Genomic DNA, 57,611 nt, shown 5'->3' with positions numbered 1-57,611 from the left:
GCGGGGGGGGGGGGGGCCCCGGGGCCCCCGCGCCTCCCGTCCGTCCGTCGGTCGCGAACCCGAGACTCGTGCTCAGTGACGTTCCTCGCGCTCCTCGGCCCGAGCGACGTCGCTCAGGCCGAGACTCGGGCCACCGGCGCGCGGCCGGGCCGGCCGGGCCGGCCGGCTACCAGCTGACGGGGAGCGGCTTGCCCTCCTCGTAGCCGGCAGCCGATTGGATGCCGACGAGCGCCCGGTCGGCGAACTCGGCGAGCGAGGACGCCCCCGCGTACGTCGCCGAGCTGCGGATGCCCGTGGTGATCATGTCGAGGAGGTCCTCGACGCTCGGCCGCTCCGGGTCGAGGTAGATCGTCGACGACGAGATGCCCTCGGCGAAGAGGGCCTTGCGTGCGCGCTCGTACGGGTCGAGGCGCTCGAAGCGCTCGCGCACCGCCTTCGCCGATGCCATGCCCCAGCTCTCCTTGTAGGCCTTGCCGGCGGCGTCGCGACGGAGCACCCCGGGCGCCTCGAGCGTCCCGGCGAACCACGAGCCGATCATCACGCTCGACGCACCGGCGGCCAGGGCGAGCGCGACGTCGCGCGGGTAGCGGACCCCACCGTCGGCCCAGACGTGCGCGCCGAGCGACCGGGCCGCAGCGGCGGTCTCGAGCACGGCGGAGAACTGTGGACGACCGACGGCCGTCATCATGCGTGTGGTGCACATGGCGCCCGGCCCGACGCCGACCTTGATGATGGTCGCGCCGGCGTCGACCAGGTGCGCCACGGCGTCGGCGGTGACGACGTTGCCGGCGACGATCGGCAGGCCGAGCCCGAGCGCCGACACGGTGCGGAGCGCGCGGAGCATGCCCTCCTGGTGCCCGTGCGCGGTGTCGAGCACGAGCACGTCGACCCCGGCGGCGGCGAGGGCCCTCGCCTTCGCGGCGACGTCGCCGTTGATGCCGACCGCCGCGGCGACCCGGAGCCGACCCGCACCGTCGACCGCGGGCGTGTAGATGTCCTGGCGGATGGCGCTCGTCTGGCTGGTGGTGCCCACGACCCGGCCGTGTCGGACGACGGGGGCGAAGTCGACCTCGGCCGCCGAGAGCACGTCGTACACGTGCCGCGGGGTGCCGGCGTCCTCGGCGTCGATCGCCGTCGACGGCCCGTGCAGCAGGTCACCGATCGTGGCGTCCGCACCGGCGGTCCCGAGCCGGGCGGCCGGCACGCAGCCGAGGTACTCCCCCGCGTCGTCGCGCACGACCACCCCGCGACCGGCGACGGGCAGGAGCTGCTCGAGCGCCTCGGCGACGGTGGTGTCGGCGCGCATGTCGTAGGCGGTGTCGAAGTCGACCGGCTGCTCCTTGACCCAGCGGATCGCCGCGTCGAGGTCCTGCAGGTGCATGTCCTGCGGCAGCACACCGAGACCGCCACGGCGGGCCAGGGTCGCCGCGAGGCGCGGACCCGTGACGGAGTTCATGTTGGCGCTGACGATCGGGATCGTGGCGCCCGTGCCGTCGTTCGTGGCGAGGTCGACGTCGAAGCGGCTCGTCACCCCGGACCGGCTCGGGACGAGGAAGACGTCGGAGTAGGTCAGGTCGTGCGTCGGCCGCGTCTCGTAGAACCTCATGGGTGCCACTGTACGGCTCCGCGGTCGCCGTCGGACCGCCCCGGCGAAGCCCCGCGGTCGCCGCCGGGGCGCTCCTGCGCTGCGCCGCTGCGCGACACCCGTCGGCCGCCGCTCGGGTCCGGCAGACCGCTCCGGTCCGACACGCGCGAGTGCGGCCGGGAGGCGCGGCGCGCGTCCGACGGTCACCGAACGGTCGGCGCGGAACGGCTAGGCTTGCGGCCAGTGCGGAGCAGGGTTGCCCCGCACGACACACACGAGCATCTATCGACGGAGAGTGGGCGATCGGCTGTGTCGAGCCATCTGACGGGTACGGACGAGACCGCGGGCGAATTCGGGGCGAACGAGTGGCTGGTCGACGAGCTCTACGAGCAGTTCGTCGCCGACAAGGAGTCCGTGGACAAGTCGTGGTGGCCCGTGCTCGAGAGCTACCACCGCTCCCAGACCGGCACGGCCGCCGGTGGCTCCGCCCCCTCCGGTTCGTCGGCCTCCGCCTCCACGCAGTCGTCGGTCCCCGCTCCGACGCAGTCGACCACGCAGCAGCCCGCCACGGGTGACGCCCCGGCCGAGGCGAGGTCGGGCGGTCCGATCCAGGCCAAGACGACCTCGCGTCAGCCCACCCCGCAGCCGATCCCGGCGGAGGCCAACGACCAGGCCGACGACCACGAGGAGACCCACGAGGACGTGGCGACCCCGCTCCGGGGCATGGCGAAGACCCTCGCCTCGAACATGGACGCCTCGCTCACGGTCCCCACGGCGACCAGCGTCCGGACGATCCCGGCGAAGCTGATGATCGACAACCGCATCGTCATCAACAACCACCTGCGTCGTGCCCGCGGCGGCAAGATCTCCTTCACGCACCTGATCGGCTGGGCGATGGTGCAGGCGCTGCAGGACTTCCCGAGCCAGAACGTCTTCTACGAGGAGCGCGACGGCAAGCCCTTCGTGGTCGAGCCCGCGCACGTGAACCTCGGCATCGCGATCGACGTCCCGAAGAAGGACGGCACCCGCTCGCTCCTCGTCCCGAGCATCAAGCGCGCCGAGACCCTGACGTTCGGCCAGTTCCTCGCCGCCTACGAGGACCTCGTCAAGCGCGCACGTGACAACAAGCTCACGCCGGCGGACTTCCAGGGCACGACGATCTCGCTGACCAACCCGGGCGGCATCGGCACGGTGCACTCGGTCCCGCGCCTGACGAAGGGCCAGGGGTCGATCATCGGCGCCGGCGCGCTCGAGTACCCGGCGCAGTTCCAGGGCTCGGCGACGAAGACCCTGGTGGAGCTCGGCGTCGGCAAGACCATCACGCTGACGAGCACCTACGACCACCGCGTCATCCAGGGCGCCGGCTCGGGCGAGTACCTGAAGAAGGTGCACGAGCGGCTCATCGGCGAGCACGGCTTCTACGAGGGCATCTTCTCGGCGCTGCGCATCCCGTACAAGCCGATCCAGTGGGCGAACGACATCAACGTCGACCTGGCGCACCGCGTCAACAAGACGTCCCGCGTGCAGGAGCTCATCAACAGCTTCCGGGTGCGCGGGCACCTGATGGCGGACATCGACCCGCTCGAGTACCGGCAGCGCACGCACCCGGACCTCGAGCTCGAGAACCACGGGCTGACGTTCTGGGACCTCGACCGCGAGTTCGTCACCGGCGGCCTGGCCGGCACCACCACGGCACCGCTCCGCGACGTGCTGGGCATCCTGCGCGACGCGTACTGCCGCACCGTCGGCGTCGAGTACATGCACATCCAGGACCCCGAGCAGCGCCGCTGGGTGCAGGGCCACATCGAGGTGCCCTACTCGAAGCCGTCGAAGGACGAGCAGCTCCGCGTCCTCGGCAAGCTCAACGAGGCCGAGGCCTTCGAGACCTTCCTGCAGACGAAGTACGTCGGACAGAAGCGCTTCTCGCTCGAGGGCGGCGAGTCGACCATCGCGTTCCTCGACACCCTCATCCAGCACGCCGCCGGCGCCGGCCTCGACGAGGTCGCGATCGGCATGGCCCACCGCGGCCGCCTCAACGTGCTGACGAACATCGCCGGCAAGACCTACGGGCAGATCTTCCGTGAGTTCGAGGGCTCCTCGCTCCCCGGCGCCGTGTCCGGCCAGGGCTCCGGCGACGTGAAGTACCACGTCGGCACCGAGGGCGTGTTCCGCGCGTCCGACGGCTCGAGCATCCCGGTCACGATCGCCGCGAACCCCTCGCACCTCGAGGCGGTCGACGGCGTGCTCGAGGGCATCGTCCGCGCGAAGCAGGACCGCACCCCGCCCGGCACGTTCGGCGTGCTGCCGGTGCTCGTGCACGGTGACGCGGCCATGGCCGGCCAGGGCGTCGTCGTCGAGACCCTGCAGATGTCGCAGCTCCGCGGCTACCGCACGGGCGGCACGGTGCACCTCGTCATCAACAACCAGGTCGGCTTCACCACGCCCCCCGAGTCAGCGCGCAGCTCGGTCTACTCCACCGACGTCGCGAAGACGATCCAGGCGCCGATCTTCCACGTCAACGGGGACGACCCCGAGGCCGTGGCGCGCGTCGCGGAACTCGCCTTCGCCTACCGCGAGGAGTTCCACCGCGACGTCGTGATCGACCTCGTCTGCTACCGCCGCCGCGGCCACAACGAGGGCGACGACCCCTCGATGACGCAGCCCCTCATGTACAACCTCATCGAGGCGAAGCGCTCCGTCCGCACGCTGTACACCGAAGCCCTCGTCGGTCGCGGCGACATCACGCAAGAGGAGTACGACGAGGCGCACCGCGACTTCCAGGACCGCCTCGAGCGTGCCTTCGCCGAGACCCACGAGGCGCAGACCGGCACGATGCCCGTCATCACGACGGACGACGACGGCGCGGTGGACGGCCTCGAGCGTCCGACCGCCCAGCGTGACGACGCCGAGGTCGAGGTGCACGAGACCGCGATCTCCGAGGAGCTCGTCCGGGCGATCGGCGACGCGCACAGCAACCCGCCCGCCGGCTTCTCGATCCACCCGAAGCTGCAGCAGCTCCTCACCAAGCGCACCGAGATGACCCGCTCCGGCGGCATCGACTGGGCGATGGCGGAGCTCATGGCGATCGGCTCGGTGCTGGTCGAGGGCAAGCCCGTCCGACTCGCAGGCCAGGACGCCCGACGCGGCACCTTCGTGCAGCGCCAGGCGGTCTTCCACGACCGCGTGAACGGGCAGGAGTGGCTGCCGCTCGCGAACGTCACCGAGGACCAGGCCCGCCTGTACATCTACGACTCGCTGCTCAGCGAGTACGCGGCCATGGCGTTCGAGTACGGCTACTCGGTCGAGCGTCCCGAGGCACTCGTGCTCTGGGAGGCGCAGTTCGGCGACTTCGCGAACGGCGCGCAGACCGTGATCGACGAGTTCATCTCGTCAGCCGAGCAGAAGTGGGGCCAGCGCTCCGGACTGGTGCTCCTGCTCCCCCACGGCTACGAGGGCCAGGGGCCGGACCACTCGTCGGCGCGCATCGAGCGCTACCTGCAGCTCTGCGCCGAGGACAACATGACCGTCGCGCGGCCGTCGACCCCGGCGTCGTGGTTCCACCTGCTCCGTCGACAGGCGTGGGCCCGTCCGCAGAAGCCGCTCGTCGTGTTCACCCCGAAGGCGATGCTGCGCCTGCGCCAGGCGACGAGCCCGGTCGAGGCGTTCACCAGCGGGTCCTTCCGCGAGGTGCTCGACGACGACCGCGTGGCCGACAAGGGCGCCGTGCGCCGCGTCGTGCTGCACTCGGGCAAGGTGCACCACGACCTCCGCGCAGAGCTCGACAAGTCCGGCGCGACCGACGTCGCCCTCGTGCGGCTCGAGCAGCTCGCCCCGCTCCCCCTCGAGGAGCTGCTGCAGGTGCTCGCCGGCTACCCGCAGGCCGAGGTCGTCTGGGCGCAGGAGGAACCGGAGAACCAGGGTGCCTGGCCGTTCGTCTGCATGAACCTGTCCCCGCACCTCGACGGCCGTCCGCTCTCCGTGGCCTCGCGCCCGGCGAGTGCCGCACCGGCGACGGGCTCGTCGAAGCGCTCCGCGGGCGAGGCCGCCGACGTGGTGCGGAAGGCGCTCGGCTGACCCGGAGCACCCCGTGACGGACGATGCGCCCCGGTCCTCCGGGGCGCATCGGTCGTCCGGCGGCGCGACCGCACGTCCGGCACGGGCGCGAGGTGCGGCTACCGCAGCTTCGTGTAGCGGACGCCGGCCTCGTGGTAGCCGCGCTTCTGGTAGAAGCGGTGCGCACTGTCGGTCGCCGCGGCCGACACGGCGCTGAGACGGTGGGCCCCTTGCTCGGTGGCCCACGTCTCGAACACATCGATGAGCGCGGAACCGGTGCCGTGCCTCCTGGCCGACGGGTCCACGACCAGCAGCAGGAGCTGCGCGGTCGGCTCGTCGCTCGCGTACGACCAGGTCACCTGCGCGCCCGCCACCGCCACTGCGCGGCCGTCCTCGCCGCGGACCAGCCACGTGCGGTGGCCGGCCTCGGGGACCAGCCGCTCCAGCCGAGCGCGCATCGCGGGCTCGTCGACGACGTGCCCGAGCAGACGGACGAGGGCGGTGACGTCGGCGACGTCCGTGTCGGACCAGGTGGTGATCGACTCGGCGGTGAGGGTCATGGGGCGACCCTACCCAGGACGGGCGTCGTGTGACGACGCGCCGACGACCGCCGGGCCCGGTCGGTCAGGCCTGGTGCGTCGACTGCTCCACGCGGATGCGTGCCAGGATCTCCGTCCGGAGCTGCTCCGGCGCGGTCTCGGCACAGGCGCGCTTCACCGTCTCCATGAGGACGACGCCCACCCGGTGCTCGCTCGTGCAGTCCTCGCAGGACTCCATGTGCTCCCGGATGTCCGCGGCGTCCTCGCGGCAGAGCTCGTCGTGCAGGAACTCCTCGAGCTCGGCCTTGGCCTTCGAGCAGTCGCAGCCGCTCATCGTGCGTCCTTCCCGTCGGTGCGACCAGCGGCCGCAGTCGTCCCCCGGCCCCGCCCGCGCATCGTCGCCGTCGACGCTGCGTCCGGGACGATGCCGGTCTCGCGTGCGTGGTCCGCCAGGAGCCCCCTGAGGAGCCGGCGACCACGGTGGAGGCGGCTCATGACCGTCCCCACGGGGGTCTTCATGATGTCGGCGATCTCCTGGTAGGAGAAGCCCTCGACGTCCGCGAAGTACACGGCCATCCGGAAGTCCTCGGGGATCGACTGGAGCGCGTCCTTCACGGCGGAGGACGGCAGGTGGTCGATCGCGTCGGCCTCGGCGGAGCGCGCGGACACGGACTGCGTGACGCTCTCGGCGCCGCCGAGCTGCCAGTCCTCGAGCTCGTCGATCGTGCCCTGGTACGGGTTCCGCTGGTTCTTGCGGTACGTGTTGATGAACGTGTTCGTCAGGATGCGGTAGAGCCACGCCTTGAGGTTCGTGCCCTGCCGGAACTGCCGGAAGGCCGCGTACGCCTTGACGAAGGTCTCCTGCACGAGGTCCGACGCGTCGGCCGGGTTCCGGGTCATCCGCATCGCAGCGCCGTACAGCTGGTCCATGAACGGGAGCGCCTGGGCCTCGAACAGCGACCGCAGCTCGGCCTCGGAGACGGTCTTCTCGTCGGCGGGCTCGGGCTCGAGGGCATCCGCCTCCCCGGACACCGCGTCGAGCTGCGCCTCGGTCTCCTCGACCAGGTCGTGCGGTGCTGCCTGCGGTTCGTCGGTCGTCATCACGGACGAGTCTAGGCCGAGGCCGATCGTCGTCCGCACGGCCGGCAGCGCCGTCCGGTCGCGTTCGAGTGTGCCTGTCGCCAATGGTCCTCCCGGTGCGTTCAGTACCCTGGTGAACCGATGGCAGAGTCGACGCATTCCCAGCAGCCCGGTCCGTGGATCGCCCCCCTCGCCCGCGGGCCCCTGCGCGGCGACGTCGCCCTGCCCGGCTCCAAGTCGTTGACGAACCGGGAGCTCGTGCTCGCGGCGCTGGCGGACGGCCCCTCGACCATCCGGCTCCCCCTGCACTCCCGCGACTCCGCGCTCATGGTCGCGGCGCTCCGCCAGCTCGGGGTCGGGATCGACGAGGTCGTCCCCGCGGACGGCGTGGCACCGAACCCGTACGGCCCGGACCTCCGCATCACACCGGCACCGATGCACGGCGACGTCGCCGTCGACTGCGGCCTGGCCGGCACCGTGATGCGCTTCCTGCCGCCGCTCGCGGCGCTCGCCACCGGTCCGGTGACCGTCGACGGCGACCCCTACGCCCGTAAGCGCCCGATGGGTGCGATCATCCGCGCGCTCGCCGACCTCGGTGTCGACGTGACGGACGACGGCGACGGTGCCATGCCCTTCTCGTTCACCGGCACCGGCGCGGTCCGCGGCGGTCGGCTCGAGATCGACGCGTCGGCGTCGTCGCAGTTCGTCTCCGGGCTGCTGCTCTCCGCCGCGCGCTTCGACGAGGGCCTGCACCTCACCCACGTCGGCGACCGCCTGCCGAGCCTGCCGCACATCGACATGACCGTCGCGGCGCTCCGCGCGCGCGGGGTCCGGGTGGACCAGCCGTCGATCGGCGAGTGGGTCGTGCACCCGGGCCCGATCGCCGCCCGTGACGTCGTGATCGAGCCCGACCTGTCGAACGCCGCCCCGTTCGCGGCGGCCGCGCTCGTCGCGGGCGGAACCGTGCGGATCCGCACCTGGCCGACCGACACGACGCAGGTGGGTGCCGACCTCGAGACGCTCCTGCCCCTGTGGGGCGCGACCGTCACGCGGGACGGCGACGACCTCGTGTTCGACGGCGGCGTCGGGGTGGCGGGTGGAGCCTCCCTGCCGGGTGTCACCCTCGACCTGACGCGCGGTGGCGAGCTCGCACCGGCGCTCGTCGCGCTGTCGGCCCTGGCCGACGGTCCGAGCGAGATCACCGGGATCGGCCACCTGCGGGGCCACGAGACGGACCGCCTGGCCGCGTTGGCGGCGGACGTGAACCGGTCGGGAGGCTCGGTGCAGGAACTCGACGACGGCCTGCGGATCACGCCGGCGCCGCTCCACGGCGGTGGCTGGGCCGCGTACGACGACCACCGGATGGCCACCGCGGGCGCCCTCGTGGGCCTCGTCGTCGACGGCGTCGCCGTCGACGACGTCGGCTGCACCGCGAAGACGCTGCCGCAGTTCCCCGAGCTCTGGGCGGACCTCGTGGCGACCGGCCCGGCCCCGGACACCGGCACCGTCACCGTCACCGTCACGGACGGTCGTCCGTCCGACGGGAGCGTGACGCCGTGAGCTGGTGGGACGACGTCGACGGGGACGCCGGCGACGAGGACGAGCCGTACGGGCAGTACGAGTCGAAGGTGCGGATCCGACCGAACCCGAAGGGCAACCGGCCCCGCACGAAGACCCGTCCGAGCTACGACGACGCGCCCGTCGGCTGGGTGACGAACGTCGACCGCGGGCGCTTCGGCGTGCTGGTGTCCGCCGGACAGGACGATGAGCGGGTCGTCACCGCGACGAAGGCCCGCGAGCTCGGCAAGAAGTCGGTCGTCACCGGCGACCACGTGTCCCTCGCCGGCGACGTGTCGGGCGACACCGGTTCGCTCGCGCGCATCGTCAAGGTCGCCGAGCGGTCCACCCTGCTGCGGCGGAGCGCCGACGACAGCGACGAGGTCGAGCGCGTCATCGTGGCGAACGCCGACCAGATGCTGATCGTCGTCGCCGCCGCCGACCCGGAACCACGCCCGCGGCTCATCGACCGGTACCTCGTCGCGGCGTTCGACGCCGGACTCGACCCGGTGCTCTGCATCACGAAGACCGACCTCGCCGACCCGGCACCGTTCCTCGCGCACTTCGCCTGCCTGGACCTGCGGATCGTCACGAGCCGGTCGGACGACGTGCCCTTCGACGCGCTGCACGAGGTGCTCGACGACCAGGTCACGGTGACCGTCGGACACTCGGGCGTCGGGAAGTCGACGCTCGTGAACGCCATCACCGGGTCCACCCGGGCCACCGGCGTCGTGAACGCGGTGACGGGTCGCGGGCGGCACACCTCGTCGTCGTCGATCGCGCTGCGCGTCCGCGACGGCGGCTGGATCATCGACACCCCGGGCGTGCGGTCGTTCGGGCTCGGCCACGTGCAGCCCGAGAACGTCTTCCGGGCCTTCGCCGCGCACGCCGTCGCGGTGCACGAGCCCACGGACGGCATCCCGCTGTCCCAGGCGCACGACTGGGAGATCGTCGACCGGGTGCACGACGGGGAGCTCGGGCCGACGGGCGTCGAGCGGCTCGACTCCTTCCGTGCGCTGCTCACCGGCATGGGAGCGGACGACCCCGGCGCGGACTGACCGGCGCGGACTGACCGACCCGACCGGACCGACCGCTCGGCCCCGACGCGCTGCCGTGCCCCGCGGTGCCGGCCCGGCGCGCGCGGGCGCGGTCGCGCTGCGGTGCCCGGGGGTGCCGGCCCGGCGCGCGCGGGTGTACCGTTGCTCCTCGTGCCCGAAGTTGCAGAACACAACACAGCCCGTCCGGAACCGGTCCACCACGGGGACCACGCAGCGCCGCACCCGCAGCGGAGCAGCCGGCCGGCGGCACTCGCGGCGACGGTCCTGCGCCCCGAGCACCTCGGGCGGACGCTGCGCTCCTTCGGGTCGCACATCCTCGTCCCGCTGTTCCTCGCGGTCGGGATGAGCCTGGCCTACCTCGGCGCCTTCCACGCCCCGACCCCGCACGAGCTGCCCGTCGGCATCGTCGGCCAGGGTCCGAGCGCGCAGGTGTTCGCCCAGACGGTCACCGACGGCTCGGACGGCAAGCTGGTGGCGCACGTGGTCGGGTCGACGGACGAGGCCGAGCAGCAGGTGCGGGACCGCGACCTCGCCGCCGTGTACGCCCCCGGGACGGACGGCGCGGTGCTCTACGTCTCGACGGCCGCGAGCGAGACCACCGCCACCGCGGCGCAGAAGGTCTTCCTGCCGATCGCCTTCGAGCAGCACCTGCCGTTCAGCGTGCACGACGTCGTCCCCACCGGCGACGAGGACCCCACCGGCCAGGGGCTCTTCTTCCTGCTCGTCGGTCTGAGCGTCGGCGGGTACGCCTCGGCGATCGCCGTCGCCGCGGCGGCCGCGAAGCTCCGCGCGCTCTGGACGGTCGTCGTCGGCGCCGTCACGGCCGGGGTCGTCGCCGGCATCGGGATCCTGGTCGCCGGACCGCTCTACGGTGTCATCCCGGACCACCGGTGGCAGGTCTTCCTGTTCGCGTGGCTGTACGACGCGGTCATCGTGGCCCTCGGCGTCGGTCTGCACCCGCTGCTCGGCCGGTGGACCACGCCGATCCTCACGATGCTCTTCGTCATGCTCAACTTCACGAGCTCCGGCGGGATCTTCCAGCCGTCGTTCCAGCCCGGCTTCTTCGCCGCGCTCAACACGTTCTGGAGCGGCGCCGCGTGGCTCACCGCCGCGCAGGACCTCGTGTACTTCCCCGGGGCGTCACTGACCCGCTCGGTGGTCGTGCTCGTGCTGTGGCTCGTCGTCGCGGTGCTGCTCGGCGTCCTCGTGCACGGGCTCGCCGCGCGCCGCACGCGCATCGCCCGGGAACGCGCGGTCTCGCGCTACGAGGAGGAGCAGGTCGTCGCGGCGTAGGGCGCTACCCTGACCTCCGTGGACCTCAGCGCCGACCTGGACTTCGCCCGCTCCCTCGCCGACACCGCGGACGCGATCAGCCTCGAGCGGTTCCGCGCCGCCGACCTGCACGTCACGACGAAGGCCGACAGCACGCACGTCACCGACGCCGACCAGGCGGTGGAACGGGCGTTGCGCCAGCGCCTGGCGACCGAGCGCCCGGACGACGCGTTCCTCGGCGAGGAGACGACGGCGGACACCGGCGCGGACGCCCTGAGCGAGGGACACCGCCAGTGGGTCGTGGACCCGATCGACGGCACCGCGAACTACCTCCGCGGCGTGCCGGTCTGGGCGACGCTCATCGCCCTGGCCGTCGACGGCCGCCCCGTGCTCGGCGTGGTCAGCGCCCCGGCGCTCGGCAAGCGCTGGTGGGCCGCCGAGGGCCTCGGCGCACACTCCACGGACGGTCCCCTGCGCGTCTCCGGTGTCGCGGCACTGTCCGACGCCAGCCTGAGCTACAACAGCATCCAGCAGTGGGACGAGGACGACCGGCTCGACGCCCTCGTCGCGCTGTCGCGGAAGGTCTGGCGCACCCGCGCGTACGGCGACATGTGGTCGTACATGCTCGTGGCCGAGGGGGTCCTCGACATCGCCGGCGAACCCGACCTGAAGCCGTGGGACATCGCGGCCCTCGTGCCGATCGTCGAGGAGGCCGGTGGTCGCTTCACCTCGCTCGACGGCGACCCGGGCCCGTGGCACGGCAGCGCGCTCGCCACGAACGGCCTCGTGCACGACGCCGTGGTCGACGTCATCCGCCGCTCGTAGGCGCGCACGCGGTCCGCCCGCTGCCGGACCGCGCTGTACCCCGCTTGTCCCCTGGACGCGGCCGACACCCCGGCGCCGGACCCCCGGACGGGGGCGGTGACCCCCCGGACTGGGGCCAGGCGAGTCGGACACTCTGCTGACGGTCCTCCCGACGCGTCCGATGGCCGGGTTATCGTGCTGACGGCTGATCAGGCGCACCGGGTTCCCTAGACCCGGACCGTGTCGGGCCAGTCGTCCGTTTACTCGTCCGAAAACCCTGACCCGAGGGGTGGTCCAGACGATGACTTCATCGTTCCCAGGCGGAACCGAGTGCACCCTCACTCGTCGTCCGCGCTATCTCACCGACAGCCCTGGCGTGCGCTCCGTCGCCGCCTCGCATCCGTCCGTCGCCACGGCTCCTGCCCGTGACGCCGTCCGGATCCCGTCCGTCGCCGTGGTCACCCGCCGCGCTGCCGACCGGACGTCCTCCGCAGTCCTCGCCTCCGGACCCGGAGGCCGGTGAGTCATGGCACTCACCGGTCGCCGTCTCGAGGTCGACCGGATCGCGACCCTCGCAGCACTCCCTCGTGAGTCCGCGATGGTCGTCGTCGGCGACCCTGGTTCCGGACGCAGCAGCGTCCTCGGCGCGGTCGCGGACCGCGTCCCCCTCCCCGTCGTGCGGGTCGGGGTCAACGGGAGCGAGTCCCGTTGGCCGCTGGCCGGCGTGACCTCCCTGTTCACCGCACTCGACGACCCCCGGGCCACCGCCCACATCGCGCACCTGCTGCAGGCCGGCGGTGCGACGAGCGGTCTGGCAGCGGCGCACGACTTCCTCGAGGCCGTGCAGACCCTGACCCTGCCGCCGACCGTCGTCCTGATCGACGACCTCGACCGCATGGACGCCGAGAGCCAGGAGCTCATCGCGTTCCTCGCGGGTCGTCTCGCGGGGACGGCTCTGCGCCTGGTCGCGACGGTCCGGACCGTGCCGTCGGACGGGCCGCTCGCGGCGCTCCCGGTGCTGCGGCTCGAGCCGCTCACGGTCGACGAGTCCCTGGCACTCGCCCGCTCGATGGCGCCGGAGGGCGCGAACGACGGCGTGCTCGCGATCCTCGCCGACGCGACGGGCGGCAACCCCGGCGCGCTCCGCGAGCAGTTCGACGCGCTCTCGCACGCCCAGCTGACCGGCGCCGAGCCGCTCGTGCTGCCGTTGCGCCCGACCGCCACGACGGAGGCCCTCGCGGCCCTGTCGCTCGACACCGTGGCGGCCACCGACGACGCCGGCGCGGACACCGACGCGGGGCGTGGACCGGACGTCCTCGCGCGCCTCGCCCTCGTCCCCGTGGCGCGGATCGCCGGCTGGGACCGCGACGCCGTCGACGACCTCGCCGACGCCGGACTCGTCGCCGTGCGCGGGCAGACCGTCGCGGTCCGCGACCCCCTGCTCCGCTCGGCCCTGTACTGGCGGACACCGGCCCGGACGCGTCGCGCCCTGCACCGGGAGCTCGCCGCGGCGAGCGCCGATGCGGACCCCCGTGCCGCAGCGTGGCACCGCAGCTTCGTCGACGACGTCCCCGACGTGGTCGCGCTGCTCGACGCGGCCGCGGGCTACGTCGCCGACGGGGCGCCGCACGCCGCGGTGGCCCTGGCCGAGCGTGCCCTGCACGTCGGCTCGGGCGGCGAGGACGAACGAGCGGCACTGCTGGCGGTCACGGAGGCCCTCCTCGCCCAGCGCCTGCTGGGGCTCGCCGCGCGGTACCTCACCGCGATGCGTCCCTTCCGGCGCGCCGCGGACGAGGTCCGGCGCCTGCGGGTCCTGTACTCGGTGCAGTACCTGCGCGGCGAGACCGTCCACGCCGACGAGCTCCTCGTGCCCGTGGAGGCGGAGGCACCCGAAGCCCCCGCCACAGCCGGGCTCCTGGCGATGGTCGCGAGCTTCCGCGCGGAGACCTGGGACCTGGAGCAGGCCCGTGACCTGCTCGCCCGCGTCGAGCAGCTCGGTCCGGTGATCACTCCGCGCACCGCGGAGATCGCCGGCGCCGTGCAGTGCCTGGTCGCCGCGCTCGACGGGTCGCTGCCCGCCGACACCGAGCTCTACGACGGGCTCGCGACGGCGCGGCTGATGGCGATGTCCGACCCGGCGCTCCTGCTCGTGGCACACGCCCTGAGCGTCGCCGAGCGGTACCGGAGCGCGCGTCGCGTCTTCGCCCTCGTCGTCGCCCGCGGGCAGGACACCGAGGCCGTCTGGGTCGAGGGTGCCCGCTACCTGTCCGCCGAGAACGAGCTCCGCTCCGGCAACTTCCGGCAGGCCCTGCGCGCGATCGACGCCTGGGAGGCCGGGAGTGCCCTCTCGGCGCAGCGGCTGCGCGAGCCGTCCCGAGCGGTGGCGGTCGCGTGGCGGCACTTCGCCGAGGGCCGCACCCACGAGGCGCTCGAGGTGGTCGACCGTTGCCTGGCGCTCCGCTCGACGGTGCTGCTCTGGGGCACCACCGCCCGGCTGCACGCGCTGCGCGGACGCGTCCTGCTGCTCGACGGCCGGGTGGACGAGGCGGTGACCGCGCTCGAGGCGGCGGACGCCGTGGGACGGTCGCTCCGCAACCCGACGGTGCTCCGGCACCTCGGCGACCTGGTCGAGGCCTACGTCCGCCTCGGTCGGATCGACGACGCACGGAACGTCACCGCCCGACTCGCGGCGGACCACCACGCCCGGCCGTCCCGCTGGGGTGCGCTGGTGCTCGCGCGGAGCCTGGCGCTCGTCGCGGACGACGCGACCCGCGAGACGGCCCGTCGTCGCGCGCTCGAGCTGTTCCAGCCGCACGACTCGCAGTACGAGCGCGCTCGCACGTTCGCGGCGCTGGCGACGGTGGCCACGGACGCCGAGCGGCCCCGCCTGGGTGCCGCAGCGGCTGCCGCCTACGAGGCCGCGGGTCTCCGGCGTCCGCTCGCGACGCCCGTCCCGACCGCCGTCATGCCCGCCTTCGGCGTGCCGACGTCGCTGCGGTCCGGTCCGGTGCTGTCCGCCCCGGTCCCGAGCTCCCCGCGGAGCGCGCCGGACGCGTCGGTGGTGCTCACCCAGCTGACCGCCGAGGAGCGGGCCGTCGTGCAGAAGGTGACCGAGGGCTACCGCAACCGCGAGATCGCCTCGTCGCTGTTCATGTCGCAGCGCACGGTCGAGCTGCGGCTCACGCAGATCTACCGCAAGGTGGGTGCGCGCTCGCGCTCGCACCTGGTGGCGCTGCTCACCTGATCGCGGTCCGCGGTCGCTCGGCGGCCACCCGACGGACGGGAGGCCCGGTACCGGCTGGTACCGGGCCTCCCGTCCGTCGCCCCCGCGTTCGGACACCGGGCTGGCTTGCGCGAGTCCGCACCCGCCGACGGTCGGGTCGCACCGCTCGCGCGGTGAACCGCAAGAGGCGTTCCCCGGTGTTGTCGCGGCGGTGCCACGGGACGAGGCTCGTGGTGCACCGACCGCCGTGCCCTCCCCGGGAGGGCCCGTCCGCGACCACCCGACCGTCCGGTACCCGACCCGCCGACCCACCGTGTCCGCCCCCGCCTGATCCGCGGGTGGAGACGACCGGTCGACGGCCCCGGACCCGCGGCAGACCCGGCGGCGGTCGGTGCCGCACCCCCGGCTGACGGCCGGTCCCCCACCCGAACGGACACCGTATGTGCGGCATCATCGCGGCCCGCGTGAGCGACGACGTGACCCCCTTCCTGCTCGACGGCCTCGAGCGGCTCGAGTACCGGGGGTACGACTCGGTGGGCGTCGCGGTCCGGACCGCCGCGGGCCGCATCGCGACGGTCCGGTCGGTGTCCCGCGTCGCGGACCTGCGGGCGGACCTCGCGGCGCTGGCGGCGGCGGGGGCACCCGCAGACGCCGTGACGGGGGTCGGGATCGGGCACACCCGCTGGGCGACCTGCGGGACGGTGCGCGAGGAGAACGCGCACCCGCACACCGACTGTTCCGGGCGGGTCAGCGTCGTGCACAACGGGACGATCGACAACGCGGCGACCCTGCGGACCACACTCGAACGACAGGGGCACGTGTTCCGCTCCGAGGTGGACTCCGAGGTGATCGGGCACCTCGTCGAGCGCGCACTGCGGGTGGACCCGGACCTGGTGCTCGCGGTGCAGATCGCGACCGCGCAGCTCCGCGGTTCGTGGGCGATCGTCGTGCTGGACGCCCGGGACGGCCGCATGGTGGCTGCCGCCCACCGCTCGCCGCTCGTCGTGGCGCGCTCGGCCCGCGGCGACTTCGTCGCGAGCGACGTCGGGACGATCGCGGCCTGGTGCGAGACATTCGTGCCGCTCCGGGACGGTGACGTGGTGGAGCTCGGCGAGGCGTGGAGCTGGTCGTCGGAGGGCATCGCCGTGCCCGTCCCGTTCCCCACCGCGACGCCGTTCGCCGCGAGTGCGCTCGACGTCGACCTCGGTGACCACCCGGACCACACGGCGAAGGAGATCGCCGAGCAGCCCGGCGTCGTCGCCGACGTCCTCGACCGGGTCCGGCGCCGCACCGCGGACGGCAGCACCTGGACCGGACTCGGGCTCCCCGCGTTCGAGCGGCTCGCCGTCGTCGCCTGCGGCAGCTCGCTCCACGCCGGGCAGGTCGTCGCGGGCACCGCGCGCACCCTCGGCGGGGTGCCCACCGACGTCGTCCCCGCCAGCGAGGTGGACCAGGTCGTCCTCGGTCCGGGGACCCTCGTCGTCGCGATCAGCCAGTCCGGGGAGACCGCGGACGTCCTGCGTGCTCTGGACCGGCTCGACGACCGCTTCCCGGTGCTGGCCCTGACGAACGACGTCCACTCGTCGCTCGCCCGCCGGGCCGACGCCGTGCTCGACTGCCACGCCGGGCCCGAGGGCGGGCTCGCAGCGACGAAGAGCTTCACCGCGCAGGTGGTCGTCGGCGTGACCGCGGTCGTGTCCGCCCTGGTCGCCTCGGGCAGGCTCGAGCCGACCCGCGCCGCCGCCCTGGTCGACGAGCTCTCGGAGCTGCCCGAGCGGATGGCGGCGGCCGCCGTGGTCGCAGCCGAGCGTGTCCCGCTGCTCGCCGCGACGGTGCGCGACGCTCCCGGGTCCCTGTTCGTCGGCCGCGGGCCCGGGTTGCCCTACGCGGCCGAGGGCGCACTGAAGCTGGAGGAGCTCGCGTACCGGTGGGCACGGTCCTGCGCGGTCGGTGAGCTCGGGCACGGGCCGCTCGCACTCGTGGACGAGGGCACCCCGGTCGTGGTGGTCGACCACGGGGACCCCAGGATCACGTCGGCGGCGGCCGAGGCGCGTGCCCGCGGCGGGTTCGTCGTCACGATCGGCGGGGTCGGCTCCGACCTCCCGGTGATCGCCGGGAGGGCTGAGGCCACCGGCCTGGCGTGGGGACGGTCCGTCGCGCCCTGGGGACCGATCGAGGCGGTCGTGCCCCTGCAGATGCTGGCCCGGGAGCTCGCCGTGCAGCTCGGTTGCGCGGTCGACAAGCCCCGCGTCCCGGTGGGGTCGATGGCGGTCGGATGGCCAGGCACACGCAGCGCAACCGGGTGACGGTGTTCCTCGTCGTCATGACCGGGCTCGCCGTCGTCGCGACGGTCGTCGTGGTGGTGCTCGTCGCCGTGGACGCCGTCCGCTGAGCGGGTCGCGGCCGGCCCCTGCGGTGGTCAGGCTCCTCATGGCCGGCGCTGTCATGCTGACGGCTTGACCACAGCAGCCCCGCCCCTCGTCTTCGTCGCCGTCCTGGTGGGCGTCGTCCTGCCGTTCGTGCCCCTGGTCGGTCGGATCGCCCGGATCGCGGCCACGATCGTGCACGAGGTCGGCCACTGCGTCGTCGTCGTGCCCTTCGGTGGACGGATCGAGCGGATCGACCTGCACCCCGACGGCTCCGGCGAGGCCTGGGTCCGGCTCGGCCGCGCGCCCGGGGCGATCCGCTGGCTCGTGCGCGTGCTCAACCTGTTCGCCGGGTACAGCGCGCCCGTGTGGGCCGGCGTGTTGCTCGTCACCGGGGTGCTGCACGGATCGCGGTGGCTTCCCGCGGCGGTGCTCGCCGTGGTCGGGCTCGTGGCGCTCGCCTTCGTGCGGAACTGGTTCGGGCTGCTCGTCGTCGTCGGCTTCGACGCGCTCGCGCTCTGGGTGGCCGTCCGGCCGTCGGAGGCCACCGTGCTGGTCGTCGCCGCGGTGGGTGCGGCGTTCGTCGTCGACGGGCTCCGGTCCCTCGTGCACGTCGCGCGCTGGCTGCTCACCGGCGCACGGGTGCAGACCGACTTCCACATCGCCGCCGCCGAGTTGCGCGTGCCGGCGGTGCTGTGGTTCGTGCTGTTCGTGGTCGTCAACGGGGTCGTCGTGTGGCTCGCCCGGGAGCCGCTGCTCGCCACGTGGGACACCGTCGCCGCCGGGGTGCGCGCGCTGGTCTGAGGTCGGGCGAGCCGGGCCGGGCGTGGCTCGTAGCGCTCGTCTCGCCGGGCGGGTCGCGCTTCCGCGACATCGCACGCGTCGATCGACAGGAGCGATGTCGAACGATGCACACGCACTCGATGCAAGCGCACGGACCGACGTTGCACGCGTCGATCGACACGCGTCACGTCGCAGACCGGCACCCCGTCTGACGTGCCACCATCGTCGGATGCGCCCCGCCGATGCCCTCGTCGCGCTCGACACCGCGCCGTCACCCGACCGCCAGCGGTTCACGGCGTTCGTGCGCGCCACCGGGGACGCGGCGCTCGACCGGGATCTCGGCCCCGAGCACCTCACCGCGTCGTGCTTCGTGTTCTCGCGCGACCGCTCCCTCGTCCTGCTCTGCCTGCACCGCAAGGGTCGGTTCTGGGTGCAGTTCGGCGGACACCTCGAGCCGCAGGACCCCGGCCTGGCGAGTGCGGCCCTGCGTGAGGCCCGTGAGGAGTCCGGCATCGCCACGCTCGAACTCGACGACGACGCCGTGGCCGACCTCGACCGCCACGACCTGCACGGCGGGTTCTCCTGTGCCGTCCACTGGGACGTCGGGTTCGTCGCGACGGCGGACCCCGCGACCCGGACGGTCGTGAGCCACGAGAGCGAGGACGTCCGCTGGTTCCCGGTCGACGCCCTGCCCGCGCCGCTGGCCCCGGGGCTCCCCCGACGCCTGGCCGCACTGCTCGCCGGTCCAGCCGCGCCGACGGGCACAGGCGGCTCGTAACCCGACGCCGCAATGCCCCACGGGCCTGGGCGACCTGCGAGAGTACCCGCACGACGGACACAGCAGGAGGACCCCATGTCGGACGACGGCCACGGCTTCGCCACGGAACAGGTGCACGGCGGGTTCCTGCCCGACACTGCGCACGGCGCACGGGTACCCGCGATCCACATGACGTCGGGCTTCCTCTTCGACGACTTCGACCAGGCCCGCGAGCGCTTCGCCGGCACCGACGACGGCTACACCTACACACGCCTCGGCAACCCGACGAACGCCGACGTCGAGCGCCGGGTCGCCCTGCTCGAACGGAGCGCCGAGGCGATCCTCGTCGGCAGCGGCCAGGCGGCGGTCACGGTGGCGCTCCTCGGGCTCCTGCAGGCCGGCGACCACGTCGTCAGCGCGCGGAGCATCTACGAGGGCACGAAGGGGCTGCTCCTGCAGAACCTGGCGCGTCTCGGCATCGAGGTGGACTTCGTCGCCGACCAGCGCGACCTCGACGCGTGGGCCGCCGCGGTGCGCCCGAACACGAAGGCCTTCTTCGCCGAGACGATCCCGAACCCCAAGAACGACGTGCTCGACATCCGGGGCGTCGCCGACACCGCGCACCGTGCGGGCGTGCCGCTCGTGGTCGACAACACCCTGGCGACGCCGTACCTCGTGCGTCCGGTCGAGCACGGCGCGGACGTCGTGGTGCACTCCGCGTCGAAGTTCCTGTCCGGGCACGGCGCCGGCCTCGGCGGGCTCGTGGTCGACGGCGGCCGCTTCGACTGGGGCCGCACGCCGGAGCGCTTCCCGCACCTGACCACCCCGGACCGCGCCCTCGGCGGACAGAGCTACGTCGAGCGGTACGGCAGCCGGGCGTTCGTCGTCTTCGCACGTGACGTCGTCGCCGCACGCATCGGTCCGTCGCCGTCGCCGTTCAACGCCTTCCTGCTGCGCCAGGGCATCGAGACGCTGTCGCTCCGCGTGGAGCGCCACGTCGAGAACGCGCTCGCCGTGGCGTCGTTCCTGGAGCGCCAGCCGGAGGTGACGAGCGTCGACCACGCGGGTCTCGCCTCCAGTCCGTACCACGACCTCGCCCAGCGCTACCTGCCCCGAGGAGCCGGCTCCGTCTTCGCCTTCACGCTCGCCGGCGACGAGCCGGCCGCCCGCGCCTTCATCGACGCGGTGCAGCTGATCAGCCGGATGACCCACCTGGGCGACGTCCGCTCGCTCGTGCTGCACCCCGCGACCACCACGCACGCCGGCCGCACCGCGACCGAGCGGGCCGAGCTCGGCATCGGCGACGGCCTGGTCCGCCTGTCCGTCGGCATCGAGGACGTCGCCGACCTGCTCGCGGACGTGGAGCGCGGCCTGGCAGCGGTCCGTGCGGTGGTCGGACCGGACGGCGTCGGCCGGGAGGCACGGCCCACCTCACCCACGGAGGTCACCGTGCTCGCGCACACCGTCCCGCAGGGCCACGTCGTCGCGCAGGAGGTGTGACGGTGGGCGACCTGCAGCACTTCGGGTACTTCTTCTCGCGCGGGTTCGGGCCGCAGGCGTGGGGCCGCGCCGACTGGGACTGGGGCCTCGACTGGACGAAGCCCGACCTGTACCAGCAGTCCGTCCGGGCGCTCGAGCAGGCGGGGATGGACCTCGTCATCGCCGAGGACGCGATCTCGCTCGGCAGTCCGGCGACCCTGGACCTGCGGATCCGGCAGGCCTACGGCGGACCGAAGCACGACCCGCTGCTGCTCGCGCCCTACCTGTTCGCCGTGACGGAGCACATCGGCATCGCGCCGACGGTGAACGCGGGCATCACGCCGCCGTACCTGGCCGCACGGCAGGCCGCGACGCTCGCGCACCTGTCGTCGGACCGGTTCGGGCTCAACGTCGTGACCGACACCGGGAGTGCACGGCACGTCGGTGCGGCGCCGCTGCCGCACGACGCCGCGTACGACCGCGCCGAGGAGTGGATCACGCTGCTCCGACGGCTGTGGCACTCGTGGGGCGACGGCTACGTCGGCGACCCGTCGGACTGGCACTTCGCCGACGGCGATGCCCTCGACGCGTTCCACCACGAGGGCGCGTACTTCACCGCGGACGGGCCGCTCAACGCCCTGCCGCTCGACTCCAACCCGGTCGTGGTCTCCCCCGGCGGGTCCGGGCGCGGGCTCGGCTTCGCCGGGACGCACTCGGACGTGCAGCTCGCGCTCGCCCCGCTGACGGCCGAGGCGGTGCGCGCGTACCGATCGCGGGTGCTCACCGCCGCCGCCGACGCCGGGCGGAGCGCGGACGACCTGCGGGTGCTGTTCGTGCTGAAGCCGGTGCTCGTGCCGTCCGTCGAGGAGGCCGACCGCGTCGTCACGGCGTCTCGGCACCCGTCCGACGCCGACCTGCGCGCGGCTGCGGTCGCGTGGTCGAGCGACTCGGAGACGGACCTGCTCGCGCTCGACCTCGACGCGCCGATCCCGGCGGGCACGTTCGGCGACCACGTGTCCGCCGGGACGATCCGGGGGCTGGTCGGGGACACGCCGGACGCACCCCTGCGCGAGCTGTTGACGCGGAAGGCACGGCTCGGGCGGATCAGCGCCCGTGAGGGGTTCATCGGGACGGCCGAGGAGTTCGCGGACTTCGTCGAGGAGCTCGGCGCGGACGCGGACAACGACGGGTTCATCCTGTCCGGGGACCTGCACCCGGCGCAGGTGTACCGGATGACCGGCGACCTCGTGCCGGTGCTGCGCCGTCGGGGGCTGCTGCGCCGGGAGTACGGCGACGGAGGACTGCGGGCGAACCTGTTCGACTTCTGACGCCCTCCCTCGTGGACCTACTTCTTCTTGTCGGACTTCTTCTTGTCGGACTTCTTCTTGTCCTTCTTCTTGTCGGACTTCTTCTTGTCCTTATTCTTGTCCTTCTTCTTGTCCTTATTCTTGTCCTTCTTCTTGTCGGACTGCTTCTCGTCCTTCTTCTTGCTCGTGGGCTGTTCGACGGCGGACTCGTCCTCGTCCTCCGCACGGGGCGCACGCACGCCGGCGGGGCCGAGGCCGTCGACGGGCTCGACGACCACCGCGGTGCCGGTGTCCACCAGCACGTCGACGTCCTGCTCCTCGACCACCGGGACGGACGCGTCCTCCACCCGCTCGACCACGAGTTCCGCTCCGTCCTCGGCGAGTCGCAGCAACGCCTGCGCTGCCCGCACGCGCGTCGTGGTCCGGCGCGCCAGGACGTCGGCCCGGGCACCCTCGAGGAACCCGCGCAGTGCCCGCTCGACCGCCGACCGGCCTCGCGGCGCCGAGCGGTCGAGACGGTCGAGCTCACCGGCGATGCCCGCGACGTCGTCGTCGACGTGCTCGTCCCGCACCGACGACACCAGCGCGGCCACCGCCGACGCAGCGCGCTCGACCGCTGCCGAGCGCTGGTCGAGCACGACGAGCATCTCGAACACACCGCCGTAGGACACCGTCTCGAGCCGCACGGGTTCGGCACCGCGACCCCGCACGACGAGGCGGGCGTCCGGCGTCGGCAGCCAGGCGACGACGGCGGCGACGGTCGCGACGGACCCGACGATCCGCTCGTACTCCGCCAGACCCAGACGGTCCTGCTCCCGCAGACGGACTCGGATCGCGATCTCCTGCACCACGTGCTGACCTCTCGTTGGGGATCGACGCGAGCGAGCCCCGCGCCTGACCCGGACAGTAGTCCTCGGCTCCCCCGCGCACGACGAACGCCCCGCCGACGTCCAGGGGACGGCGGCGGGGCGTTCAGGTGGCGACCTCGGTGGTCAGCGTGACAGCGGGTCGACGTCACGGCGTTGGTGGAGATGGGGGGAATCGAACCCCCGTCCATCGCTGCAATTCGACGTCTTCTACGGGCGTATCCGGATGAGGCGTTCTGCTCGGCCCCGTCCTTTGCTACCGGCTTCTAGGACGACGGGCCCAGTCTCAGTGCAAGTCCCGCACGGCCCTGAGGCGCAACCGTGCAGCAAGTCCTCTGGATGACGCCGGAACTCAGGTTAGAAGACGGTCACCTGGCCGACGGACTTCATGTGCTGGGCTGCTTACGCAGCGAGAGCGAAGTCAGTGCGCTTGGAATTGGCACTTGTTGTTTTCCACGGATCGTTCACGAGATGACCGTGGGTCCTCGGCCCGCTTCCCGTCGGCACACAGGCAATGTCGAAACCGATCATCCCCGTACGGGCCGTGACGTGCGAGCCGCTGTCACGCTGTTGAGTTGCCAACGCTCCCCGGGAGGAGCGGTACCCCAGCCTAGCGGGGTCCGCTGGACGATGCCAGCGGCGTTCGCCGTGGGCTCACTCGCCCGAGCGGCTCACTCGCCGCGGCGGCTCACTCGCCCATGCGGTTCCGCGAGCGCATGGCCCGCTCGGCCTCGCGCTTGTCGGTCTTCTCGCGCAGGGCCTGACGCTTGTCGAACTCGCGCTTGCCCTTCGCGACCGCGATCTCGACCTTCGCCCGACCGTCGTGGAAGTAGATCTTCATCGGCACGAGCGTGTACCCGCCCTGCGCCGTCTTGTGCGAGATCTTCACGATCTGCTGCTTGTGCAGGAGCAGCTTGCGCTTCCGCCGGGGCGCGTGGTTGTTCCACGTCCCCTCGGTGTACTCGGGGATGTGCACGGAGTCGAGCCACGCTTCGCCGCCGTCGATGAAGGCGTACCCGTCGACCAGGGACGCGCGACCCTCGCGCAGGGACTTCACCTCGGTGCCGGACAGCACCATGCCTGCCTCGTACGTGTCCTCGATGAGGTAGTCGTGGCGCGCGCGACGGTTGGTCGCCACGATCTTCTCGCCGCGTTCCTTCGCCATGGTGACTCCCTTCGGTGACCGGGAACGGTCCCCGGTGCTGCTGCGCAGCCCTACAGCCTAGTGAACACGACGACCGCGGCGCACCTTCCCGGCGCGCCGCGGTCCCGGAGTCCGCGGGTCAGACGCGCAGGTAGCGACGGATCGCGATGAGCGCGGAGACGCCGGCGAGCAGCACACCGATCACGATCACGGCGGGCACGACCACGGCCGCGTCGCCCATGCCGATGAACGCCGTGCCGGAGAACCGCTGCGCCAGGTAGTTCCGCACGAAGAACCACACCACGGCGGTGATCGCGCCGCCGGCGAGCACGGCGCCGATGGCCGCGGCGATGACGCCCTCGAGCACGAACGGGGTCTGGATGAACCGGTTCGACGCCCCGACGAGGCGCATGATGCCGAGCTCGCGCCGCCTGCTGAACGCCGACAATCGGATCGTCGTCGCGATGAGCAGCACGGCGGCCACGAGCATCAGCGACGCGATGCCGATCGCCGTGTACGACGAGGCGTTGAGCAGGTTGAAGATCGGCTGCAGGTACCCGCGCTGGTCCACCACGCTCTGCACGCCGGCGACCTTCGACAGGCTCTCGACGAGGACGTCCGCCTGCGACGGGTTCTTCAGGTTCACCCAGAAGGTCTCGTTGAGGTACTCCGGCTTGACGAACTCGGTCGCCGGCGAGTCCTTGAACTGCTCCTTGAACCGGGTGAACGCCTGGTCCTGGTCCTCGTAGTACGTCTTCTCGATGTACGGCTTGAGGGTGGACGAGTCGAGCTGCGCCTGGACCTGCTCGCGCTGGTCCTCGGTGGCCTTGGCGCCGGTGCAGTTCCCGGTGGTGTCGGTGTCGGTGCACAGGTAGACCGCGACCTGCGCCCGGTCGTACCAGTACCCCTTCATCTGGTTGATCTGCATCTGCAGCAGGATCGCGGTGCCGACGAAGGTGAGCGAGATGAAGGTCACCAGGACGACCGAGACCACCATCGACGCGTTGCGTCGCAGGCCCGAGCCGACCTCGGACATGACGAGCCCGAGCCTCATCGGATGAGTCCCGGGATCGTCTGGATGCCGGTCGTGTTCGAGACGCCCGAGCCGTGCTGGATCGGGAGCGCCTGGGTCTGGTAGCCGCCGGACTGCTCGTCGCGCAGGACGCTGCCGTTCGAGAGCTCGATGACCCGGCGCTGCATCTGGTTCACGATGCTGGCGTCGTGCGTCGCCATGAGCACGGTGGTGCCTCCCTGGTTGATGCGTTCGAGGAGCGCCATGATGCCGGCCGAGGTGGTCGGGTCGAGGTTGCCGGTGGGCTCGTCGGCCAGCAGGATCGCCGGCTTGTTGACGACGGCGCGGGCGATCGCCACGCGCTGCTGCTCACCACCGGAGAGCTCGTGCGGCATGCGGGTCGCCTTGCCGGCGAGACCGACGAGCTTGAGCACGTCGGTGACGGCCTCGCTGATGAAGCCCTTGCTCTTGCCGATCACCTGGAGCGAGAAGGCGACGTTGTCGAAGACGTTCTTGTTCGGCAGGAGCCGGAAGTCCTGGAATACCACACCGAGGTTGCGGCGGAAGTACGGGACCTTGCGCGACGACAGGGCGCCGAGCCGCTGCCCGAGCACGTGGATCTGCCCGCGGGTCGGCTTCTCCTCCTTGAGCACGAGGCGCAGGAAGCTCGACTTGCCGGAGCCGGACGCGCCGACGAGGAAGACGAACTCACCCTTGAGGATCTCGAGGGAGAGGTCGTCGAGCGCGGGACTCGGGTTGCCCGAGTAGACCTTGGTGACCTGGTCGAATTTGATCATGACCGGATCAGGGTAGGTCGGCCCGGCCGGAAGTCAACCGAGGCGCGCGGCTCGACTCCGCCGCGAGGACGCTCAGGAATCGTCGCCCTGCTTGCGCCAGCGGATGCCCGCGTTGATGAAGCCGTCCAGGTCCCCGTCGAACACCGAGGACGGGTTGTTCACCTCGTGCTCGCTGCGGAGGTCCTTGACCATCTGGTACGGCGCGAGGACGTACGAGCGGATCTGGTCACCCCAGCTCGCCGTGATGTTGCCGGCGAGCTCCTTCTTCTTCGCGTTCTCCTCCTCCTTCTTCAGGAGCAGCAGGCGCGACTGCAGCACGCGCATCGCGGCGGCGCGGTTCTGGATCTGCGACTTCTCGTTCTGCATCGACACCACGGTGCCGGTCGGCAGGTGGGTCAGGCGGACGGCGGAGTCGGTCGTGTTGACGGACTGCCCACCGGGGCCGGACGAGCGGAACACGTCGACGCGGATGTCGTTCTCGGGGATGTCGATGGCCTCGGTCTCCGGCATCAGCGGGATGACCTCGACCGCGGCGAAGGAGGTCTGCCGCTTGCCCGCGGCACCGAACGGCGACATGCGCACGAGCCGGTGTGTGCCGGCCTCGACCGAGAGCGTGCCGAAGGCGTAGGGCGCGTCGACCTCGAAGGTCGCCGACTTGATGCCGGCTTCTTCGGCGTAGGACGTGTCCATGACCGTGGTCTTGTAGCCGTGCTGCTCGGAGTAGCGCAGGTACATGCGGAGGAGCATCTCGGCGAAGTCCGCGGCGTCGACACCGCCCGCACCCGCACGGATCGTGATCACCGCGGGACGCTCGTCGTACTCGCCGTCGAGGAGCGTCTGCACCTCGAGGTCGCCCATGGTCTTCTGGATCGCCTTGAGCTCGTCCTGCGCCTCGGCCGCGGAATCGGCGTCGTCGGCCTCGTTCGCCATCTCGACGAGCACCTCGAGGTCGTCGATCCGCCGCTCGGTGTCGGTGATCTTCCGCAGCTCGGCCTGCTTGTGGGAGAGGGCACTCGTCACCTGCTGCGCGTGCTCGACGTCGTCCCACAGGTCCTGCGCGCCCGCCTGCTCGCTCAGTTCGGCGATCTCGCGCTCCAGCCGGTCGACGTCGACGACCGAGCGGATGTTGCCGAAGGTCTCGCGGAGGGCGGACAGCTGCTCGGTGAAGTCAAGTTCGACCATGGTCACCGATCCTAGCGGCGCACGTCGTGCGCAGCCGACCGACGGACGGCCTGGAGGCCCGGTGCGGGTCCGCCCCGTCGGTCACGCGGCAGCGCGGACGCTCCGACGCTGGGTCACCGCCCGAGCGACGGCGCGCGGGACGCCATGCCCGCTCGGCTCGCACGAGCGACCGCGTCGGGCAGCGCCGCGAGGAAGGCGTCGACGTCGGCGTCGGTCGAGGTGTGCCCGAGCGTGATGCGGAGCGCACCGCGGGCATCGTCCTCGGTCAGGCCCATGCCGAGGAGCACGTGCGAGGCCTCGGGGACGCCGGCCTGGCACGCCGACCCGGTCGACACCGCGACCCCGGCCGCGTCGAGCAGGAACAGCAGCGAGTCCCCCTCGCACCCGGGGAAGGTGAAGTGGGCGTTGCCGGGCAGCCGGTCGACCGGATCGCCCATGAGCACGGCGGACGGCACCGCCTCGAGCACGCCGGCGACGAGTCGGTCGCGCAACCCCGAGGCGTCGTGGAGACCGGACGCCGCGGCCACGCCGAAGGCCGCTGCGGCCGGGGCGTCCTGCGTGCCGCTGCGGACCTGCCGCTGCTGACCCCCGCCGTGGATGAGCGGCTCGACGGTCGCACGGCGTCCGAGCACCAGTGCGCCGATGCCGACCGGTCCGCCGATCTTGTGCGCCGAGACGCTGAGCGCGTCGAGGCCGGAGGCCGCGAACGACACCGGCACCTGCCCGTAGGCCGCGACCGCGTCGCTGTGCACGGGCACGCCGGCGGCGTGCGCGGCCGCGACGATCCGCGTGACGGGCTGCAGGGTGCCGACCTCGTTGTTCGCCCAGAGGAACGTGACCAGCGCGACGTCCGAGGCATCGGCGAGCCGCGCCTCCAGACCGTCGAGGTCGACGCGACCCTGTGCGTCCAGCGGGACCACGTCGACGACGGCGCCCTCGTGGCGCTCGAGCCACTCGACCGTGTCGACGGTGGCGTGGTGCTCGCCGGCGGGCAGGACGATCCGCGGCCGGGGACGGTCCTGCTGCCGGGCCCAGAACAGGCCCTTGATCGCGAGGTTGATGCTCTCGGTGCCACCGGAGGTGAACACGACCTCGACCGGTTCGGCGTCGAGCGACCGGGCGACGGCTGCGCGGCCGTCCTCGAGCAGCATCTTCGCGCGCTGCCCGGCGCTGTGGATGGACGACGGGTTGCCCACCGTGGCGAGCGCTTCGGTGAAAGCGGCGAGCGCCGCGGGCAGGATGGGCGTCGTCGCCGCGTGGTCGAGGTAGACCGGCATGGAGCACGCTCCTTCCGTGTGCGTTCACAGGATACCCGCGGCCCCTCGTACCCTGGTCGTCATGCACCGCACCGCGATCGACGACACCCCCGGCTTCCGCCTCGGTGACGGCGCACCCCGGTTCTCGGTGCGCTCCGCCTCGGCGACGGCGGTGACCCTCGTGGTCGTCGACGGTGCCGGCGAGGAGACCCGGCACGTCCTGGCCCGGGTCGACGGCACGGACCGGTGGGCCACGGAGACACCGGGCGTGGGTCCCGGCGACCGCTACCACCTGCTCGTCGACGGCCCGCAGGGACCGCGCCACGAGTTCGACCCCGAGCGGCCGCTGCTCGACCCGTACGCGCGCGGCATCGTCCCGTGGAGCGCGGCGGGTGACAGCGGTGTCGTCGAGGGCGGCCCTCGGTGGACGGGCGTGGTGGTGGACGACGCGTTCGACTGGGGCGGCGTGCCGAAGCCGGACGTGGCCCTGGACCGGGCCGTCGTGTACGAGGCGAACGTCCGCACGCTGACCGCGGCGAACCCGGACGTCCCCGAGCACCTCCGAGGGACGTACGCCGGGGTGGCGCACCCCAGCACGATCGCGCACCTGCGGCGCATCGGGGTGACCACGGTCGAGTTGCTCCCCGTGCACGCCTTCGACACCGAGGCCTGGCTCCGCGACGCCGGACGGGAGAACGCGTGGGGCTACAACACCCTCGGGTTCTTCGCCCCGCACGCCGCGTACGCCTCGGCCGAGGCCCGGACCGCCGGCGCGTCCGCGGTGCTCCGCGAGTTCAAGGGCATGGTCCGGCTGCTGCACGAGGCCGGCATCCAGGTGCTCCTCGACGTGGTCTACAACCACACCGCCGAGGAGGGCCTCGGCGGGCCGACCAGCTCGCTCCGCGGGATCGACGGGGCGGACCGCTACCGCTGGACCGCCGACGACACCGCCTACTACGACACCACGGGCTGCGGGAACACCCTCGACACGTCGGTGGAGGCGACCGCCGACCTGGTCGTCGACAGCCTGCGCTACTGGGCACGCGAGGTGCAGGTCGACGGCTTCCGCTTCGACCTGATGGCGGCACTCGCCCGCAACGAGCACCACGTGTTCGACCCGGAGCACCCGCTGCTCGAGCGCATCCGACGGCACCCGGACCTGCAGGACGTCCTGATCGTCGCCGAGCCGTGGGACGTCGGGCCGGACGGGTGGCGGACGGGCGCCTTCGGCGTCGGGACGAGCGAGTGGAACGACGGGTTCCGGAACACCGTCCGGCAGTTCTGGCTCACCGACATCGCCGAGGAGCGCCGGAACGGCACCCCGACGACCGGGATCGGGGCACTCGCCGGGGCGTTGACCGGCTCCCGGCACCTGTTCGACGCGTCGCGGGGGCCGCTCGCCGGCGTGAACTTCGTCACGGCCCACGACGGGTTCACGTTGCTCGACCTGGTGTCGTACGACCGCAAGCACAACCTGGCGAACGGCGAGGACGACCGCGACGGCTCGAACGACAACCGGTCCTTCAACCACGGGATCGAGGGCGACACCGCGGACCGTGGCGTCCGGGCAGCACGGGGCCGGTCCATGCGGAACCTCGTCGGCACCCTGATGCTCTCCGCCGGCGTGCCGATGCTCACCGCGGGCGACGAGCGCAGTCGGACGCAGCACGGCAACAACAACGCCTACGTCGTGTCCGACGACCTGACCCCCGTCGACTGGACCGACGACGAGGACGCCGAGGCCATGACCGAGGCCGTCGCGGCGCTCGCACGGCTCCGTACGGCGCACCCGGCGCTCCGACCGACCCGCTTCGGGGTGGAGGGACGTGAGACACCGGGTGCCTCGCGGATGGCCTGGTACGGGCCGGACGGGCAGGCGATGACGTCCGAGGGGTGGGACCAGCCGATCCACCGGGTCGTGCAGTACTTCGTCGAGTCGACGCCGGAGCACGAACCGTTCGACCGGGTGCTCGTCGTCGTGCACGGCAGCGGGCGGACGCGGGACCTGACGCTGCCCGCACGCCAGGACGTGCTCGGCTACCGGCTGGCGTGGTCGAGCGAGAAGCACCGGGACCACGAGCGGCTCCGCCCGGGTGGCCAGGTCTTCACGGCGTACGGCCCGGGCATCCACGTGTTCGAGGTGGCGTAGGGCGCGGCCCTCCCGCTCGCTCGGTGCTGGCGGCCTGCCGCTGGCGCCTCCGCTGGTCGGACTCCTCCTGCACAGGCCGCCGGACGCGCCCGACACTGCACTGGGAACGCGTTCCGGGGAACGTGGACGCTCCGGCCGGGTAGCGTCGCCTCCGTGGCCACCGCAGATCGACCCCGCCGACCGAAGATCGGACGCATCCCGATCACCCAGCTCGCGCCGACGACCCCGAACGGGTTCCCGGGCAAGGCGTTCGACGGCGAGGTGATCACGTTCGGCGCGACCGTCTTCCGCGAGGGCCACGGCATCATCGGCGCCGACCTCGTGCTCGAACGCCCCGACGGCGGCACGCGCACGGTCCCGATGCTGCTCGGCGCCCCCGGGACCGACCGGTACGAGGCGACCGTGCAGGTCGACCACGTCGGCGTGTGGACGTGGCACGTCGAGTCCTTCTCCGACGACTGGGCGACGTGGCTGCACGCCGCCCGGCTGAAGATCGCCGCCGGCGTCGACACCGAGGCGACGCTCCTCGACGGCGCCGCCCTGCTCGACCGACTCGCGGCCGAGACGGACTCGAGCGCCGCCGTCCGCGCCGCCGAGCAGCTGCGTGACACCGACCTCGAGCCGACGGAGCGCCTGGCAGCCGTCGACGACCCCCGCATCACGGGCGAGGTCGAGGACTCCCCCCTGACCTCGCTCCGGACGCACTCCCCCACGCAGCTCCTCGACGTCGAGCGGCAGCGTGCGGGTGTCGGCGCCTGGTACGAGTTCTTCCCCCGCAGCGAAGGGGCGAAGAAGAACCCCGACGGCTCGTGGAAGAGCGGCGACTTCCGCACCGCCGCCCGACGCCTGCCGGCCGTGGCACGCATGGGCTTCGACGTGGTCTACCTCCCCCCGATCCACCCGATCGGCACCACCGCCCGCAAGGGACCGAACAACACCCTGACCCCCGGCCCGCACGACCCGGGCAGCCCGTGGGCGATCGGCGCTCCCGAGGGCGGGCACGACGCGATCCACCCCGACCTCGGCACCGAGGACGACTTCCGCGACTTCGTCGAGACGGCGAAGAACAGCGGGATGGAGGTCGCCCTCGACTTCGCGCTCCAGTGCTCCCCCGACCACCCCTGGGTCGAGCAGCACCCGGAGTGGTTCACGGTCCGCGCGGACGGGTCGATCGCCACGGCCGAGAACCCGCCGAAGCGGTACCAGGACATCTACCCGATCCAGTTCGACAGCGATCCGGAGGGCATCGTCGCCGAGGTCCTGCGGGTCCTCGAGCACTGGATCGCGTTCGGCATCCGCATCTTCCGCGTCGACAACCCGCACACCAAGCCGCTCTGGTTCTGGGAGCGCGTCATCCGAGAGGTCCGCGACCAGCACCCGGACACCGTGTTCCTCGCCGAGGCGTTCACCCGTCCGGCGATGATGCGTGCACTGGCCGAGGCCGGGTTCCAGCAGTCCTACACGTACTTCACGTGGCGGAACACAAAGGAGGAGATCGAGGAGTACTTCTCGGAGCTCAGCCACGAGACGAGCGCGTACCTGCGTCCGAACCTCTTCGTCAACACGCCGGACATCCTGACCGAGTACCTGCAGTTCGGTGGCCGCGCCGGCTACAAGGTGCGCGCCGCGCTCGCCGCGACCGGGGCGCCGACCTGGGGCATGTACGCCGGCTACGAGCTCTTCGAGGACGTCGCCCGTCCAGGCTCCGAGGAGAACATCGACAACGAGAAGTACGAGTACAAGCCGCGCGACTTCGCCCTGGCCGAGGCCGAGGGCGCGAGCCTCGCCCCGTACGTCACGATGCTCAACCGCTTCCGACAGGCGCACCCCGCGCTGCGGCAGCTCCGGAACCTGCACGTGCACGACGCCGAGGACCCGGCGATCGTCGTCTACTCGAAGCACCTGTCCGGGGAGTTCATCCGCTCCGGCCGAGCGGACACCGTGATCGTCGTCGCCAACGTCGACCCGCACTCCGTCCGCGAGACCACCGTGCACCTGGACCTCGCCGCGCTCGGCCTGCCGAACGAGCAGCCGTTCGTGGTCCGCGACGTCGTCACCGGCCAGCGCTGGGAGTGGGGCTCGTCGAACTACGTCCGCCTCGACGCCTTCCAGGAGCCGGTGCACCTGCTCGTGGTGGAAGGACCCGTCCGATGACCGACCGCGACCCGAAGGGGACCCCGCCGATGGGCTCCGACCGTCCCACCCCCGCCACGCCGGACCGAGGCCAGGGGCCGAGCGTCCCACCGGTGCCGCCGCCCCCGCCGCCCGTGACCCGCACGCGCGCGCCGGGTGCCGTGCCGCCCGTCGACGAGCCGACTCCGCGCTACGAGCCCCGTGTCTCGGCACCGCACGAGGACCTGCCCGGCGCGGCGCCGGTGGCGGAGGAGACACCGGACCGCGGTGTCCCCGAGTCGGCGACGCTCGCCGGTGCCGCTCGCGACGACGCCCCGGCACCGACGGCGCCTGCGGCCGCAAGCGCGCCGGATGCTCCAGCGGCCACGAGCGCACCGGGCGTCCCGGCGGCCAGCGCTCCTGCCGGGACGACGAGCACCGCCTCGTCGTCGACGGTCGCTCCCCGTCCGGCACCGGTCGAGGACTGGCTCCGTCAGCAGGTCGCCGAGGGCCGCTGGTCCCAGCCGCACGACGTGCTCGGGCCGCACCCGGTCGACGGCGGCACGAGCGTGCGGGTGGTCCGCCACCTCGCTTCCGCCGTCCGCATCGTCCGCCCCGACGGTGACGACGTCGAACTCACCCACGAGGGCGACGGCCTCTGGGCGGGCGCCACGACCGGCACGCTCGGACGCTACCGGGTCGAGGCCGACTACGACCTCGACGAGTCCTCCGACGCCGACGACGCGACGTGGACCACGGACGACGCCTACCGCTTCGCACCGACCATCGGCGAGCTCGACCTCCACCTGTTCGGCGAGGGCCGCGACGAGCAGCTCTGGCAGCACCTCGGCGCCCACGTCCGCACCGTCGACGGTGTGGACGGTGTCGCCTTCACCGTCTGGGCGCCGCGGGCCACCGCGGTCCGCGTGATCGGCGACTTCGAGGGCTGGGAGGGCCGCACCACCGCGATGCGCCGCCTGAACGACCTCGGCGTGTGGGAGCTCTTCTGGCCCGGCGCCCTCGTCGGCCAGCGGTACAAGTTCCAGATCCTCACCGACTCGGGCTGGGTCGAGCGGGCGGACCCGTTCGCCCGTCGGACCGAGGTCCCGCCGGCGACCGCGTCCGTCATCACCGCTTCCGACCACACCTGGTCGGCCGGCGACACCGCTTGGATGGAGCGCCGGGCGCAGACGACGACCCACGACGCACCGATGAGCGTCTACGAGGTGCACCTCGGGTCATGGCGCCCGGGGCTGTCCTACCGCGAGGCGGCCGACCAGCTCATCGGGCACGTGCAGCACCTCGGGTTCACCCACGTCGAGTTCCTGCCGCTCGCCGAGCACCCGTTCGGCGGTTCGTGGGGCTACCAGGTCACCGGGTACTACTCCCCGACCGCCCGATTCGGCACGCCGGACGACCTGCGGTACCTCATCGACCGCCTGCACTCCGCCGGCATCGGCGTGATCATGGACTGGGTGCCCGGCCACTTCCCGAAGGACGAGTGGGCGCTCGCGAAGTTCGACGGCTACGCACTCTTCGAGCACCCGGACCCGCGCCGCGGCGAGCAGCTCGACTGGGGCACCTTCGTGTTCGACTTCGGGCACCCGCAGGTCCGCAACTTCCTGGTGGCGAACGCGCTGTACTGGCTCGAGGAGTTCCACATCGACGGCCTCCGGGTCGACGCGGTGGCCTCGATGCTCTACCTCGACTACTCCCGGACCGAGTGGCTGCCGAACATCCACGGCGGTCGCGAGAACCTCGAGGCGATCTCGTTCCTGCAGGAGACGAACGCCACGGCGTACAAGCGCTACCCCGGCATCGTGATGATCGCCGAGGAGAGCACCTCGTGGCCGGGGGTCACCCAGCCGACGAGCGCCGGCGGCCTCGGGTTCGGCCAGAAGTGGAACATGGGGTGGATGCACGACTCGCTGCAGTACGTCGAGCGTGACCCTGCCTACCGCGCGTACCACCACGACGAGATCACGTTCTCGCTCGTCTACGCCTTCAGCGAGCAGTTCACCCTGCCGATCAGCCACGACGAGGTCGTGCACGGCAAGGGCTCGCTCTACGGCAAGATGCCCGGCGACGAGTGGCAGAAGCTCGCGAACGTGCGGGCCTACCTCGCGTTCATGTGGGCGCACCCCGGCAAGCAGCTGCTGTTCATGGGCCAGGAGTTCGCCCAGCCGTCCGAGTGGTCCGAGGCCCGCGGGCTCGACTGGTGGCTGCTCGACGATCCCGGACACCTCGGTGTGCAGGACCTCGTGGCGGCGCTGAACCGCGTGTACAAGGAGACCCCGGCGCTCTGGACGCACGACTCCTCCCCCGAGGGCTTCGAGTGGATCGAGGGCGGTGACGCCCCGCACTCCACGCTCGGGTTCCTCCGGAAGGACGGCGACGACAAGCTCGCGGTCTTCGTGAACTTCTCCGGTGTCCCCGTCGAGCGGCGCTTCGGGTTGCCCGCGGCCGGCACCTGGCACGAGGTCCTGAACACCGACGCCGCGGAGTACGGCGGTTCCGGTGTGGGGAACATGGGCGCGGTCACGGCCGAGGAGACGCCGTGGGCCGGGCGCCCGGCGTCGGCGCACCTGGTGGTCCCGCCGCTCGGTGCGGTCTGGCTGCGGCTGGCCGACTGACCCGGCCCCGGGTCGCGCCCCGAGACGGTCGTGACCGCCAGACGGACGGGAGGCCCGGTGCCAGCTGGCACCGGGCCTCCCGTCCGTCATCGGCTCCGGCCGAGCCTGCGGCCGCCCCCGACGACGCGAGGCGCCCCGGAGCACGCGAGACGCCCCCGTTCCCGGGGGCGTCTCGCGGTCCTCAGGGCGTCTCGCACGCACGCCGGCGTCGCGCACACACCGGCGAGCCGCGCAGACACGGGCGTCCCGCACACACACGGGCGTGCCGCGCCCGCGGGAGCACCCTCCGCGTCAGTACAGCGCGCTCGCCAACCGGCGTCGTGCCGCGACCACACGCGGGTCGTCGACCCCGATCAGTTCGAAGTACTCGACGAGCCGGACACGCAGCGCCTCACGCTCCGCCCCGAACACCGTCGGCACCAGGTCGAGCAGCCGACCGAAGGCGTCCTCGACGTGGCCGCCGCTGACGTCCAGGTCGGCGACGGCCATCTGCGCCTCGACGTCCTGCGGCGCGGCGGCCGCAGCGCTGCGGAGCTCGTCGGCCGTGCGCCCGTTCAGGCGGTCGAGCAACGACACCTGCGCGAGCCCGGCGACGGCCATCTGGTCGTTCGGGTCCTGCGCGATCGCCGTCCGGTACTCCTGTACGGCTGCGGCGTAGTCGCCGCGCTCGATCGCGTCGTAGGCGGCCTGGTGGTGCGGGAGCAACGGCTCAGGCTCCGGCTCGCCCTGGGGCTCTGCGGCGGCACCGTCGACCGTGACCCGGCCGGTCACACCGTTCTGCTCGGCGGCGGCGACGATCTGCTCGAACACGTCACGCACCTGCGCCTCGGGCAGCGCGCCGACGAAGAGCCCGAGCGGGCGCCCGCCGATGACGGCTGCGACGGTCGGGATCGACTGCGCCTGGAAGGCCTGCACGAGCTGCGGGTTCGTGTCGGCGTCGACCTTGGCGAGCACCACGCGACCGTCGTACTCGGCCGTGAGCCGCTCGAGGATCGGCGACAGCTGCTTGCACGGCCCGCACCACTCCGCCCAGATGTCGACGATCACCGGGACGACCGACGACAGCTGCAGGACGTCCTGGAAGGTCTGGTCGGTGACGTCGATGACGAGCGACGGGACGGTCAGGTCACCCTCGGGACCGGGACCGGCCGCCGGGACGCCGCCGTGCGCAGCAGCCGGTGCTGTGGCTGCAGCGCCCTGGTCGCCGGCGGGAGCACCACCGGGCTGTGCCGGCCGCTGTGCGCGGTCGACGAGGGACGACAGGTCGACGGCTCCGCGGAGACCGGACGGGGTCGGGGGGACGTTGGTCATTGCACCTCACTCGCTGCGGTCAGGCCCTGTGTGAACCCGAGCAGGACCACCTTCTCATCACTGCCGACCGGCGGCACGGAGAACAGGAGTTGGACGCTGTACGTCGCGCTGATCCCCTTCGTGCTCGAGTCGACGCCGGAGAGGGCCTTGACCGCTCCCTCGGTGTTCACCTCGGCGCCGGCCGCGGTCGGCGTCACCTTCTCGATCTCGTCGAGCGACGCCGACACGAGCGCACCCGCGCCGTCCGTCGCGATCGCGACCGGACTGTCGTCGGGCACCTCGGACGAGTACTCGATCTTCGCGGTGTCCGGCAGCGATTCGGCCTTCTTGTCCTTGTAGGCCTTGCCGATGGTCGAGCGGAGCCCGTCACCGTCGGAGGCGAACAGCGACGCCGAGGTGCTCTCGGAGTCCTTCGCCAGGACGTCGCCGTACGCCGCAGCGATGTCGTCCGGCGCGATGCGCAGGAGCTTGGTGTCACCGGCGAGCCGTGCTGCACCGACCGATGTCGGGGCGAGGCTCGGGATCTCCGCCGCCGCCTCGAGCGACACGTCGTAGGCGACCTTGTAGTCGTCGCGAGCGCTGTCCTGCACCAGGGTGAGGGCCTGCGGCGCGGTCTTCGCCGAGCAGTCCTCGGCGACGACGGTGAAGATCGTGCGCGGCCAGGAGTCGGTCTGCTGCGGCAGCGCGACGCACACCTCGCCCGCGGAGATCGCCGGCGGCGCGCCGACGTCGGCGTCCTTCTCGCGGATCGCGTAGTTGGCCTTGCGGAAGTCGAGCGCGGCCCCGGTGAAGCGGGACTCGAGCACCGAGGTGTCCCGGTCGGCGTCGGCCTTCGCGGCGACGTCGGCGACCCGCTCGACGATGCGGCGGATCTGCTGCTCGGTCGCCGCGGTGGGCTCGGTCGAGTCCGCGGCACCCGTGGCCGAGGCGGTCGGGGTCGGGGTCGCACCGGAGCCCCCGCCCTGCGGCCAGTAGTCCGACGAGCACCCGGCCAGGCCGAGGGCCCCGACCAGCACGATCGGCACGGCGACCAGCGAACGACGGCCGCGACGGCCGCGCGCCGGCACCTGCGCGCCCGCGGCGGCAGCACGTCGAGAGGCCCGCACGCGCGGCGGACGCGTCCCACCGCTCCGACGTCGCGGTCCGCGACCACGGCGCTGGTGCAGGAAGGCCCAGACGAGCAGTGCGACACCGCCGGCCAGGAAGAGCCCGCCGGCGACGAGGAGCGGTCCCACGGACGGCGTCGCGGTGTCGCGCGGCCAGGTCACCGACACGTCGGTCGGCGCGGCGTCCGACCCGTCGGCGAGCACGACGACGGAGACGTCCGCGGGCAGGCGCACGGTGAACTGCCCCGCGCCGTCCCACTCCTGGTACCAGAGGTCGCTCCCCTTCGGGTCGGGCACCGAGTCCCCGGAGCCGGTCGTGCGTCCGACCAGGCGGTCCTGCTCGGCGTCGAAGCGCAGCGTGGTGTGCTTCGCGTCACCGATCCACGCGTCGACGTCGGCGGTCTTGCCGTAGGCGGCGAACACCCTGCCGGACCCGGCGACGTTGATGCGCTGGTAGCCGGGGTTCGCGGTGAGCGTCGACCCCGGGATCACGGTCACCGGAGCGGACGCCGTGCTCGACGACTGCGCGACGAGCGACGACGGTGGGGCGAACACGGTGCGCTGCCCGACCGCGAGACCGACGAGCAGCAGACCGATGACGAAACTGACGATCGCCAGGACGAATCGCACGGATCTTCTCCCTACCGCGCCGGGGGTGGGGGGATCGGCGCGCGAATCAGCGCTCCAGGATAGCGAGGCACCCTGGACGTCGCATCCCCCGGCGCTGTCCACCGGCTCAGTCGACGCCACGAGGCCGCCACTAGACTCGTCCGCGGGCCAAGGGCTGGCCCTCCGCCGACCCCCAGGAGCAACACGTGGCGAACGACGAGGCCGAGTTCGGGACCGAGCTGCGCGGGTACCGCCGCGACGAGGTGGACCGCTCGGTGAACGAGCTCCGCCGGGAGCTCATCAAGTCGAACACCGACCGCGCCGAGGCCGCGAAGGAGATCCGCCTCCTCCAGGCTCGCGTCGCCGACCTCCAGGGTGAGCTCGACGAGGCCGGCACCCCGACCTACAGCGGTCTCGGCACCCGCCTCGAGTCGACCCTCCGCGTCGCCGAGGAGCAGTCCACCCGGCTGATCAGCCAGGCCGACATCGACGCCCAACGGCTCCGTGCTTCGAGCCGCAACGAGGCCGAGCGCCTGCTGCGCGAAGCCCGACAGGAGGCCTCCGAGACCCTCGAGGACGCCCGGTCGCGCGCCACCGACGAACTGACCCGCGCCCGTGCCGAGTCCTCGGACACGATCGAGCGTGCCCGCGCCGAGGCCGGCCTGCTCACGCAGGACGCCCGCAACGAGGCCGCGGCCGTCCGCGGTGCCGCCGTCACCGAGGCGGCCGAGGTCCGGTCCGTCGCCATCCGCGAGACCGACGCGCTGCGTGCCCGGGTCGAGCGCGAGGCGGCCGAGCTCCGCGAGGACGCACAGCGCGCCGCCGCGGACGCCCGTCGTGCCGCCGCCGACCTGGACCGCGAGACGGAGCACCGCCGCAGCGTCTTCGAGGCCGAGCACGCCCGCCGCACCGAGGACCTCGACCGCGAGGAGACGACGCGTCGCGCCGAGCTCGACCGCGAGCTCGCCGAGGGCCGTGCGGCGTGGGAGCGCGAGCGCGACGGGCAGCGACGTGCGCACGAGCTCGCGCTCGAGACCGGCCGGGCCGAGCTCGAGTCCGAGCTGGAGCGTGGTCGCGCCGCGCTCGAGGCAGAGACCAGCGACCGCCGACGCGAGCTCGACGCCGAGCTCGGTGCCGCCCGTGCACGGTGGGAGCGCGAGGCCGCCGAGGCCCGTGCCGCCCTCGACCAGGAGCTCGAGGCCGCCCGCGCCCAGCTGCGGGTCGACGAGGAGCAGACCCGCGCCGAGAACGCCCGGCTCGTCGAGGAGACCACGGCACGCATCGCCGCGGAGCTCGAGGAGCACCGCGCCCGGATCGAGCGTGAGCGCACCGAGGCCGACGCCGCGGCCGAGCGCGCCGTGCGCGAGCACACCGACGAGCTCGCCGCCCGCCGCGAACGCGAGCACGCCGAGGTCGACACCGAGATCGCGGACCGTCGCACGGCGGAGCTCGCCGACCTCGAGGCGGAGCGCACCGCGTTGCAGCAGGAGGTCGCCACGGTCCGTGCTGACCTGGCGAAGGAGCAGGACGAGGTGCGCGCGGCGATCGCCCGCGAACGGGACGAGGCCCACGCCACGCTCGAGTCGGAACTCGCCGCACGCCGCGACGACGCCGAGCAGGACTACCTGCAGAAGCACCACGAGACGGTGACCGAGACGCAGAAGTACCTCGACGAGGCGAACCTCCAGCTCGCCGAGGCCACCCGCCGCGCGTCCGAGGCCCGGGAGCGTGCGGAGCGACTCCAGCAGGAGGCCGACGACCTCGAGCGCACGAGCACGGCGCAGGCGCAGGAGCGCGCCCGCACGATCGTCAGCGACGCGCAGGAGCGCGTCCACCGCATGATCGCCGAGGCCGAGGAGCGGACCGCCGCGGTCGTCGCGGAGTCCGAGGACCGGCTCGCCGCCATCCGCACCGAGCGCGACGCGGTCGCCGGGTACCTGGAGAACCTGCGCGGCGTGCTCACGCACGCGACCGGCCTGTTCGACGCCCCGCCGTCGGCCGGGCGACCGGCGGACGACGACGTGGACGAGGACGCCACCACCCGCTGACGACGGCCCGCGGACCGGCGACCCGGCCTGGAGGCGCACCACGCGCCTCCAGGCCCGGTCGCGTCGTCCGCGGTGTCGGGTGTCGTCCGCGGTGTCGGGCGTCGTCCACCGTGTCCCGGTGGGACGCGCCGCGCTGCTCGGCACGGACCGTCGGCGGGTGGTCAGTCCGCGAGGTGCGTGGGCAGCGGTGCGCTGCCCGGGACGACCAGGTCCGCGACGGCGTCGAGCACCGTCCGCACGTACCGCTCCCCCACCCACAGGTGCTTCGCGCCGGCGACCGGCACCACGCGCACGTTCGGCGCGACGGCGAAGCGTCGTGCCGCCTCGTCCGGCTGCAGGAAGTCGTCGTGCTCGGGGACCAGGGCGACGACGGGGACGTCCACGTCCGCCCATCGGCGGAGTTCGTCGTCCGTCGTCCGGTGCAGCGGGGGCGACAGCAGGACCACGCCGGCGACGGTACCGGCCGCCACGTGCTCGAGCCCGTGCTTGAGCGCGACCTCGGTGCCGAACGACCAGCCCAGCAGCCAGGGGGTGGGCAGGCCTCGCTCGACGGTCTCGTGCACGGCGGCCCGCAGGTCGAAGCCCTCGGACTCGCCGTCGCCGAACACACCCTCCGAGGTACCCCGCGGCGACGTGACCGAGCGGAAGTTGAAGCGGAGGACGGCGATGTCGGCCAGGGCGGGCAGTCGCGCCGCGGCCTTCTTGAGCACGTGCGAGTCCATGAAGCCCTGCGCCGTCGGCAGCGGGTGGAGCGTCACGAGCGTGCCCCGCGCGGGCCGGTCGAGCGGCTCGGCGAGTTCCCCGACGAGGGTGAGGTGGTCGTCCGTGACCAGCTCGACGTCGGTCCGCCGTGCGGGCAGCTCGGTGTTCGAGCGGATCTCCGTGCTCATGCGATGCTCCAGCAGTGGTTGTGCCAGTGTCGGCGCGACGCCAGGTCGGCCTCGTCCCCGAGCACGCCGTCAGCACGCCAGACCACGACGTGCGCGACCCCGGGCAGCACCGCGAGCCCGCAGCCCGGGCACACGTACTCCTTCTGCGCGGACGCCGCGGACACCGGTTGCACGGTGAAGGTCCGACCTCGACGGACCTCGGTCCGCTTCCACGAACTCATCAGCCGGTCGAGGCCGGTCTCGTCCTCGATCGGCTCGGGACCACGGCCGCGGGGTCGCCGCGGCCGGTTGCTGCGCGGCACCCCGGTACTGCCGATCAGTACCAGTTGTAGGACTGGCTGTGTCCCCACGCGCCGCACGGGGTGCCGTACACGCCGGAGATGTAGTTGAGTCCCCAGGTGATCTGCGTCGCCGGGTTCGTCTGCCAGTCCGCACCGGCGGTCGCCATCTTGCGGCCGGGGAGCGCCTGCGGGATGCCGTACGCGCCGCTCGGGTTGTACGCGTTCACGCGCCAGCCCGACTCCTTGTTCCACAGCGAGACCAGGCAGTTGAACTGCTCGCTGCCCCACCCGCGTGCGGCGACCATCTGCTGCGCGATCGCCTGCGCGCTGCCGGGGTTCGGCGTGGCGGCCGTCGCGGCGAGGGTGTTCGACGGCGTGACGGCCTTGTTCTTCGTGTCGGTGCCGGCCTGGTCGTCCGTCTCAGCCGGCTGCTCGACGACCACGGGCTTCGGGAGCGTGACGCCGTAGCCGTCGCGCGTCACGTCGAACGCGGCGTAGGTGCCGTGCGCGGTGTACTGCTGCGGCTCGACCGGCGCCTTGACGAGCACCGGGGCGACGACGGCGGCCTGGGCCACGTCGGGCTGCATCGGGTTGAAGAGCGAGCCACCGACGAAGCCGAACACGGCGAAGAAGGACAGCGTGGGGATCGTCGCGCGTCGGCGCATGAAGGAGTTGAGCGTCCGGGCGGCCTTCGGCTTCGCCGGTGCGGCGACGGCACGGCGCTGCTGGACGATGCGCGGGTCGGTGACACCCGTGGGCGCGATCGGCCCGCGGACGAGGACCGGTCCGGTCGCGTCCCGAGCGGCGGTCTGGGCGACCGGCGTCGGAGCCGTCGCGGGTGCGCCCGGCGGGGTCGACGGGAGTGCCGCCGTCTCGACCCGCGGGGTCGCGTGGAGCACCGAGTGCCCCGTCGTGCGGAGTCGGTCGCGTGCCGCGCGGCGCTCACCGACGACCGGACGGTCGAGGTGCTCGCGGGTACCGCGGTCGGAGCTGGAGTCTGCCGTGTGCCTGCCCATGAGTAGGAACAGGATAACGGAACGGTCACGGGATGAGAAGCACCCGCGACCAGCGCGTCGTCAGCGGACGGCGAGCATGACCTCGACGACGGCGTCGAGCAGTGCGTCGACCTGCGCCTCGCGGTAGCCGCCGTGCTTCGGCCGGAACACCACCGACCGGACCTCGGTCAGGCTCAGCGGCTTGCCGTCGCGGAAGTACCCGGCGAGCCGCTCGGCGAAGGCATCGACGTCCTTGGGGTGGTAGCCGGTGCCGAGCGGGCTGGTGCGGGCGAACCGCTGTCCGGCCGGGCGTTCGAGCCGTGCGACGACGTCCGAGGCCTTGGAGCGGGCCTCGGCGTACCAGGCCTTCTGCCCCACGTCGGCGATCTCCCGCTCACGCTCACGGGCGGCGAAGGCGTCCTCGAGCCGCTCGAGTGCAGCGTCCACGTGCGCCGTGGAGTACCCGCCCTTGCGCATCGAGAACGCGGTCGCGCGGATCTTCGCGGCCTCGATGCCCGGCGCGGTGTCGCCCGACGTGTACGCACGACGGGCGTCCTCGAGGAACCGCTCGACCTCGTCGACGTCGTACCCGAGGGACTTGCGGTCTGCGGAGGGGAAGGTGGTGGCCACGGCGACATTCTGCCAGCACCGGACCATGGTGCCAGCTGGACGCGCGGCCGCGGCGCTGGCCGCGGTCTCAGTGCTCGCCGACTCGGTGCACGACGGATCAGTACCGACGGTCTCAGTGCACGACGACGAGGAACAGCACGTACGCGACGGCGGCGGACGGCAGGATGCTGTCGATCCGGTCGAGCAGGCCGCCGTGCCCCGGCAGGAACGACGAGATGTCCTTGATGCCGAGGTCGCGCTTGATCATCGACTCGGTCAGGTCACCGAGCGTGGCCGACCCCGAGATGAGCACACCGAGCACGATGCCCGTCCACCACGGCAGGCCGAGCATGAGCCAGGTCACGATGATCCCGACCAGGATGCTCGCCGCGACGGACCCGGCGAACCCCTCCCACGTCTTCTTCGGGCTGATGCGCGGTGCCATCGGGTGCTTGCCGAGGTTCAGCCCGGTCGCGTACGCCCCCGTGTCGACGGCGACGACCACGAGGATGAACGCGATCACCCACAGCTCACCCCGGGGCTGCGCGGAGAGCAGCACGATGCACGCACCGAGCAGCGTGATGTACGCCTGCACGAAGAGCCCGTTCGTCAGGTCGCGGACGACGTGCCCGGCCGGGGGCCTCTCACGCGTGAGCGCGACCTCGACGAGCCGCCACACCGCGATGAGGACGATGCCGCCGATGAGCGCGAAGAGCGCCGCCACCTGACCGCCGAGGAACGCCGCCGGCACCATGCCGACCGCCGCCAGGACGCTCGGGACGCGCGGCACGTCGCGACCCGCGAAGCGCATCGCACTCGCGAGCTCGTACACCGCGACGCCGAGCAGGAACGCCGCGACGACCATGAACGCCGGCTTCCAGATGAGGAGGGCGGCGAGCATCACGACCGCGAACGCCAGGGCGATGGCGATCGCGGCCGGCAGGTTCCGACCCGTCCGGGCGGTCAGTGCCTCGTTGCGCGCGCCGAACTCCGCCTTGCGCTGCTTGAGCTGCGCTTCGAAGTCGGCGCGCGCCGCGCGGGCACGGGCGTCGAAGTCCTGTCGGAGCCCCTTCCTCGCAGAGGGGACCGGTTCCGGCGGGCGCGGTTCTGTGGGGCGATCGCCGCCCGGCTCGGGGAGACGCATCAGACCTCGAGGAGTTCGGCTTCCTTCTTCTTCAGCGCGTCGTCGATCTGGTCGACGTGCTTCTTCGTCAGGGTCTCGAGGTCCTTGTCACCGCGGGCGATCTCGTCGTCGGAGATCTCGCCCTTCAGGGCGTCGAGGTCGTCCTTCGCGCGGCGACGGATGTTCCGGATGACGACCTTGTGGTCCTCGCCCTTGCCGCGCACGAGCTTCACGAACTCCTTGCGGCGGTCCTGCGTGAGCTCCGGGATCGTCACGCGGACGATCTCGCCGTCGTTCGACGGGCTGGCACCGAGGTTCGGGAACGTCGCGATCGCGCGCTCGATCTCCTTGAGCGCCGACTTGTCGTACGGCGTGACGATGAGCGTGCGCGCCTCGGGCGTCTGGAGCGACGCGAGCTGCGCGAGCGGCGTCGGGGTGCCGTAGTAGTCGACCGGGATCTTCTGGAAGAGTGCGGCGTTGATGCGTCCGGTACGGACGGTCGCGAAGTCGTCCTTGGCGACGTCGACGGCCTTCGCCATCTTCTCGGTGGCTTCGGTCAGGACATCACTGATCACGGTGGTTCTCCTTCGGTACTGCGTCGAGTCTAGTCAGCGTGCGGGTCAGTTGCTGACGACGGTGCCGATCCGCTCCCCGCGGATCGCTGCAGCGACGTTGCCCTCGCCCTCCATGCCGAAGACGTGCATCGGCATGCCGTTGTCCATGCAGAGCGAGAACGCGGTGGCGTCGACGACCTTGAGGCCCTGCAGCAGCGCGTCCTGGTAGGTGACGTGGTGCAGCTTCTCGGCGGTGGCGTCCTTCTTCGGGTCGGCGGTGTACACGCCGTCCACGCCGTTCTTGGCGACGAGCACCTCGTGCGCGTCGATCTCGAGCGCGCGCTGCGCCGCGACCGTGTCGGTCGAGAAGTACGGCAGGCCGGCCCCGGCACCGAAGATGACGATGCGGTCCTTCTCGAGGTGACGCTCGGCACGCCGCGGGATGTACGGCTCGGCGACCTGGGTCATGCTGATCGCGGACTGCACCCGCGTCGCCGCACCGGCCTGCTCGAGGAAGTCCTGGAGCGCGAGCGCGTTCATCACCGTGCCGAGCATGCCCATGTAGTCGGCACGACCGCGGTCCATGCCGCGCTGCGAGAGCTCCGCCCCGCGGAAGAAGTTGCCGCCGCCGACCACGATGGCCACCTCGACGTCCTGCGCGGCCTGCGCGATCTCCTTGGCGATGGTGCTGATGACGTCGGGGTTCACCCCGAGGGACCCGGCCCCGAACGCCTCCCCCGACAGCTTCAGCAGGACCCGGCGGCGTCCGGTCTTCTCGTTCGTCATGTGGCGCACCCTTCGTCGAATGTCTCGTGGGAATCTACCCGGCCGCAGCCGGTCCGGCGGAGGAGGTCGTGCCTCCAGGCCGGGTCCGCGCGTGTCGCAGCGCGCAGAAAACGGGGCCCGGAACCGATGTGGTTCCGAGCCCCGTCACGGGTTCGTTACGCGCCGACCTTGACGCGGGCGAAGCCCTGGATCGTCAGACCCGCGTTCTCGGCGGCCTTCGCGACGGACAGCTTGTTGTCCTTCGCGTAGTCCTGCTCGAGGAGCGCGACCTGCTTGCGGTACGCGTTGAGGCGACCCTCGACGATCTTCGGCAGGGCGGCCTCCGGCTTGCCCTCCTCGCGCGTGATCGCCTCGACGGTCGCGCGCTCCTTCTCGATGGCCTCGGCCGGGATCTCGTCGCGGGTCAGGTACGTCGGGTTCGCGAACGCGACGTGCTGCGCGATCGAACGCGCCTCGGCGGCGTCGGAGCCCGCGTAGGCGATGACGACGGCGATCTGCGGCGGCAGGTCCTGGCTGGTCTTGTGCAGGTAGACCTCGAAGGCGTCGCCCTCGACCCGGACGACCGTGCGCAGCGCGAGCTTCTCGCCCAGCGCGGCGGCGGCCTCGTCGATCGCCTCGGCGACCGTCTTGCCGTCGAGCGGCGCGGCGTTGCCGGCCTCGACGTCGGACGCACCGGCGGCGGCGACCGCGGCGACGACCTTGTCGGCGAGGGTGGTGAACTTCTCGTTCTTCGCGACGAAATCGGTCTCGCTCGCGAGCTCGACGACGGTGGCGGCGCCACCCTCGGTCGTCGCGACGACGACACCCTCGGAGGTCGCACGGTCGTCACGCTTGGCGACGGCCTTCGCGCCCTTGATGCGGAGCAGCTCGACGGCCTTGTCGTAGTCGCCGTCGGCCTCGACGAGCGCGTTCTTCGCGTCCATCATGCCGGCCCCGAGGTCCTCACGGAGCTTCTTCACGTCAGCAAGGCTGTAGTTGGCCATTGACTGGAGTCCTTTCTGGACTGTGGTGGTGGGGAGAGAAGGAAGGGGCGCCGAGCCGACCGGCCCGGCGCCCCCACTGGTCACTCGGCGGGGGTGGTCTCCGACGCGGCCGCGGCCTCGGCCGTCGGCTCCGCGTTCTTGTCACCCTCGGCGATCGGCTCACCGATCTCCTTGGCGGCGACCTGCGCGTCGGCGTCGTTCTCCTCGACGGTCGCGCCCTCGCCCTGGGTCTGGCCGGCGAGGAGCTCCTGCTCCCACTCGGCCAGCGGCTCGGCCGCTTCCTCGTCGCCACCGTTGTGGCGGGTCTTCAGGCCCTCGGCCGCGGCGTCGGCGACGATGCGGGTCAGGAGACCGACGGAGCGGATCGCGTCGTCGTTGCCCGGGATCGGGTACGTGATCTCGTCGGGGTCGCAGTTGGTGTCGAGGATGCCGATGACCGGGATCCCGAGCTTCTGCGCCTCGTCGATCGCGAGGTGCTCCTTCTTGGTGTCGACGACCCAGAGCGCGCTCGGGGTCCGCGTGAGGTTGCGGATACCACCGAGGGTCTTGTGGAGCTTGTCCAGCTCGCGCTTCTTGATGAGGAGCTCCTTCTTGGTGAAGCCCTTCGTCGTGTCGTCGAAGTCGATCTCCTCGAGCTCCTTCATGCGCGCGAGGCGCTTGGAGACCGTCTGGAAGTTCGTGAGCAGACCGCCGAGCCAACGCTGGTTGACGTACGGCTGGCCGACGCGGGTCGCCTGCTCGGCGATGGAGCCCTGCGCCTGCTTCTTGGTGCCCACGAAGAGGATCGTGCCGCCGTGCGCGACCGTCTCCTTGACGAAGTCGTACGCACGGTCGATGTAGGCCAGCGACTGCTGCAGGTCGATGATGTGGATGCCCGAGCGCTCGGCGAGGATGAAGCGCTTCACCTTCGGGTTCCACCGACGGGTCTGGTGTCCGAAGTGGACGCCGCTGTCGAGCAGCTGGCGGATGGTGACGACGGCCATGCCGTCCCTCCTTGTTCTCGGCGCACGGCTCGTCGGCCGCGCGCACGGTTGCGGTTGTGTCGGTCACGACCGGTGGTCGTGACCCCTGGCGCCCTGCCCGCACGGCCGCCCGCTCGCGAGAGCAGGACCGGTGGCCGCGTGACGCGTCGTCGAAGAACGCTGTCGTTCGACGGTCGCAGTGGACGCGCGAAGTCAGCGCGCCGGAGCGCGCTGCGGTGGCAATGCTAGCAGGTCCAGACGCCCCACCGACGCAGGCCGGGGAGGAGACCGTGGACGCACGGGAGGCGGGGGGGGGGGGGGGCCCCCCCCCCCCCCCGCCTCCCGTCAGGTGGTGGCGTCCGGTGAACGCCTACTTGGCGGAGACCGTGTCGCCCTCGGCCGTGATGCCCATCTCCTCGAGGGAGCGGCCCTTCGTCTCCGGGATCTTCGCGATGACGAAGAACAGCGAGAGCAGGGCGAACAGCGCGTAGATGCCGTACGTGACCGTCAGGTTGAAGCCGGACAGGACCGGGAAGGAGATCGTGACGAGGAAGTTCGCGACCCAGTTGGCGGCCGAGCCGACACCGAGCGCGGTCGCGCGGATGCGGTTCGGGAACATCTCGCCGAGCAGGACCCACATGAGCGGACCCCAGGTGGCGCCGAACGACACGACGAACAGGTTCGCGAAGATCAGCGCGATGATGCCCCACGAGCCGGGCAGGCTCGGGGCGCCGTCGACGATGGTGGCCTGCGAGAACGCGATCGCGACCATGGTCAGCGAGACGAACATGCCCGTCGAACCGGCGACGAGCAGCGGCTTCCGACCGAGCTTGTCCACCGTGAAGATCGCGATGAACGTGACCGCCACGTTGACCACCGAGGTGATCGTCGAGATGAGGAACGAGTCGCTCTCCTTGAACCCGACGGCCTGCCAGAGCGTCGTCGAGTAGTAGAAGATCACGTTGATGCCGACGAACTGCTGCAGCACGGCGAGGATGATGCCGACCCAGACGATGGGCTGCAGGCCGAAGCGGTTGCCGCGGATGGAGCCCTTCTTCTCGTTCGCTTCCTTCTTGATGCCGTCCTGGATCTCCTCCAGGCTCGTGTTCACGGTGTCGCGCGGCACGATCTTGCCCATCACGTCGCGGGCGTCGTCGGTGCGGCCCTTGGAGAGCAGGAAGCGCGGGGACTCCGGGAGCGTGATCGCGAGCACGCCGTAGACGACCGACGGCACGACGCCGACCAGGAACATCCAGCGCCAGGCGGCGAGGCCGAGGACCTGCTCGGAGGCGCCGCCGGCGGTCACCGCGAAGATCTGGTCGGAGAGCAGCGCGGCGAAGATGCCGAGCGTGATGGCGAGCTGCTGGAACGACGCCAGACGGCCGCGGATCGCCTTCGGGGAGACCTCGGAGATGTACGCGGGGGCGATGACCGACGCGGTACCGATGCCGAGGCCGCCGACCAGACGCCAGATGACGAGGTCCCAGGTCGCGAACGCGAAGGCCGAGCCGATCGAGCTCACGAAGAACAGCACCGCGGCCCAGAACATGACGCGGGTGCGGCCCCACCGGTCGGCCAGGCGGCCGGCGAAGTAGGCACCGAAGGCACAGCCGATGAGCGCGGAGGCGACCGCGAAGCCGCTGGCGGCCTCGGACAGGCCGAACTCGCCCTTGATCGCGTCGACGGCTCCGTTGATGACGGAGGAGTCGAATCCGAAGAGGAAGCCGCCGACTGCCGCCGCGATGGCGAACAGGGTGACCTTCCCCTTGAACGCACGGTCCTCGCCGTGCTGGGTGGACGTGTTCGACACGGTGCTCCAGGTTTCTTGCCGCCGTGCTGGGTGGCGCACGGTGCCCCGGCGGTCGGCTGGTTCGCCGTCCGAGCGGCGTTGCGTGTTCCGGAGCGGCCCCGACTGTACTCGCTGGCGGCTCGCGGGGCACATCGGGGCGCGGCGGTGGCGCGGCGGGGCGCTGGGTCGCGCGGTCGGGCGGCGCAGCGGGGCGCTGGGTCGGGCGGCGGGGCGCTGGGTCGCGCGGTCGGGCGGCGCGGCGGGGCGCTGGGTCGCGCGGTCGGGTGGCGTGGTCGGGTGGCGTGGTTGCGTGATCGCGCGCGGTCTTCGACGTTGCGCGTGTCGATCGACGCGCGCTGTGTCGCGTTCGACGGTCGGGTCGGACACGAGCGCGGCGCCGCACTGATCACGGACGTTCCTGCACAGTCCGGGCGGCAGCGGCCACCGTCCCCAGGTCGGCCCACCGGCACCCGCGCGCCCGGCCGGTTCCGTCACGCTCGACACATGCGCCGGTCACCGCTCCTCCCCCGCCGGCAGGTCGGCTTCCTCGTCCTGCTGGTCGCACTCGTCGTCGCGCTCGTCGGCCCGCTGCTGCCGGCGCGACCGGCGGCCGTCGGGGCCGGGACGGTCCGGGCGGGGACGGTCCGGGCGGCGGGACCGGTCGCCGCCGAGGACGACCTGGCGTCCCCGTGGGTGTGGCCGACGGGGACCCACGAGGTCGTCCGACCATGGGAGGCACCCGCGGACGAGTACGCGGCGGGCCATCGCGGCATCGACCTGGCAGCGCCCCTCGGGGCGCCCACGGTCGCGGTGGCGGACGGCACGGTGTCCTTCGCCGGACAGGTCGCCGGTCGCGGGGTCGTGACGATCGACCACGGCGACGGCCTCGTGAGCACGCTGGACTCGGTCGAGCCCTCGGTGTCGACGGGCGAGACGGTCCAGCAGGGCGCGGCGGTCGGGGTCGTCGCCGTCGGCCACTGTCCCGTGACGGACCCGTGCGTGCACCTCGGCGCCAGGGTCGACGGTCGGTACGTCGATCCGCTGCCGTTCCTGCCACCGGCTGCCTGGCCGGTGCTGCTCCCCGAGTCGGCGTGGCCGGGGTGACCCGCGGCGACGGTTCCCGGCTGCCGTGAGCCGTGAGCCGTGAGCCGTGAGCCGTGAGCCGTGAGCCGTGAGCCGTGAGCCGTGAGCCGTGAGCCGACGATGGTCAGGCGCGGGGGTGCGCCGTCCGGTACACCTCGCGGAGACGCGCCGACGACACGTGCGTGTACACCTGCGTCGTCCCGAGGCTCGCGTGCCCGAGGAGTTCCTGCACGGCGCGGAGGTCTGCTCCCCCGTCGAGCAGGTGCGTGGCCGCGGTGTGCCGGAAGGTGTGCGGCCCGCTCGGCCCCGCACCGGGCAGGTCCGCGAGCGCCCGCGCGACCACGCGGTACACGCTCCGGACGCCGAGCCGGCCGCCCCGATCACCGAGGAACAGCGCGTCGTCAGCGGCTCGGGCGGCTCCGGCGGTCGCGCCGACTCGAGCGGCGCCGGCCGCGCGAGCAGTCCCGTCTGCTCCAGCGCTCCCGGCAGTCCCGGCGGCTCGCGCCGCCAAGGCCGGGCGTCCACGGTCGAGCCACGCCTCGAGCGCGTCCCGTGCCGGGACCCCGAAGGGCACCACGCGCTCCTTGCCACCCTTGCCGAGCACCCGGACGGTCAGTCGTGAACGGTCGAGGTCGTCGACGTCGATGCCGACGAGTTCGCTGACCCGGATGCCCGCGGCGTAGAGCAGCTCGACGACCGCCAGGTCCCGCAGCGCCCCGGGGTCGTCCGTCTCCGCGCGGGCGGCGAGTCCGTCGAGCACCGTCCGGACCTGGTCCGTCGAGACGACCCGCGGCAGGTGTCCGGCCCCCTTCGGCGCGCGGAGCCGCACGGCCGTGTCGGTGTCGAGCAGTCCGCTCTCGCTCGCCCAGCGGGTGAAGGCGCGGACCGAGGACGACCGGCGGGCGATGGTCGACCGGGCGAGCCCCCGCTGGTCGGCGTCCCAGAGCCAGTCACGCAGGACCTCGAGACCGAGGCCGCGGGCGGCGTCGATCCCCCGCTCGGCGGCGAACTGCACGAGCTGGTCGAGATCGTTCGCGTAGGCGCGCACGGTCTGCTCGCTGAGGCCGCGTGCGCCACGGACGTGGTCGAGGAACGACTCCACCACCGCCACGAGCCGTCCGTCTGTCTGCGCCTCCACGACCCCAGGGTAGGCGCGTTCCCGGTCACGACCTGGCCCACCCGCCGACGGTGTGCTGGACGAGGCCCTGCAACTCGGCCAGCGCGAGCGCGTCCACCACCGCTCCGGTGGACATGCCCGAGCGGACGGCGATCTCCTGTTCCCCGAGCGCCCGCCGCCCCAGAGCGTCGAGCACCCGCACCACCTCGGGGTCCTGCCGCCCACCGCCGAGCGGCTCGTCGCTGCGCGGCTCGCCACCATGTCGGGTCGACCGGCCCCGGACGGACCGACCGTGTGCCCCGAGCACCGCGTCGACGGGATCACCCGGCCCCACCACGATCTGGGCACGGCCTTGGGCGACGAGTCGGTGGCACCCCACCGAGGCGGACGACGAGAACGCACCCGGCACGGCGAACACGGGCCGACCGAGCTGGGCGGCGTGGTGCGCGGTGTTCAGCGCGCCAGACCGGGCGCCGGCCTCGACCACGACGGTCGCCGCGCCGAGCGCCGCGATGAGCCGGTTGCGCGCCAGGAACCGCCACCGCGTCGGTCGGGTCCCCGGCGGCGACTCCGCCAACAGCGTCCCCTGACGAGCCACGTTGCGCAGCAGCTCGACGTTGCCGGTCGGGTAGAGCTGGTCGATCCCGCCCGCCAGGACCGCCACCGTCGGCGCGCCCGCAGCGACGGCAACCCGGTGCGCGGTGGCGTCGATGCCGTACGCCCCACCGCTGACCACCGTGCAGCCGGCATCGGCAGCGGCCGAGGCGATCTCCGCCGTCGCCTCCGCCCCGGCCACGGTGTTCGCACGTGAACCGACCACCGCCAGCGCCGGCTCGCGACCCCGCCGTCCCGAGCGTGCCCACAGCACGACCGGCGCGTGCGGGCCGAGGTCGTCGACGGCTCCCGGCCAGGATGCAGTCCCGGGGACGACGAGCCGCGCGCTGACGGCACGTGCCGCATCGAGCGTCGCGAGGACGTCGACCCTACCGAGCCGCGGCCCCCACCGTTCCAGAGCCACCCGCACCGTCCCGGCGAGGGTCGCCGGGGACTCGGCGCCGGGGACGGCTGCGTCGGTGCACGCGTCGAGCAGGCCCTCCGGCCCGTCGTCCAGGGCTGCTCGCACCAGTGCGAAGGAGCGTTCGGCGCCGAGTGCCTGCACGAGCAGCCCGGCGACCGAGTCACCGGGCTCCACGACCGTCGACCACGCCACGCGCGCTGCTGCCTCGACCAGGTCGACGGCATCACCGCCGCCCCGGCCCAGGGCCGTCGCGGTCGTCCCGAGCAGGTCCTGCGCCCCGTTCACAGTGCACCCCGGAGGGCGAGGGCCTCGCGCACGTGCTGCCCGCCCGGCCGGTCGTCGCCCTGCAGGTCGGCGAGCGTCCACGCGAGGCGCATGGTCCGGTCCCAGCCGCGCATGGTCAGCGTGCCGAGGTCGAGTGCCCGGTCCAGCATCGTGGTCGCACCGGGCTCCGCCCGACCGGGGCCTCGGAGCCACGCCCCGGACACCTCGGCGTTGCGCGACCACCCCGTGCCGGCGAGCCGCGCGCGCATCGCGTGCTGTGCCGCCTCGACGGTCGCCCGTGCCTCGGCCGTCGTGGGCGTCGTCCCGTCCTCGCCGCGGATCAGTCCGGTGGTCACCCGCGGCACGCGCACCCGGATGTCGATCCGGTCGAGCAGCGGCCCGGACATCCGACCGAGGTACCGACGGACGGTTGCCGGCGGGCACTCGCAGGGCTGCCGTGGCGACCCCGCGTTGCCGCACGGGCAGGGGTTCGCCGCGAGCACGACCTGACAGCGTGCCGGGAACTCGGCGGCACCGGCAGCGCGGTGCACCGTGATCCGGCCGGACTCCAGCGGCTGCCGGAGCGCGTCGAGCACCGCACGCGGGAACTCGAGCGCTTCGTCGAGGAACAGCACGCCCCGGGTCGCGCGGGACACGGCACCCGGCCGCACCGTGCCCGACCCGCCGCCGATCAGGGACACGGCGGACGCCGAGTGGTGCGGAGCCTCCCACGGTGGTCTGGTGGTCCACGAGGCGACACCGTGCCCGGCGACCGACCGCACCGCCGCGACCTCGAGCGCCGCGTCGTCGTCGAGGTCCGGGAGCAGGCCCGGGAGCCGCTCGGCGAGCATGGTCTTCCCGGCGCCGGGCGGCCCGACGAGCAGGGCGTGGTGGCCGCCGGCGGCCGCGGCCACGATCGCCCGGACACCGGTCGGGTTGCCGACGACCTCGGACAGCTCGGCGACGGGCGTCCGTTCGGGGAGCACCGGCGGCGCGGCGACCGGCGCGACGTCCACCGACGGGAGGAGCGCCCCGGCGTCGATCGCCGCCGCCCGGAGCGAGTCCACCGCACGGACCTCCACGCCGCGCACGAACCGTGCCTCGTCCGCGTTGCCGGTGGGCAGCACGACCCGCTCGGCTCCGGCGTCCCGCGCCGCGAGGACCATCGGGACGACGCCGGGCACGGGCCGGAGCCGTCCGTCGAGCCCGAGCTCCCCGATGTACACCACGCGCTCGCTGACCCGCGGCGCGACGTCGGCACCGGCGAGCACGGCCATGGCGATCGCGAGGTCGAACCCGGACCCCCGCTTCGGGATCGCCGCCGGCGTCAGGTTCACGGTGATCCGCCTGGCCGGCAGCGGTGCTCCCGCGTTCGCCGCCGCTGCTCGCACCCGCTCCCGGGCCTCGCCCAACGAGGTGTCCGGCAGCCCGATGATGCTGAAGGCGGGCAGCTGGCTCGTCAGGTGCGCCTCGACCTCGATCCGTCGCCCGGTCACGCCGAGCAGGGCGACCGCGGCGGACCGACCGATGCCGGTCACAGGATCCCCGTCAGGTGCTCGACGCCGAACCGGTCACCGGCGACGTGCACCGCCACCGCATCGAGGCGGACGGCCGCAGCGTGCGTGTCCGGGTGCGCCGCGAACCACATCGGCACCAGCTGACGGAGCCGCGCGGTCTTCGTCGCGGTGATCGCCTCGAACGGGTGCCCCGTGCCGGTCCCCGCACGCGTCTTGACCTCGACGAAGACCAGGGTCCGTCCGTGCCAGGCGATGACGTCGACCTCGCCGCGGGCGCACCGCCAGTTCCGCTCCACCAACCGGTACCCGCGCGCCGTGAGCCATTCCACTGCGCGGTCCTCGCCGTACGCACCGAGTGTTCGTCGTTCCATGTCGTTGCCTCCACCGACGACGATGCGGCAATGCGGCCGGTGCAATCCCGTGGACGACAGATCTGTGGACGAGCACTTGCGATGAGAATGTTGTGCAGGAATGACGAGACCCCGGATGCCGTCAGGACATCCGGGGTCTCGTGTTCCGTGCGTCAGTGTGCGGCTGCGTACGCTTCCTGCACCTGGGTCGAGATGCGGCCGCGGCTCGAGACCTCGTACCCGTTCTCCTTCGCCCACTCGCGGATCTTCGCGAGCTCCTCGGAGTTCCCGCGCTTCGGAGCGGACTTCGGCGCGGAGCCGCCGTTCCCACCCGAACGACGACCGGACACCTTGCGGGCCGCGGCGACGTAGTCGGAGATCGCTTCGCGGAACTTGTCGACGTTCTCGTCGGAGAGGTCGATCTCGTAGTTCGATCCGTCGAATGCGAACTCGACGGTCCGGCCTTCACCTGCGGCGATCGGCGAGTCGTCGAGGTCGTCGACGAGCTGGACGGTGACCTTCTGTGCCATGTCGTGCTCCTGTTCGGAAGTAGGGGAGGTCCCCATGACGACGAGTCATGGGGAAAGCTTCTCCACCACCGTAGCGCGACAATTGCAGGAATGTGTCCGGAAAAGCGGCCGAGTCGCAATTCCAGAAACTGTGGATCACTCGTCGAGTGCGAGTTCCTTGGGCAGTTCGAGTTCCCGCGAGGTGAGTTCCTCGACGTTCACGTCCTTGAAGGTGAGCACCCGGACGGACTTCACGAACCGGTCGGAACGGTAGACGTCCCAGACCCACACGTCGTTCATCGTGAGTTCGAAGTAGAAGTCGTGCTCGGTGTCACGACGGACGAGGTCGACCTCGTTCGCCAGGTAGAACCGCCGCTCGGTCTCGACCACGTACCGGAACTGCGACACGACGTCGCGGTACTCGCGGTACAGGGCAAGTTCGACCTCGCGGTCGTAGTCGTCGAATTCGTCGTCATCCATCGCCCGCACAGTCTACGGCGAGACCGACCGCCGTGGACGCAGTCGGTCAGTCGGCGACGGAGAGCTCGTCGAAGCCGTCGAGCGCGACGCTCGAGGCCTGGTGCAGCCAGCTCTTCCGGTGCAGCGGGTGGGCACCTGCTGCACGGATGCCGTCGTAGTGGGCCGTGGATCCGTACCCCTTGTTCGACGACCACCCGTAGTGGGGAGCGTCCTCGTGCGCGGCGATCATCAGCGCATCCCGCTCCACCTTCGCGACGACCGACGCCGCCGCGACCGAGGCGCAGTCCCGGTCCGCCTTCACGCGCACCACGACGTCGAGCGGACCGCCCGTGGGGACGAGGTCGGCCGGCACCGCGCGCGACAACCAGTCGAACGACCCGTCGAGCACCACGACCGTGTCGTCGAGGGACACCCCGTCGCGGACGAGGGCGCCGAGGGCCGCCGCACCCGCCTGACCGAGCGCGGGCACGATCCCCTGCCGGTCCACCACGTCCGCCGACGCCATCCCCACGGCGGTCCGCGCCCACCGCCGGACGACCGGCACCAACTCGGTCCGCCGCGCAGCGGAGAGCAGCTTCGAGTCGGCGAGCCCCTGGGGCACACGTCCGATGTCCAGCGTCACCGCCGCGACACCGACGGCCACCGGACCGGCGATCGCGCCGCGGCCGACCTCGTCCATGCCGATCACGGTCACCCGACCGGAACCGAGCAGCTTCTTCTCGACCCGCAGCGAGGGCCGGACCGCGGTCACCGGTCCTTCTCCTCCACGCCCGCGAACACGTCGGGGTAGTCGTCCAGCCACGTCCACCGGCTGGTGGGCCAGGAGATGACGAAGGCCCTGCCGGTCACGTCCGAGAGCGGCACGAACCCCTTCGACGGCGTGTCACGGTTGTACCGGGAGTCCTTCGAGTCGTTGCGGTTGTCACCCATCACCCAGATCGTCCCCTCGGGCACGGTGACCGAGAACGGGTCGGCCGACGCCGGGGCACCGCTGGGCAGCAGCGTGTACGGCTCCTTGAGCGGGACGCCGTTCACGGACATCTGCCCGAGGTCGTTGCAGCACGTCACCTTGTCGCCCGGCAGGCCGATGACCCGCTTGATGAGGTGGTCGTCGCTGTCTCCGGTCCCCAGACCGACCTGGGTGAGGAGCCAGTCGATGGCCTTCGCCGGCTGCGTGGTGGGAGCGACGCTCGGCACGTTCGCACCGGTGAGCCACCCGCCCGGGTCCTTGAAGACGACGACGTCACCGCGCTTGAGCGAGACAACGTCGGGCACCAGCTCGTTGACGATCACCCGGTCGTTGACCTGCAGCGTGTTCTCCATCGACTCGGACGGGATGTAGAACGAGCGGATCAGGAACGTCTTCACGAGGAACGAGACGAGCAGCGCCGCGAGGAAGATGATGACGAGGTCCCGCAGGAACGTCAGGACACCGTTGCCCTGCTTCTCGGCCCGTGGGCGGCGCCCCGATCCTTGGGTGGTGTCCGTCATGTCCGCTCTCGTTCAGGAGCACGCCGACCGGCGTGCCGACCCACACCCGCACCGGTCGGGCGTGGAAGACCCGGCGCCCCGCGGGGCGCGCACAACGGGAAAGCCCCCCGTCGATGCACAACCGTACATCGGCGGGGGGCGTCCAGTGGAACCCGGCTCGCGGGCTCGCACTGTGAAGGCGATCAGGCGTCGCGCTTCTCCTTGATCTTGCGGCGGGCCGCCTTGCCGCGGAGCTCGCGCAGGTAGTAGAGCTTCGCGCGACGGACGTCACCGCGGGTGACGACCTCGATGTGGTCGATGATCGGCGAGTGCACCGGGAACCAGCGCTCGACGCCGACCTGGAAGCTGACCTTGCGGACCTTGAAGGTCTCGCCGAGGCCGTGGCCCTGGCGCGCGATGACGACACCCTGGAACACCTGGACGCGCGAGCGCGTGCCCTCGATGATGTTGACGTGCACCTTGATGGTGTCACCGGGGCGGAAGTCCGGGACGTCGGTGCGCAGGGACGCTGCGTCGACGTGGTCGAGGAGCTGCATGTTCGTTCACTCTCTGCGGACGCGCACGGGTCGCCGCGGATCGGTTCTGGAAAGAAGTGTCCGTGCCCGGAATCGGCGACTCCCCCGTGGCAGAGTCCAGCCAGGGCACAGCGTCCAATCCTGCCACAGAACGGGCACTCCCGCCAACCGGTGCAGGATGGGACCATGATCGAACTCCGCACCCCC

The 57,611-nt window shown here is 72.3% G+C and carries 48 protein-coding genes and 1 other RNA gene (1 of these 49 only partly in view); 17 read left to right on the top strand and 32 right to left on the bottom strand.

The genetic code is table 11. The annotated features are described in order from the left end of the window. Nucleotides 1-166: 166 nt before the first annotated feature. Entirely contained in the window at nucleotides 167-1,606 is a 1,440-nt protein-coding gene (gene guaB1 / locus QUG98_RS14255) for a GMP reductase (protein ID WP_289471191.1), read from the bottom strand. Between the two features lie 288 nt (nucleotides 1,607-1,894). Here guaB1 and QUG98_RS14250 point away from each other — a divergent pair, with 288 nt between their 5' ends. Beyond that, nucleotides 1,895-5,659 (top strand): multifunctional oxoglutarate decarboxylase/oxoglutarate dehydrogenase thiamine pyrophosphate-binding subunit/dihydrolipoyllysine-residue succinyltransferase subunit, encoded by a 3,765-nt coding sequence (locus QUG98_RS14250; protein ID WP_289471190.1) that lies wholly within the window; start codon nucleotides 1,895-1,897, stop codon nucleotides 5,657-5,659. A gap of 98 nt (nucleotides 5,660-5,757) precedes the next feature. Here QUG98_RS14250 and QUG98_RS14245 read toward each other — a convergent pair whose 3' ends face one another. The 3 genes from QUG98_RS14245 to QUG98_RS14235 all read right to left on the bottom strand — a co-directional run bounded on the left by QUG98_RS14245 (nucleotide 5,758) and on the right by QUG98_RS14235 (nucleotide 7,278). Further along, on the bottom strand, nucleotides 5,758-6,198 hold the full coding sequence (locus QUG98_RS14245) for a GNAT family N-acetyltransferase (protein ID WP_058729986.1): 441 nt from the start codon (nucleotides 6,196-6,198) through the stop codon (nucleotides 5,758-5,760). Nucleotides 6,199-6,262: 64 nt separating this feature from the next. After that, nucleotides 6,263-6,511, bottom strand: a complete 249-nt coding sequence (locus QUG98_RS14240; protein WP_289471189.1) for a zf-HC2 domain-containing protein — start codon at nucleotides 6,509-6,511, stop codon at nucleotides 6,263-6,265. After that, nucleotides 6,508-7,278, bottom strand: coding sequence for a sigma-70 family RNA polymerase sigma factor (locus QUG98_RS14235; RefSeq protein WP_289471188.1), 771 nt, complete (start codon nucleotides 7,276-7,278; stop codon nucleotides 6,508-6,510). The genes QUG98_RS14240 and QUG98_RS14235 overlap by 4 nt, the downstream gene beginning before the upstream one ends. A gap of 120 nt (nucleotides 7,279-7,398) precedes the next feature. On the opposite strand from QUG98_RS14235, the gene aroA reads away from it, so the two are divergent. The 10 genes from aroA (at nucleotide 7,399) to QUG98_RS14185 (ending at nucleotide 21,884) form a co-directional block, all read left to right on the top strand. Next, nucleotides 7,399-8,817, top strand: coding sequence for a 3-phosphoshikimate 1-carboxyvinyltransferase (aroA, locus tag QUG98_RS14230; RefSeq protein WP_289471187.1), 1,419 nt, complete (start codon nucleotides 7,399-7,401; stop codon nucleotides 8,815-8,817). Then, the gene (rsgA, locus tag QUG98_RS14225; protein ID WP_289471186.1) at nucleotides 8,814-9,872 is read left to right on the top strand and encodes a ribosome small subunit-dependent GTPase A; all 1,059 of its coding nucleotides are present in this window, start codon (nucleotides 8,814-8,816) and stop codon (nucleotides 9,870-9,872) included. Before aroA ends, rsgA begins: the two co-directional genes overlap by 4 nt. A gap of 150 nt (nucleotides 9,873-10,022) precedes the next feature. Next, nucleotides 10,023-11,165, top strand: a complete 1,143-nt coding sequence (locus QUG98_RS14220; protein ID WP_289471185.1) for an ABC-2 transporter permease — start codon at nucleotides 10,023-10,025, stop codon at nucleotides 11,163-11,165. 18 nt (nucleotides 11,166-11,183) lie between these two features. Further along, entirely contained in the window at nucleotides 11,184-11,969 is a 786-nt protein-coding gene (locus tag QUG98_RS14215; protein WP_289471184.1) for an inositol monophosphatase family protein, read from the top strand. A gap of 505 nt (nucleotides 11,970-12,474) precedes the next feature. After that, entirely contained in the window at nucleotides 12,475-15,192 is a 2,718-nt protein-coding gene (locus QUG98_RS14210) for an AAA family ATPase (RefSeq protein WP_289471183.1), read from the top strand. A 419-nt stretch (nucleotides 15,193-15,611) separates the two neighbouring features. Further along, on the top strand, nucleotides 15,612-17,477 hold the full coding sequence (gene glmS, locus QUG98_RS14205) for a glutamine--fructose-6-phosphate transaminase (isomerizing) (RefSeq protein ID WP_289471182.1): 1,866 nt from the start codon (nucleotides 15,612-15,614) through the stop codon (nucleotides 17,475-17,477). 150 nt (nucleotides 17,478-17,627) lie between these two features. Then, the gene (locus tag QUG98_RS14200) at nucleotides 17,628-18,341 is read left to right on the top strand and encodes a M50 family metallopeptidase (protein ID WP_289471181.1); all 714 of its coding nucleotides are present in this window, start codon (nucleotides 17,628-17,630) and stop codon (nucleotides 18,339-18,341) included. Between the two features lie 208 nt (nucleotides 18,342-18,549). Then, nucleotides 18,550-19,098, top strand: a complete 549-nt coding sequence (locus QUG98_RS14195; RefSeq protein WP_289471180.1) for an NUDIX hydrolase — start codon at nucleotides 18,550-18,552, stop codon at nucleotides 19,096-19,098. Between the two features lie 75 nt (nucleotides 19,099-19,173). Continuing rightward, nucleotides 19,174-20,577, top strand: a complete 1,404-nt coding sequence (locus tag QUG98_RS14190) for an O-acetylhomoserine aminocarboxypropyltransferase/cysteine synthase family protein (RefSeq protein WP_289471179.1) — start codon at nucleotides 19,174-19,176, stop codon at nucleotides 20,575-20,577. 2 nt (nucleotides 20,578-20,579) lie between these two features. After that, nucleotides 20,580-21,884 carry an LLM class flavin-dependent oxidoreductase gene (locus QUG98_RS14185; protein ID WP_289471178.1) on the top strand — a complete coding sequence of 435 codons (1,305 nt, stop codon included), beginning with the start codon at nucleotides 20,580-20,582 and terminating at the stop codon, nucleotides 21,882-21,884. A gap of 17 nt (nucleotides 21,885-21,901) precedes the next feature. On the opposite strand, the gene QUG98_RS14180 is transcribed toward QUG98_RS14185, so the two are convergent. The 7 genes from QUG98_RS14180 to QUG98_RS14150 all read right to left on the bottom strand — a co-directional run bounded on the left by QUG98_RS14180 (nucleotide 21,902) and on the right by QUG98_RS14150 (nucleotide 28,141). Continuing rightward, nucleotides 21,902-22,714, bottom strand: coding sequence for a hypothetical protein (locus tag QUG98_RS14180; protein ID WP_289471177.1), 813 nt, complete (start codon nucleotides 22,712-22,714; stop codon nucleotides 21,902-21,904). A 172-nt stretch (nucleotides 22,715-22,886) separates the two neighbouring features. Further along, nucleotides 22,887-23,264, bottom strand: a transfer-messenger RNA (tmRNA) gene (gene ssrA / locus QUG98_RS14175). A gap of 153 nt (nucleotides 23,265-23,417) precedes the next feature. Continuing rightward, the gene (smpB, locus tag QUG98_RS14170; RefSeq protein ID WP_058729499.1) at nucleotides 23,418-23,894 is read right to left on the bottom strand and encodes an SsrA-binding protein SmpB; all 477 of its coding nucleotides are present in this window, start codon (nucleotides 23,892-23,894) and stop codon (nucleotides 23,418-23,420) included. A 118-nt stretch (nucleotides 23,895-24,012) separates the two neighbouring features. Next, nucleotides 24,013-24,927, bottom strand: coding sequence for a permease-like cell division protein FtsX (ftsX, locus tag QUG98_RS14165; protein ID WP_058729500.1), 915 nt, complete (start codon nucleotides 24,925-24,927; stop codon nucleotides 24,013-24,015). Next, entirely contained in the window at nucleotides 24,924-25,682 is a 759-nt protein-coding gene (gene ftsE / locus QUG98_RS14160; protein WP_289471176.1) for a cell division ATP-binding protein FtsE, read from the bottom strand. The genes ftsX and ftsE overlap by 4 nt, the downstream gene beginning before the upstream one ends. Before the next feature lie 72 nt (nucleotides 25,683-25,754). After that, nucleotides 25,755-26,864 (bottom strand): peptide chain release factor 2, encoded by a 1,110-nt coding sequence (prfB, locus tag QUG98_RS14155; protein WP_289471175.1) that lies wholly within the window; start codon nucleotides 26,862-26,864, stop codon nucleotides 25,755-25,757. Between the two features lie 113 nt (nucleotides 26,865-26,977). Next, entirely contained in the window at nucleotides 26,978-28,141 is a 1,164-nt protein-coding gene (locus QUG98_RS14150; RefSeq protein ID WP_289471174.1) for a cysteine desulfurase family protein, read from the bottom strand. A gap of 61 nt (nucleotides 28,142-28,202) precedes the next feature. Here QUG98_RS14150 and glgX point away from each other — a divergent pair, with 61 nt between their 5' ends. From glgX to glgB, 3 genes are all read left to right on the top strand, one after another. Continuing rightward, nucleotides 28,203-30,269, top strand: a complete 2,067-nt coding sequence (gene glgX, locus QUG98_RS14145) for a glycogen debranching protein GlgX (RefSeq protein ID WP_289471173.1) — start codon at nucleotides 28,203-28,205, stop codon at nucleotides 30,267-30,269. A gap of 153 nt (nucleotides 30,270-30,422) precedes the next feature. Further along, complete coding sequence (locus QUG98_RS14140; protein WP_289471172.1) at nucleotides 30,423-32,423, top strand: alpha-1,4-glucan--maltose-1-phosphate maltosyltransferase; 2,001 nt, start codon at nucleotides 30,423-30,425, stop codon at nucleotides 32,421-32,423. Further along, nucleotides 32,420-35,014, top strand: a complete 2,595-nt coding sequence (gene glgB / locus QUG98_RS14135) for a 1,4-alpha-glucan branching protein GlgB (protein WP_289471171.1) — start codon at nucleotides 32,420-32,422, stop codon at nucleotides 35,012-35,014. The genes QUG98_RS14140 and glgB overlap by 4 nt, the downstream gene beginning before the upstream one ends. A 291-nt stretch (nucleotides 35,015-35,305) precedes the next feature. Here the strand turns inward: glgB and QUG98_RS14130 are convergent, their stop codons facing one another. Next, the gene (locus tag QUG98_RS14130) at nucleotides 35,306-36,325 is read right to left on the bottom strand and encodes a tetratricopeptide repeat protein (RefSeq protein ID WP_289471170.1); all 1,020 of its coding nucleotides are present in this window, start codon (nucleotides 36,323-36,325) and stop codon (nucleotides 35,306-35,308) included. Continuing rightward, a complete protein-coding gene (locus tag QUG98_RS14125; protein WP_289471169.1) occupies nucleotides 36,322-38,061 on the bottom strand; it encodes a DUF8094 domain-containing protein in 1,740 nt (579 codons plus the stop codon). The genes QUG98_RS14130 and QUG98_RS14125 overlap by 4 nt, the downstream gene beginning before the upstream one ends. Before the next feature lie 185 nt (nucleotides 38,062-38,246). On the opposite strand from QUG98_RS14125, the gene QUG98_RS14120 reads away from it, so the two are divergent. After that, nucleotides 38,247-40,088, top strand: a complete 1,842-nt coding sequence (locus QUG98_RS14120; RefSeq protein WP_289471168.1) for a coiled-coil domain-containing protein — start codon at nucleotides 38,247-38,249, stop codon at nucleotides 40,086-40,088. A gap of 161 nt (nucleotides 40,089-40,249) precedes the next feature. Here the strand turns inward: QUG98_RS14120 and QUG98_RS14115 are convergent, their stop codons facing one another. The 10 genes from QUG98_RS14115 to QUG98_RS14070 form a co-directional block, all read right to left on the bottom strand. Further along, nucleotides 40,250-40,978: an alpha/beta hydrolase gene (locus QUG98_RS14115; RefSeq protein ID WP_289471167.1), complete on the bottom strand. Its 729-nt coding sequence runs from the start codon at nucleotides 40,976-40,978 to the stop codon at nucleotides 40,250-40,252. Further along, nucleotides 40,975-41,280 carry an Rv1322 family protein gene (locus tag QUG98_RS14110; protein WP_058729973.1) on the bottom strand — a complete coding sequence of 102 codons (306 nt, stop codon included), beginning with the start codon at nucleotides 41,278-41,280 and terminating at the stop codon, nucleotides 40,975-40,977. The genes QUG98_RS14115 and QUG98_RS14110 overlap by 4 nt, the downstream gene beginning before the upstream one ends. A 14-nt stretch (nucleotides 41,281-41,294) precedes the next feature. Further along, nucleotides 41,295-42,275, bottom strand: a complete 981-nt coding sequence (locus tag QUG98_RS14105; RefSeq protein WP_289471166.1) for an aggregation-promoting factor C-terminal-like domain-containing protein — start codon at nucleotides 42,273-42,275, stop codon at nucleotides 41,295-41,297. 60 nt (nucleotides 42,276-42,335) lie between these two features. Beyond that, on the bottom strand, nucleotides 42,336-42,884 hold the full coding sequence (locus QUG98_RS14100) for a DivIVA domain-containing protein (protein ID WP_289471165.1): 549 nt from the start codon (nucleotides 42,882-42,884) through the stop codon (nucleotides 42,336-42,338). Between the two features lie 112 nt (nucleotides 42,885-42,996). Next, nucleotides 42,997-44,007 carry a phosphatidate cytidylyltransferase gene (locus QUG98_RS14095; protein ID WP_289471164.1) on the bottom strand — a complete coding sequence of 337 codons (1,011 nt, stop codon included), beginning with the start codon at nucleotides 44,005-44,007 and terminating at the stop codon, nucleotides 42,997-42,999. Continuing rightward, on the bottom strand, nucleotides 44,007-44,561 hold the full coding sequence (gene frr / locus QUG98_RS14090) for a ribosome recycling factor (protein WP_058750599.1): 555 nt from the start codon (nucleotides 44,559-44,561) through the stop codon (nucleotides 44,007-44,009). Before frr ends, QUG98_RS14095 begins: the two co-directional genes overlap by 1 nt. 45 nt (nucleotides 44,562-44,606) lie before the next feature. Then, the gene (gene pyrH / locus QUG98_RS14085; protein WP_289471163.1) at nucleotides 44,607-45,326 is read right to left on the bottom strand and encodes a UMP kinase; all 720 of its coding nucleotides are present in this window, start codon (nucleotides 45,324-45,326) and stop codon (nucleotides 44,607-44,609) included. A 155-nt stretch (nucleotides 45,327-45,481) separates the two neighbouring features. Next, nucleotides 45,482-46,309, bottom strand: a complete 828-nt coding sequence (tsf, locus tag QUG98_RS14080; RefSeq protein WP_058729968.1) for a translation elongation factor Ts — start codon at nucleotides 46,307-46,309, stop codon at nucleotides 45,482-45,484. 80 nt (nucleotides 46,310-46,389) lie between these two features. After that, the gene (gene rpsB / locus QUG98_RS14075) at nucleotides 46,390-47,292 is read right to left on the bottom strand and encodes a 30S ribosomal protein S2 (protein WP_289471162.1); all 903 of its coding nucleotides are present in this window, start codon (nucleotides 47,290-47,292) and stop codon (nucleotides 46,390-46,392) included. A gap of 349 nt (nucleotides 47,293-47,641) precedes the next feature. Continuing rightward, a complete protein-coding gene (locus QUG98_RS14070) occupies nucleotides 47,642-49,081 on the bottom strand; it encodes a sugar porter family MFS transporter (protein ID WP_289471161.1) in 1,440 nt (479 codons plus the stop codon). 483 nt (nucleotides 49,082-49,564) lie between these two features. Here QUG98_RS14070 and QUG98_RS14065 point away from each other — a divergent pair, with 483 nt between their 5' ends. Beyond that, nucleotides 49,565-50,164, top strand: a complete 600-nt coding sequence (locus tag QUG98_RS14065) for a M23 family metallopeptidase (protein WP_289471160.1) — start codon at nucleotides 49,565-49,567, stop codon at nucleotides 50,162-50,164. Nucleotides 50,165-50,267: 103 nt separating this feature from the next. Here QUG98_RS14065 and QUG98_RS14060 read toward each other — a convergent pair whose 3' ends face one another. From QUG98_RS14060 to rplS, 9 genes are all read right to left on the bottom strand, one after another. Next, complete coding sequence (locus tag QUG98_RS14060) at nucleotides 50,268-51,281, bottom strand: tyrosine recombinase XerC (protein WP_289471159.1); 1,014 nt, start codon at nucleotides 51,279-51,281, stop codon at nucleotides 50,268-50,270. A gap of 25 nt (nucleotides 51,282-51,306) precedes the next feature. After that, entirely contained in the window at nucleotides 51,307-52,563 is a 1,257-nt protein-coding gene (dprA, locus tag QUG98_RS14055; protein WP_289471158.1) for a DNA-processing protein DprA, read from the bottom strand. Then, on the bottom strand, nucleotides 52,560-54,080 hold the full coding sequence (locus QUG98_RS14050) for a YifB family Mg chelatase-like AAA ATPase (protein WP_289471157.1): 1,521 nt from the start codon (nucleotides 54,078-54,080) through the stop codon (nucleotides 52,560-52,562). Before QUG98_RS14050 ends, dprA begins: the two co-directional genes overlap by 4 nt. Continuing rightward, nucleotides 54,077-54,430: a YraN family protein gene (locus QUG98_RS14045; protein WP_289471156.1), complete on the bottom strand. Its 354-nt coding sequence runs from the start codon at nucleotides 54,428-54,430 to the stop codon at nucleotides 54,077-54,079. The genes QUG98_RS14050 and QUG98_RS14045 overlap by 4 nt, the downstream gene beginning before the upstream one ends. A 152-nt stretch (nucleotides 54,431-54,582) precedes the next feature. After that, nucleotides 54,583-54,939, bottom strand: a complete 357-nt coding sequence (locus QUG98_RS14040) for a histone-like nucleoid-structuring protein Lsr2 (protein WP_289471155.1) — start codon at nucleotides 54,937-54,939, stop codon at nucleotides 54,583-54,585. A 135-nt stretch (nucleotides 54,940-55,074) separates the two neighbouring features. Further along, nucleotides 55,075-55,398 (bottom strand): DUF2469 family protein, encoded by a 324-nt coding sequence (locus tag QUG98_RS14035; protein WP_058730091.1) that lies wholly within the window; start codon nucleotides 55,396-55,398, stop codon nucleotides 55,075-55,077. 46 nt (nucleotides 55,399-55,444) lie between these two features. Next, the gene (gene rnhB, locus QUG98_RS14030) at nucleotides 55,445-56,149 is read right to left on the bottom strand and encodes a ribonuclease HII (protein ID WP_289471154.1); all 705 of its coding nucleotides are present in this window, start codon (nucleotides 56,147-56,149) and stop codon (nucleotides 55,445-55,447) included. Beyond that, the gene (gene lepB, locus QUG98_RS14025; RefSeq protein ID WP_289471153.1) at nucleotides 56,146-56,889 is read right to left on the bottom strand and encodes a signal peptidase I; all 744 of its coding nucleotides are present in this window, start codon (nucleotides 56,887-56,889) and stop codon (nucleotides 56,146-56,148) included. Before lepB ends, rnhB begins: the two co-directional genes overlap by 4 nt. A 182-nt stretch (nucleotides 56,890-57,071) precedes the next feature. Next, a complete protein-coding gene (gene rplS, locus QUG98_RS14020; protein WP_058730094.1) occupies nucleotides 57,072-57,425 on the bottom strand; it encodes a 50S ribosomal protein L19 in 354 nt (117 codons plus the stop codon). A 165-nt stretch (nucleotides 57,426-57,590) separates the two neighbouring features. Here rplS and map point away from each other — a divergent pair, with 165 nt between their 5' ends. Next, nucleotides 57,591-57,611, top strand: partial view of a type I methionyl aminopeptidase gene (gene map, locus QUG98_RS14015; RefSeq protein WP_289471152.1) — the beginning only. Its footprint extends 771 nt past the window's final position; the window shows 21 of its 792 coding nt (coding positions 1-21); the start codon lies at nucleotides 57,591-57,593; its stop codon lies off the right edge, out of view.

The organism is Curtobacterium subtropicum (genome assembly GCF_030362975.1).
Taxonomy (GTDB): domain Bacteria; phylum Actinomycetota; class Actinomycetes; order Actinomycetales; family Microbacteriaceae; genus Curtobacterium; species Curtobacterium subtropicum.
This window is presented reverse-complemented; position numbering and strand designations above follow the sequence as displayed.

Excerpts from the sequence above, each read along its gene's own strand:
- QUG98_RS14240 (WP_289471189.1), bottom strand. The coding sequence starts at position 6,511 with ATGAGCGGCTGCGACTGCTCGAAGGCCAAGGCCGAGCTCGAGGAGTTC.
- QUG98_RS14065 (WP_289471160.1), top strand. The coding sequence starts at position 49,565 with ATGCGCCGGTCACCGCTCCTCCCCCGCCGGCAGGTCGGCTTCCTCGTC.
- tsf (WP_058729968.1), bottom strand. The coding sequence starts at position 46,309 with ATGGCCAACTACAGCCTTGCTGACGTGAAGAAGCTCCGTGAGGACCTC.
- QUG98_RS14190 (WP_289471179.1), top strand. The coding sequence starts at position 19,174 with ATGTCGGACGACGGCCACGGCTTCGCCACGGAACAGGTGCACGGCGGG.
- rplS (WP_058730094.1), bottom strand. The coding sequence starts at position 57,425 with ATGCAGCTCCTCGACCACGTCGACGCAGCGTCCCTGCGCACCGACGTC.
- QUG98_RS14105 (WP_289471166.1), bottom strand. The coding sequence starts at position 42,275 with ATGGGCAGGCACACGGCAGACTCCAGCTCCGACCGCGGTACCCGCGAG.
- prfB (WP_289471175.1), bottom strand. The coding sequence starts at position 26,864 with ATGGTCGAACTTGACTTCACCGAGCAGCTGTCCGCCCTCCGCGAGACC.
- QUG98_RS14095 (WP_289471164.1), bottom strand. The coding sequence starts at position 44,007 with ATGCGTCTCCCCGAGCCGGGCGGCGATCGCCCCACAGAACCGCGCCCG.
- rpsB (WP_289471162.1), bottom strand. The coding sequence starts at position 47,292 with ATGGCCGTCGTCACCATCCGCCAGCTGCTCGACAGCGGCGTCCACTTC.
- glgX (WP_289471173.1), top strand. The coding sequence starts at position 28,203 with ATGCACCGCACCGCGATCGACGACACCCCCGGCTTCCGCCTCGGTGAC.
- pyrH (WP_289471163.1), bottom strand. The coding sequence starts at position 45,326 with ATGACGAACGAGAAGACCGGACGCCGCCGGGTCCTGCTGAAGCTGTCG.
- QUG98_RS14045 (WP_289471156.1), bottom strand. The coding sequence starts at position 54,430 with ATGGAACGACGAACACTCGGTGCGTACGGCGAGGACCGCGCAGTGGAA.
- lepB (WP_289471153.1), bottom strand. The coding sequence starts at position 56,889 with ATGACGGACACCACCCAAGGATCGGGGCGCCGCCCACGGGCCGAGAAG.
- glgB (WP_289471171.1), top strand. The coding sequence starts at position 32,420 with ATGACCGACCGCGACCCGAAGGGGACCCCGCCGATGGGCTCCGACCGT.
- ftsX (WP_058729500.1), bottom strand. The coding sequence starts at position 24,927 with ATGAGGCTCGGGCTCGTCATGTCCGAGGTCGGCTCGGGCCTGCGACGC.
- aroA (WP_289471187.1), top strand. The coding sequence starts at position 7,399 with ATGGCAGAGTCGACGCATTCCCAGCAGCCCGGTCCGTGGATCGCCCCC.
- smpB (WP_058729499.1), bottom strand. The coding sequence starts at position 23,894 with ATGGCGAAGGAACGCGGCGAGAAGATCGTGGCGACCAACCGTCGCGCG.
- QUG98_RS14115 (WP_289471167.1), bottom strand. The coding sequence starts at position 40,978 with ATGAGCACGGAGATCCGCTCGAACACCGAGCTGCCCGCACGGCGGACC.
- QUG98_RS14245 (WP_058729986.1), bottom strand. The coding sequence starts at position 6,198 with ATGACCCTCACCGCCGAGTCGATCACCACCTGGTCCGACACGGACGTC.
- QUG98_RS14035 (WP_058730091.1), bottom strand. The coding sequence starts at position 55,398 with ATGGATGACGACGAATTCGACGACTACGACCGCGAGGTCGAACTTGCC.
- guaB1 (WP_289471191.1), bottom strand. The coding sequence starts at position 1,606 with ATGAGGTTCTACGAGACGCGGCCGACGCACGACCTGACCTACTCCGAC.
- QUG98_RS14150 (WP_289471174.1), bottom strand. The coding sequence starts at position 28,141 with ATGCCGGTCTACCTCGACCACGCGGCGACGACGCCCATCCTGCCCGCG.
- QUG98_RS14210 (WP_289471183.1), top strand. The coding sequence starts at position 12,475 with ATGGCACTCACCGGTCGCCGTCTCGAGGTCGACCGGATCGCGACCCTC.
- ftsE (WP_289471176.1), bottom strand. The coding sequence starts at position 25,682 with ATGATCAAATTCGACCAGGTCACCAAGGTCTACTCGGGCAACCCGAGT.
- glmS (WP_289471182.1), top strand. The coding sequence starts at position 15,612 with ATGTGCGGCATCATCGCGGCCCGCGTGAGCGACGACGTGACCCCCTTC.
- QUG98_RS14235 (WP_289471188.1), bottom strand. The coding sequence starts at position 7,278 with ATGACGACCGACGAACCGCAGGCAGCACCGCACGACCTGGTCGAGGAG.
- QUG98_RS14195 (WP_289471180.1), top strand. The coding sequence starts at position 18,550 with ATGCGCCCCGCCGATGCCCTCGTCGCGCTCGACACCGCGCCGTCACCC.
- QUG98_RS14130 (WP_289471170.1), bottom strand. The coding sequence starts at position 36,325 with ATGACCAACGTCCCCCCGACCCCGTCCGGTCTCCGCGGAGCCGTCGAC.
- QUG98_RS14040 (WP_289471155.1), bottom strand. The coding sequence starts at position 54,939 with ATGGCACAGAAGGTCACCGTCCAGCTCGTCGACGACCTCGACGACTCG.